This window comes from Streptomyces sp. NPDC033966, assembly GCF_055575955.1.
This window is the reverse complement of sequence record NZ_JBVIRQ010000001.1, coordinates 1-57,671: the sequence shown is the minus strand read 5'-3', so window position 1 is coordinate 57,671 and position 57,671 is coordinate 1. Positions and strand designations below refer to the sequence as shown.

Annotated in this window: 51 protein-coding genes (1 of these 51 running past the window's edge); 40 read left to right on the top strand and 11 right to left on the bottom strand. The window is 72.8% G+C overall.

Annotated elements, in window-relative coordinates:
* The 18 genes from ACZ518_RS00255 to ACZ518_RS00170 all read left to right on the top strand — a co-directional run.
* On the top strand, nt 1-34 hold the 3' portion of the coding sequence (locus tag ACZ518_RS00255) for a hypothetical protein (protein WP_469110808.1). Its footprint begins 2,795 nt before the window's first position; only the last 34 of its 2,829 coding nucleotides appear in the window; its start codon lies beyond the left edge, outside the window; the stop codon is at nt 32-34.
* Nucleotides 35-45: 11 nt separating this feature from the next.
* On the top strand, nt 46-582 hold the full coding sequence (locus ACZ518_RS00250) for a hypothetical protein (RefSeq protein WP_469110807.1): 537 nt from the start codon (nt 46-48) through the stop codon (nt 580-582).
* An 88-nt stretch (nt 583-670) separates the two neighbouring features.
* On the top strand, nt 671-1,435 hold the full coding sequence (locus tag ACZ518_RS00245; protein WP_469110806.1) for a peptidoglycan-binding protein: 765 nt from the start codon (nt 671-673) through the stop codon (nt 1,433-1,435).
* Between the two features lie 21 nt (nt 1,436-1,456).
* Nucleotides 1,457-1,804, top strand: coding sequence for a hypothetical protein (locus ACZ518_RS00240; protein ID WP_469110805.1), 348 nt, complete (start codon nt 1,457-1,459; stop codon nt 1,802-1,804).
* 41 nt (nt 1,805-1,845) lie between these two features.
* Nucleotides 1,846-2,064, top strand: coding sequence for a hypothetical protein (locus tag ACZ518_RS00235; protein ID WP_469110804.1), 219 nt, complete (start codon nt 1,846-1,848; stop codon nt 2,062-2,064).
* A gap of 118 nt (nt 2,065-2,182) precedes the next feature.
* Nucleotides 2,183-3,415 (top strand): helix-turn-helix domain-containing protein, encoded by a 1,233-nt coding sequence (locus tag ACZ518_RS00230; protein ID WP_469110803.1) that lies wholly within the window; start codon nt 2,183-2,185, stop codon nt 3,413-3,415.
* A 95-nt stretch (nt 3,416-3,510) separates the two neighbouring features.
* On the top strand, nt 3,511-3,720 hold the full coding sequence (locus tag ACZ518_RS00225) for a hypothetical protein (RefSeq protein ID WP_469110802.1): 210 nt from the start codon (nt 3,511-3,513) through the stop codon (nt 3,718-3,720).
* Entirely contained in the window at nt 3,717-4,232 is a 516-nt protein-coding gene (locus tag ACZ518_RS00220) for a hypothetical protein (protein WP_469110801.1), read from the top strand. The genes ACZ518_RS00225 and ACZ518_RS00220 overlap by 4 nt, the downstream gene beginning before the upstream one ends.
* 84 nt (nt 4,233-4,316) lie before the next feature.
* Nucleotides 4,317-4,670, top strand: coding sequence for a hypothetical protein (locus ACZ518_RS00215; protein ID WP_469110800.1), 354 nt, complete (start codon nt 4,317-4,319; stop codon nt 4,668-4,670).
* 81 nt (nt 4,671-4,751) lie between these two features.
* Entirely contained in the window at nt 4,752-5,231 is a 480-nt protein-coding gene (locus ACZ518_RS00210) for a glycine-rich domain-containing protein (protein WP_469110799.1), read from the top strand.
* 948 nt (nt 5,232-6,179) lie between these two features.
* The gene (locus ACZ518_RS00205) at nt 6,180-8,129 is read left to right on the top strand and encodes an acyl-CoA dehydrogenase family protein (RefSeq protein ID WP_469110798.1); all 1,950 of its coding nucleotides are present in this window, start codon (nt 6,180-6,182) and stop codon (nt 8,127-8,129) included.
* A gap of 95 nt (nt 8,130-8,224) precedes the next feature.
* Nucleotides 8,225-9,544, top strand: a complete 1,320-nt coding sequence (locus tag ACZ518_RS00200) for a hypothetical protein (protein ID WP_469110797.1) — start codon at nt 8,225-8,227, stop codon at nt 9,542-9,544.
* A gap of 12 nt (nt 9,545-9,556) precedes the next feature.
* Entirely contained in the window at nt 9,557-10,819 is a 1,263-nt protein-coding gene (dxr, locus tag ACZ518_RS00195) for a 1-deoxy-D-xylulose-5-phosphate reductoisomerase (RefSeq protein WP_469110796.1), read from the top strand.
* Nucleotides 10,816-12,117 (top strand): M50 family metallopeptidase, encoded by a 1,302-nt coding sequence (locus ACZ518_RS00190; protein WP_469110795.1) that lies wholly within the window; start codon nt 10,816-10,818, stop codon nt 12,115-12,117. Before dxr ends, ACZ518_RS00190 begins: the two co-directional genes overlap by 4 nt.
* 175 nt (nt 12,118-12,292) lie before the next feature.
* Entirely contained in the window at nt 12,293-13,450 is a 1,158-nt protein-coding gene (gene ispG, locus ACZ518_RS00185; RefSeq protein WP_469110794.1) for a flavodoxin-dependent (E)-4-hydroxy-3-methylbut-2-enyl-diphosphate synthase, read from the top strand.
* A 150-nt stretch (nt 13,451-13,600) separates the two neighbouring features.
* Nucleotides 13,601-14,446, top strand: a complete 846-nt coding sequence (locus ACZ518_RS00180) for a GNAT family N-acetyltransferase (protein WP_469110793.1) — start codon at nt 13,601-13,603, stop codon at nt 14,444-14,446.
* Nucleotides 14,447-14,520: 74 nt separating this feature from the next.
* Nucleotides 14,521-15,105: a GNAT family N-acetyltransferase gene (locus tag ACZ518_RS00175; RefSeq protein WP_469110792.1), complete on the top strand. Its 585-nt coding sequence runs from the start codon at nt 14,521-14,523 to the stop codon at nt 15,103-15,105.
* 43 nt (nt 15,106-15,148) lie between these two features.
* A complete protein-coding gene (locus tag ACZ518_RS00170) occupies nt 15,149-16,846 on the top strand; it encodes a proline--tRNA ligase (protein WP_469110791.1) in 1,698 nt (565 codons plus the stop codon).
* A gap of 50 nt (nt 16,847-16,896) precedes the next feature.
* On the opposite strand, the gene ACZ518_RS00165 is transcribed toward ACZ518_RS00170, so the two are convergent.
* Genes ACZ518_RS00165 through ACZ518_RS00150 form a run of 4 tightly spaced genes read right to left on the bottom strand, consistent with a single transcriptional unit; the run spans nt 16,897 to nt 19,735 of the window.
* Nucleotides 16,897-17,739, bottom strand: a complete 843-nt coding sequence (locus ACZ518_RS00165; protein WP_469110790.1) for a slipin family protein — start codon at nt 17,737-17,739, stop codon at nt 16,897-16,899.
* Between the two features lie 43 nt (nt 17,740-17,782).
* Nucleotides 17,783-18,685: an aminoglycoside phosphotransferase family protein gene (locus tag ACZ518_RS00160; protein WP_469110789.1), complete on the bottom strand. Its 903-nt coding sequence runs from the start codon at nt 18,683-18,685 to the stop codon at nt 17,783-17,785.
* A gap of 16 nt (nt 18,686-18,701) precedes the next feature.
* Entirely contained in the window at nt 18,702-19,160 is a 459-nt protein-coding gene (locus tag ACZ518_RS00155; protein ID WP_469110788.1) for a ferritin-like domain-containing protein, read from the bottom strand.
* The gene (locus ACZ518_RS00150) at nt 19,157-19,735 is read right to left on the bottom strand and encodes a hypothetical protein (RefSeq protein WP_469110787.1); all 579 of its coding nucleotides are present in this window, start codon (nt 19,733-19,735) and stop codon (nt 19,157-19,159) included. The genes ACZ518_RS00155 and ACZ518_RS00150 overlap by 4 nt, the downstream gene beginning before the upstream one ends.
* Before the next feature lie 157 nt (nt 19,736-19,892).
* Here ACZ518_RS00150 and rimP point away from each other — a divergent pair, with 157 nt between their 5' ends.
* From rimP to ACZ518_RS00105, 9 genes are all read left to right on the top strand, one after another.
* Nucleotides 19,893-20,405 (top strand): ribosome maturation factor RimP, encoded by a 513-nt coding sequence (gene rimP / locus ACZ518_RS00145; protein WP_469110786.1) that lies wholly within the window; start codon nt 19,893-19,895, stop codon nt 20,403-20,405.
* Nucleotides 20,406-20,407: 2 nt separating this feature from the next.
* Entirely contained in the window at nt 20,408-21,409 is a 1,002-nt protein-coding gene (nusA, locus tag ACZ518_RS00140) for a transcription termination factor NusA (RefSeq protein ID WP_125817007.1), read from the top strand.
* 144 nt (nt 21,410-21,553) lie between these two features.
* Nucleotides 21,554-21,841 carry a YlxR family protein gene (locus tag ACZ518_RS00135; protein ID WP_469110785.1) on the top strand — a complete coding sequence of 96 codons (288 nt, stop codon included), beginning with the start codon at nt 21,554-21,556 and terminating at the stop codon, nt 21,839-21,841.
* A gap of 148 nt (nt 21,842-21,989) precedes the next feature.
* Complete coding sequence (infB, locus tag ACZ518_RS00130; protein WP_469110784.1) at nt 21,990-25,097, top strand: translation initiation factor IF-2; 3,108 nt, start codon at nt 21,990-21,992, stop codon at nt 25,095-25,097.
* A gap of 153 nt (nt 25,098-25,250) precedes the next feature.
* Complete coding sequence (locus tag ACZ518_RS00125; protein ID WP_469110783.1) at nt 25,251-25,544, top strand: DUF503 domain-containing protein; 294 nt, start codon at nt 25,251-25,253, stop codon at nt 25,542-25,544.
* Between the two features lie 33 nt (nt 25,545-25,577).
* Nucleotides 25,578-26,030, top strand: coding sequence for a 30S ribosome-binding factor RbfA (gene rbfA, locus ACZ518_RS00120; protein WP_469110782.1), 453 nt, complete (start codon nt 25,578-25,580; stop codon nt 26,028-26,030).
* Complete coding sequence (gene truB / locus ACZ518_RS00115; RefSeq protein WP_469110781.1) at nt 26,027-26,935, top strand: tRNA pseudouridine(55) synthase TruB; 909 nt, start codon at nt 26,027-26,029, stop codon at nt 26,933-26,935. The genes rbfA and truB overlap by 4 nt, the downstream gene beginning before the upstream one ends.
* A 249-nt stretch (nt 26,936-27,184) precedes the next feature.
* Nucleotides 27,185-30,916 (top strand): serine protease, encoded by a 3,732-nt coding sequence (locus tag ACZ518_RS00110; protein ID WP_469110780.1) that lies wholly within the window; start codon nt 27,185-27,187, stop codon nt 30,914-30,916.
* Nucleotides 30,917-31,036: 120 nt separating this feature from the next.
* A complete protein-coding gene (locus ACZ518_RS00105) occupies nt 31,037-31,996 on the top strand; it encodes a bifunctional riboflavin kinase/FAD synthetase (protein ID WP_469110779.1) in 960 nt (319 codons plus the stop codon).
* A 66-nt stretch (nt 31,997-32,062) separates the two neighbouring features.
* Here ACZ518_RS00105 and ACZ518_RS00100 read toward each other — a convergent pair whose 3' ends face one another.
* The 3 genes from ACZ518_RS00100 to eccE all read right to left on the bottom strand — a co-directional run bounded on the left by ACZ518_RS00100 (nt 32,063) and on the right by eccE (nt 36,818).
* Nucleotides 32,063-34,588 carry an SCO5717 family growth-regulating ATPase gene (locus ACZ518_RS00100; protein ID WP_469110778.1) on the bottom strand — a complete coding sequence of 842 codons (2,526 nt, stop codon included), beginning with the start codon at nt 34,586-34,588 and terminating at the stop codon, nt 32,063-32,065.
* A 173-nt stretch (nt 34,589-34,761) separates the two neighbouring features.
* On the bottom strand, nt 34,762-35,478 hold the full coding sequence (locus ACZ518_RS00095) for a hypothetical protein (protein ID WP_469110777.1): 717 nt from the start codon (nt 35,476-35,478) through the stop codon (nt 34,762-34,764).
* Nucleotides 35,475-36,818, bottom strand: a complete 1,344-nt coding sequence (gene eccE, locus ACZ518_RS00090) for a type VII secretion protein EccE (RefSeq protein ID WP_469110776.1) — start codon at nt 36,816-36,818, stop codon at nt 35,475-35,477. The genes ACZ518_RS00095 and eccE overlap by 4 nt, the downstream gene beginning before the upstream one ends.
* A 191-nt stretch (nt 36,819-37,009) precedes the next feature.
* Between eccE and eccB the strand changes: the two genes are divergently transcribed.
* The 4 genes from eccB (at nt 37,010) to ACZ518_RS00070 (ending at nt 40,735) form a co-directional block, all read left to right on the top strand.
* The gene (gene eccB, locus ACZ518_RS00085) at nt 37,010-38,584 is read left to right on the top strand and encodes a type VII secretion protein EccB (RefSeq protein ID WP_469110775.1); all 1,575 of its coding nucleotides are present in this window, start codon (nt 37,010-37,012) and stop codon (nt 38,582-38,584) included.
* A gap of 11 nt (nt 38,585-38,595) precedes the next feature.
* Nucleotides 38,596-39,813 (top strand): type VII secretion-associated serine protease mycosin, encoded by a 1,218-nt coding sequence (gene mycP / locus ACZ518_RS00080; protein WP_469110774.1) that lies wholly within the window; start codon nt 38,596-38,598, stop codon nt 39,811-39,813.
* A gap of 213 nt (nt 39,814-40,026) precedes the next feature.
* Nucleotides 40,027-40,380, top strand: coding sequence for a WXG100 family type VII secretion target (locus tag ACZ518_RS00075; protein WP_469110773.1), 354 nt, complete (start codon nt 40,027-40,029; stop codon nt 40,378-40,380).
* Between the two features lie 43 nt (nt 40,381-40,423).
* A complete protein-coding gene (locus ACZ518_RS00070; protein ID WP_469110772.1) occupies nt 40,424-40,735 on the top strand; it encodes a WXG100 family type VII secretion target in 312 nt (103 codons plus the stop codon).
* A 73-nt stretch (nt 40,736-40,808) separates the two neighbouring features.
* Here ACZ518_RS00070 and ACZ518_RS00065 read toward each other — a convergent pair whose 3' ends face one another.
* The gene (locus ACZ518_RS00065) at nt 40,809-41,042 is read right to left on the bottom strand and encodes a DUF397 domain-containing protein (protein ID WP_007266914.1); all 234 of its coding nucleotides are present in this window, start codon (nt 41,040-41,042) and stop codon (nt 40,809-40,811) included.
* A gap of 130 nt (nt 41,043-41,172) precedes the next feature.
* The gene (gene eccCa, locus ACZ518_RS00060) at nt 41,173-45,126 is read right to left on the bottom strand and encodes a type VII secretion protein EccCa (protein WP_469110771.1); all 3,954 of its coding nucleotides are present in this window, start codon (nt 45,124-45,126) and stop codon (nt 41,173-41,175) included.
* Nucleotides 45,127-45,340: 214 nt separating this feature from the next.
* Between eccCa and eccD the strand changes: the two genes are divergently transcribed.
* The 6 genes from eccD (at nt 45,341) to ACZ518_RS00030 (ending at nt 52,393) form a co-directional block, all read left to right on the top strand.
* The gene (gene eccD / locus ACZ518_RS00055) at nt 45,341-46,804 is read left to right on the top strand and encodes a type VII secretion integral membrane protein EccD (RefSeq protein WP_469110770.1); all 1,464 of its coding nucleotides are present in this window, start codon (nt 45,341-45,343) and stop codon (nt 46,802-46,804) included.
* Between the two features lie 170 nt (nt 46,805-46,974).
* The gene (gene rpsO, locus ACZ518_RS00050) at nt 46,975-47,262 is read left to right on the top strand and encodes a 30S ribosomal protein S15 (RefSeq protein WP_008737721.1); all 288 of its coding nucleotides are present in this window, start codon (nt 46,975-46,977) and stop codon (nt 47,260-47,262) included.
* Nucleotides 47,263-47,550: 288 nt separating this feature from the next.
* Nucleotides 47,551-49,773 (top strand): polyribonucleotide nucleotidyltransferase, encoded by a 2,223-nt coding sequence (locus tag ACZ518_RS00045; protein ID WP_469111647.1) that lies wholly within the window; start codon nt 47,551-47,553, stop codon nt 49,771-49,773.
* Entirely contained in the window at nt 49,770-51,149 is a 1,380-nt protein-coding gene (locus ACZ518_RS00040; RefSeq protein WP_469110769.1) for a M16 family metallopeptidase, read from the top strand. Before ACZ518_RS00045 ends, ACZ518_RS00040 begins: the two co-directional genes overlap by 4 nt.
* Nucleotides 51,150-51,181: 32 nt before the next feature.
* A complete protein-coding gene (gene dapB / locus ACZ518_RS00035) occupies nt 51,182-51,934 on the top strand; it encodes a 4-hydroxy-tetrahydrodipicolinate reductase (protein WP_469110768.1) in 753 nt (250 codons plus the stop codon).
* 15 nt (nt 51,935-51,949) lie between these two features.
* Nucleotides 51,950-52,393 (top strand): hypothetical protein, encoded by a 444-nt coding sequence (locus ACZ518_RS00030; RefSeq protein ID WP_469110767.1) that lies wholly within the window; start codon nt 51,950-51,952, stop codon nt 52,391-52,393.
* A 73-nt stretch (nt 52,394-52,466) separates the two neighbouring features.
* On the opposite strand, the gene ACZ518_RS00025 is transcribed toward ACZ518_RS00030, so the two are convergent.
* Both ACZ518_RS00025 and ACZ518_RS00020 read right to left on the bottom strand, forming a co-directional pair.
* Nucleotides 52,467-53,018, bottom strand: a complete 552-nt coding sequence (locus tag ACZ518_RS00025; protein WP_469110766.1) for a PH domain-containing protein — start codon at nt 53,016-53,018, stop codon at nt 52,467-52,469.
* Between the two features lie 48 nt (nt 53,019-53,066).
* Nucleotides 53,067-53,345, bottom strand: coding sequence for a hypothetical protein (locus tag ACZ518_RS00020; protein ID WP_469110765.1), 279 nt, complete (start codon nt 53,343-53,345; stop codon nt 53,067-53,069).
* 209 nt (nt 53,346-53,554) lie between these two features.
* On the opposite strand from ACZ518_RS00020, the gene thyX reads away from it, so the two are divergent.
* The 3 genes from thyX to ACZ518_RS00005 all read left to right on the top strand — a co-directional run bounded on the left by thyX (nt 53,555) and on the right by ACZ518_RS00005 (nt 57,221).
* Entirely contained in the window at nt 53,555-54,295 is a 741-nt protein-coding gene (gene thyX, locus ACZ518_RS00015; protein ID WP_469110764.1) for an FAD-dependent thymidylate synthase, read from the top strand.
* Nucleotides 54,296-54,522: 227 nt separating this feature from the next.
* On the top strand, nt 54,523-55,422 hold the full coding sequence (dapA, locus tag ACZ518_RS00010; protein ID WP_469110763.1) for a 4-hydroxy-tetrahydrodipicolinate synthase: 900 nt from the start codon (nt 54,523-54,525) through the stop codon (nt 55,420-55,422).
* Between the two features lie 113 nt (nt 55,423-55,535).
* The gene (locus ACZ518_RS00005; protein ID WP_469110762.1) at nt 55,536-57,221 is read left to right on the top strand and encodes a ribonuclease J; all 1,686 of its coding nucleotides are present in this window, start codon (nt 55,536-55,538) and stop codon (nt 57,219-57,221) included.
* Nucleotides 57,222-57,671 lie beyond the last annotated feature (450 nt).

Genomic DNA, 57,671 nt, shown 5'->3' with positions numbered 1-57,671 from the left:
CAGCGCCTTCGACGCGAACGCATTCGCCTACTGACAGGAGCGGCCATGGCCCGAACCGTGCCCGTCGCGACCACCGAGACCCCGGGCCTCTACCAGACCTCCGCCCTCTGGAACGCGCAGGTCAGAGACCTAAACAACTTCGCCCTCGGCGTCCCCGTGTTCTCCGGCTACGCGGCGGCCGCCCAGTCCATCCCCGGCGGCAACGCCATGACCGCCCTCACCATCGACACCGAGCTCCTCGACTCGGACGCCGGACACTCCACCGTCACCAACACCTCCCGGTACACGCCCACCGTGGCGGGGACCTACCTCGTCCTCGGTTCGGTCGGCTGGGCGGCCAACGCGGCCGGAGACCGCCGCATCCAGATCGCCCTGAACGGAACCGCCGTCATCGGCTCCGGCAGCTCCTTCGACCCTTCGCAGGTGGTCACGTCCGGCCAGCAGACCCAGGCCACCGTCACCTGCAACGGGACCACCGACTACATCGAGGTCATGGCCGCCCAGTCCAGCGGCGGCGCCCTCAACACCAGCGCCGGCGGCCTGTTCTCACCCGCCATGCGCGTCATCTGGATCTCCCGCTGACCCCACCCCGAGCCCCGACCGGGGCCCGCCCTGCCCTGGAGGAGCAATGGCAGCACAGCCTCAGTGGCGACAGCTTACCGACCACCTCATGAGCGTCCCCGAGCGAATCTACGAGGGATGGAACTCCCGCGACGGCTGGGACAACTACACCCAGTGGGGAGAGGAGTTCGGAGAGAACGGCGTCGCCTGGTGCGTGATCTTCGACTGGTGCATGTACCACGACGTCGGCCTCGACTCGATCGTCCCCAAGGTCGACAACGTGACCGCCTTCACCGGCTGGGCCCAGAAGCGCGGGCAGTGGAGCGAGTACCCGAGCGTCGGCGCCTGGGTAAATTTCGGCGCCGGCGCGCACACCGAGATCGTCGTCGGCTTCGACGCGGACACGGTCTACACCAAGGGCGGCAACTCCATCCAGGCCGGCGCCGCCGACCACGGGCAGGGCAACGGCGTCTGGAGCCACTCCCACCTCCGCCGGTCCGACTACGTCACCGGCTACCTCGCACCCCGGTTCCCCGACGGTCAGTGCCCGCCCACAGCAGACCCCCACGACCCCCGGGGCGGCACCGCCGTCACCTCGTGGCGCTGGACACCCTCGGCGCCCGTCTTCGAGCCCTTCCCCGGGGCCGCGTTCTTCATCCCGGGCCGCCGGAGCCCCATCATCGCGGCCATGCATCAGCGGCTCGTCGCGGTCGGCTGCAACCACTACCAGAGCAGCGCGGACGCGGACCTGTGGGGCTCCGGGGACAAGAACTCCTACCGGGCCTGGCAGCAGAAGCTCGGCTACACCGGGGCCGACGCCGACGGCATCCCCGGACCCACCTCCTGGGCCAAGCTCCAGGTCCCCAAGTCCTGACCTACCAAGAACGGACCACCCATGAAGATCTTCGGACGTGAGCCGGCCCTGTGGCTCGGACTCGTCGCCATCACGGTCAAGCTTGCCGCGGCCTTCGGGTTCGCCGTGAGCGCCGACCAGCAGGCCGTCATCAATGCGACCGCCGCCGCGCTCGTCGGCCTGGTCCTGGCCGTCGTAGCGCACGACGCGGTCGGTGCTGCCCTCCTCGGGGTCGCCCAGGCCGTCCTCGCGCTGGCCGTTGGCTACGGCCTGGGCTGGTCGGCCGAGCAGCAGGCCGTCGTCCTCGCCGCGGCCGCCGCCGTGGTCGCGATGTGGAACCGCACGCAGATCACCGCGCCCGTACCGGCGCCGCCCGTCCGGGCGGTGTGATGGCCACCCCCGACCCTGGCATCCACATCAGCACCGGGCAGATGTACCAGGAGGTGAGGGGGCTGGCCGCAGCAGTGTCCCGGATCGAGACCAAGCTCGACGGGATCATCGACGACGGCAAGGAAGTCCGGGGGCTGATCGCCGACCACGAGGCGCGGATGCGTGCCCTAGAGAAGGGCCGTTGGCCGCTCCCTACGATCGGCGTCCTCGCCGGCGTCGCGGGAGCGGTGACTGGAGCCATCGCGCTGCTGGCACGGTAGCCGAACAACCCTGCCCCCTCTCGGCCTTCGGGCCGGGAGGGGGCGATTTCGTCATTCCCTTGCTCTTGCGCTCGGCCGTAGGCTGGCGCTACGGCACATTCGAGAAGGGGCACATGGCGTGGACATCCCCAGCACCCTCACCACCGGAGAGCGAATCAAGCTGCTCCGCGAATCACGCGGGATGTCCCGTCCCGTGCTGGCAGGCCTGTGCGGGCGCGGCCCCGACTGGCTCAAGAAGATCGAGTCCGGTGAGCGCGAACTCCGCTCGCACCAGCTGCTGATGCGCCTGGCCGGGGCGCTCCAGCTCACCGACCTTCAGCTCATCACGGGCACGGAGGTTGAGGTCACACGACCGATCGGAACCGGCCGGCTGACCCACGCGGGCATGCCCGCCATCTGGGTAGCGGTCATGGCCCGGCCCCTGCTCTGGGACCTCCCCCCGACGCCGCCGGACCCGAGCGACCTGCGGCGGCGCGTTGACGAGGCCTGGCGTCTCTGGCACAACTCCGACCGCAACCGCACCCAGGTCGGCGAGCTCCTTCCCGACCTGATCCGGGAGGCCGAGACCGCTGTCCGGGTTCTCGAAGGCGAGCGCCGCCGGAGCGCGTACATCGCTCTGTCGGAGGCGTACCGGCTCACCGGGCAGGCCACCGCCTACATCGCCCCTGCCGAAATGGCGTGGGTCGTCGCCGACCGGGCTCTGGCGGCCGCGCAGGCCGCCGACGACCCCGCCGCCATCGCCGCCGCGGCCTGGAGCCTCGGCAACATCCTCCGCAGCACTGCCCACCCGGACGAGGCCCTCAAGTTCGTCGAGGATGCGGCGTCCCTGCTCCGCCCCCACCTCGACGGCGCCCCTGAGGACTGGCGCGGCGTGTACGGCGCGCTCCAGCTGCACGCGGCCGTTACGGCGGCCCGCGCCGGACGGGCCGGCGACGCCTGGCGGTACTGGGACGCCGGCGACCAGGTGGCCAAGTCCCTCCCCAGCGCGTACGTGCACCCGTCGACCATGTTCGGCCGCGCGAACGTGGACTTCCACCAGATCAGCGTCGCCACCGACCTCTCAGCCTCCGGCCACGCCCTCACCCTGGCGGACGAGGTCGACCCGGACGCGATGCCGTCCCGGGAACGCCGCTCCCGACTGTGGGTCGAGGTGGCCCGAGGGCACCTCCACCGGGGCGACCGGACGGCAGCGCTGCACGTCATGAAGATCGCGCACGGCATCAGCGAGGAGACCGTGGCCTACACCCCGGCCGCGCGCAGGGCAGTCCTTGACCTGTGGCGCGACGCCCCGCGGGCGCTCCGGCCGGAAGCCAGCAGCCTCGCCGAAGCGGTCGGCATCACCACCGCGTAGAAGAGGGACAACCTGGGGTAGGGGGACAATCTGTCCCCCTACCTCTCTTTGCGCGCTCATACGGTGACGATCCGTCATCACCGAGGAGGCGCAAGATGGTTCGAGGCTGGCACGCCTCGCTGACCCGCGACGTAGAACCGCGTACGGACAGCGAGACCGGAGAAGTGCGCGTCCCTATCGAACTGTTCGACGTGGACGTCCACCAGGGGCCCAGCGAGCTCGTCCTCACCCGTCGCGAGGCCCGCGTCCTGCGGGACCACCTCGTCGGCCAGGCGCCGGCTCCCCAGCCCGAGGCCACCCGGTGAACCACGACTTCCGGAGATGGCTCGCGAGCAGCAACCCCGAGCCGCGCCAAGCCGAGGCCGAGTGGCAGGACCACGGGCTGGCCCTGCTGCGACTCGGCCGCTTCGAGGTGGTCCGGATCCCCGACGCCATCGTCCATGCGGCCACGGAGAGCTCCGAGAACGGCGTCGCCGACCTCGCCGTCACCTGGGCCCTGGAGGGGGCCGTCATCCATGACTCGCGAGGCCGGAACTACTACGCCCTCGTCGCGCCCGGAACTTCGGACCGCTGGACGGTCCGGGCGGGCGTCGAGTGCCTCGGAGCCGGCACGCACCTTGGGGTGCCGGACACCACCCTCGTCCGCGCCACCCCACACCGGCCGATCTACTGGGCCGCGCTGCCCCCCTCTGGGGCGTACTTCTGCCGCACGGCGGTGATCAAGCTCCTCGTCCGTGTTGGAGCCGCCCGCATCGCTGAGGCCGGCGACCCCATGCCGAATACGGCACCGGTCAAGGAGGCGGCGTCACATGGGTGAGCGCACCCGCCAGGCCACTTACATCCTGGTCCTCCTCGTGGGCGTGGCGGCCCTCGTCATCGGCATCCTCCGGGAGGCTGCGTGATGAGGGAGGACCCGGACCGGATGGCGCGCGAGGCCTTCGACCTCTCCCGCCTGACCCTGGCCGTCGAGACCTCCGAAGCCCACCCCGACGGCGTGTGCACCCTCGCGCACATGCAGTGCACCGGGTGCGGCCTCCTGGCACCGATCGCCGTCAAATACGGAGGCCCCATGGCCGACTGTCGCCTCTGCGGCTACGCCTGGGCCGTCCACCATGACCCGCTCCAGTGCTGGCAGCGCAGCCGCATCCTCGACCGCAACCCCGGCGAGGAGCCCCTGGCCGCCCGCCTGGCCGCGATGGTGCCGCTGCTCCAGGCCGCGCGCGCCGAGCTCGGCGACATCGCCGACACCCTTTGACACCCGCCCCGGCCGCGCATCTTCCAGGACCACGGCCAGGGGCGGGCCGCACCATCCACACCACAACAACGCGGAGGAACGATGACCACTCCTACTACCCTGCGCACGTCCGCCCGACACCTGCTGTCCGAAGAGGCCTTCGCCCGCGTCGTGCACCTCGTCCAGCGCGACAACGAGGGTGTCGACGAGGACCTGGCCATGCGCATCACGGACGAGGCCCTGAAGTTCGTAGCGGCGGCCGCAACGAGCACGGGCCGCCACCTGCGCCCCTCCAAGACCGTGGACATGGGCTGGCACGCGCTCATCCTGCACACGGCGGTGTACCGGTCCCTCTGCGGCACCCTCGGCCGTTTCGTGGACCACCGGCCCGAGGGGCCGGAGACGCTTCGCCGCGACGCCAGCACGCTCGACCTCACCATGGAGGCCATCCGCGAGGCCGGATACGAGCCGGACGCCTATCTGTGGGGGTCGCTGGCGGACACGGAGATCCACGCGGGGGACTGCATGCACAGCGAGTGCACGGAGGGCGGTTCGGGGTGCGCCGCACCGCCTGCCGTGTAGCGCACCGAACGGCCCAGCGACGCCGTTCCCGCTCCGCTACAGTCGACTGCATTCCGCGAGGAAGGAGTTGCGGTGAGTAAGGATGCTGGGGCGGGTTGGGTTGACCCTCGGCTGCGCGCCGTAGTGGCGAGCTTGGGTGCGACCCGAGTTGAGCGGCGGAGTGGGAGGAAGCCCCGCCGGGTCTGTCCTCATGGACTCGGAGTCACCTTCATGGTCGATCTGGCGACGCACACGCCCCTGAATGTCGAATGCGGGGCGTGCTGCCCGCCTGAGGCCTGAGTTGCGTAACGGCCGCCCTATCGCGCAGAACAGAGGATTCGAAACCTTGTGCTAGGGGCATCGTTCGGACAAGATCCGAAGCGTTGTTGCAGAACTCGCCGCAGCCCAGCAGGGTCGCGGCGGGTTGCCCCGTTCCATGCTCCGCAAAGCTGACGGGGTTCAGGGTAGGTAGGCCCGGCGGTTCACCGCCGGGCCTACCGCCTTGTTCGGCTGCTGACCGGCGGTTCCCGGTCGTGTTCTCACCCGTGTTCCCACGGGAACACGGGTGATAGAGGATGCGGCGAGATGAGGCCAGATGGCTGAAGATGCGGGGTGAAACCACCGCGCGTTCGTGCAGGTGAGAGAAAGGTCGCAGGTCAGAGGCGCTGTAGGGGGCCCACTGTGCGGGGGCTCCGGCCGTCCCCCTTTTCCGTGCCCCGCTCAGCCGGTTGTGGGTGACCGAGCTGTTCCGGATGGTGGCCGTCCCGGAATGGGCGATGCCGCCGCCGGACCCCGTTCGGGCCGAGTGACCCGTACGCGCCGACGGGGGTGGGTCAGCCGGGCCGACCCCGGGCGGAGCGGGAGTCCCCCTTTTGCAGGCGCCCGTATTTTCCCGGGCGCCCGGAGCGGGTACGACTGACAGGTAGCACCGATCGGTAGGTCCCCCGATGCGGCGAGGTGAGTACCCGGATGTCGGCAACACGGCCCGTACAGCCCAAGGTGACCGAGCGCGAGGCGCGGCAGGTCGCGGAAGCGGCCCGCGAGCAGGACTGGCGCAAACCCAGCTTCGCCAAGGAGCTCTTCCTCGGCCGCTTCCGGCTCGACCTGATCCACCCCCACCCGACCCCCGCCGACGAGGACGTCCGGCGCGGCGAGGCCTTCCTGGCCCGGCTGCGGGACTTCTGCGAGCGCGAGATCGACGGGCAGCGCATCGAGCGCGAGGCCCGGATCCCCGACGAGACGGTGCGCGGGCTCAAGGAGCTCGGCGCCCTCGGCATGAAGATCGGCACCGAGTACGGGGGCCTCGGCCTCACCCAGGTGTACTACAACAAGGCGCTCGCCCTCGTCGGCTCCGTCAGCCCGGCCATCGGCGCCCTGCTCTCCGCCCACCAGTCGATCGGAGTGCCGCAGCCGCTGAAGATGTTCGGCACCAAGGAGCAGAAGGACGCCTACCTGCCGCGCTGCGCCACCACCGCGATCAGCGCCTTCCTGCTGACCGAGCCGGACGTGGGCTCCGACCCGGCCCGGCTGGCCACCACCGCGGTGCCCGACCCGGAGGACGACGGCACGTACGTCCTCGACGGGGTCAAGCTGTGGACCACCAACGGGGTGGTGGCGGACCTGCTCGTGGTCATGGCCCGGGTCCCGAAGTCCGAGAACCACCGCGGCGGGATCACGGCATTCGTCGTCGAGGCCGACTCGCCCGGCATCACCGTCGAGCACCGCAACGCCTTCATGGGCCTGCGCGGCCTGGAGAACGGCGTCACCCGGTTCCACCGGGTACGGGTGCCCGCCGCCCAGCGGATCGGCGCCGAGGGAGCCGGGCTCAAGATCGCGCTGACCACCCTGAACACCGGCCGGCTGTCGCTGCCCGCCATGTGCGTCGGCGCCGGCAAGTGGTGCCTGAAGATCGCCCGTGAGTGGTCCGGGGTGCGCGAGCAGTGGGGCCGCCCCGTCGCCCGGCACGAGGCCGTCGGAGCGAAGATCTCCTTCATCGCCGCCACGACCTTCGCCCTGGAGGCCGTGGTGGACCTCGCCTCCCAGATGGCCGACGAGGACCGCAACGACATCCGCATCGAGGCGGCCCTCGCCAAGCTCTACGGCTCCGAGATGGCCTGCCTGATGGCCGACGAACTGGTCCAGATCCGCGGCGGACGCGGCTTCGAGACCGCCGAGTCACTCGCCGCCCGCGGCGAACGCGCGGTCCCCGCCGAGCAGCTGCTGCGCGACCTGCGCATCAACCGGATCTTCGAGGGCTCCACCGAGATCATGCACCTGCTGATCGCGCGTGAGGCCGTCGACGCCCACCTCTCGGTCGCCGGCGACCTCATCGACCCCGAGAAGGCCCTCGCCGACAAGGCGAAGGCCGGCGCCCGCGCCGCCGGCTTCTACGCCCGCTGGCTGCCCAAGCTCGCCACCGGCCCCGGCCAGGTCCCCGGCACCTACCGGGAGTTCCACCCGGCCGGCCACCCCGACCTCGCCACCCACCTGCGCTACGTCGAGCGCGGCGCCCGCAAACTCGCCCGCTCGACCTTCTACGCCATGTCCCGCTGGCAGGGCCGGATGGAGACCAAGCAGGGCTTCCTCGGCCGGATCGTCGACATCGGCGCCGAGCTCTTCGCGATGAGCGCGGCCTGCGTGCGCGCCGAGCACCTGCGCGACAGCGGCGACCACGGCCGCGAGGCCTACCAGCTCGCCGACGCCTTCTGCCGGCAGTCCCGGCTGCGCGTCGAGGAGCTCTTCGGCCGCCTGTGGGCCAACACCGACGACCTCGACCGCAAGGTCGTCGAAGGGGTCCTCGGCGGCACCTACACCTGGCTGGAGGAAGGGGTCATCGACCCCTCCGGAGACGGTCCGTGGATCGCGGACGCCGCCCCCGGCCCCTCCACCCGCAAAAACGTTCACCGTCCCCTGCGCTGACCTGCCATCATCGGCAGCAGATCGGACGGATGTACGAGTACGGGCGTACGGGCACGAGCACCGGTACCGGCACGAGCGCGAGGCGGGCGAGGACGATGGCGACGGCCGAGGAGGACCGGGCCTGCCGGCGGCTGGCCTGGTGCGTGGCGCACCTGCTGCGCCACGCACCGCACCACGTGGTGGCCGACCTGATCGACCGCCTCGACGGCCCCACCCGCAAGTACCTGTGCCGCGACCAGTGGCTGCCCGCCGCCGCCGTCACCCTCCTGCTGCGCCACGGCACCGATGCCGACCGGCACTACATCGCCCGCAACCCGCACGTCGTCGGCCGCCCGCTGCCCGGCCTGCCCGGCCCCGCGCGGTACGCCGCCCGGCCGGGGCCCTCGCCCGAGCTGCTCGGCGAGACCGGCCCCGGCCCCCTCGGCCCCGACGAGCTGATCCGCCTGCTGCGCCGGCACGGCCGCCGCCCCCGGATCCCGCTCACCCTGCTCCGCATGCCGCACCTCCTCGACCTCCACGACCCCGAGCCGCTGCTGCGCGCCCACGCCGGCGCCCCGCTGCCGGCCGGCGCCGTCGAGGCGCTGCTGCTGGCGGGCGGACTGACCCGGCAGGCGTGCCGCGCGCTGCTCGACGCGCGCGCGGGGGACACGTACGGCCGCCACTGGTACCGGCCCGCCGTCCGCGCCGTCCGGATGGGCCTGCTGACCTGCGACGAACTCGTCGCCTACGTGGCCCCCGCCGCCCGCACCCTGCTCCTGGGCCACCTCCCCGCCACCCGCGGGCTGCGCTGGAGCCTGCCCGAACAGGCCGAGATGCAGTCGGCCGTGCACCGCGCCCTGCGCCCCGCGCTCGGCGACGACCCCCGGCTGTGGGCCGAACTGGGCCGCCGGGCCCCCGCGTTCCGCGGCACCCTGCCCGAACTGGCGGCCGCGCTGGCCGCGGGCATCCCGGCCGCGCCCGGCGACGTACGCCACGACCCGGCGCTCGCCCGCGCCGTCCGCCACCTCGCCCCGGACCCGGCCCCCGCGGAGCCGGCCGGCGCGTGGGAGCGCGAGCTGGCCCTGGTGAGCCTGGCCGTGCCGATGGACACGGCCGCCGAGGACGTCCGCTGGATCCGCGACTGCCTGGACCGGGGCCTGCTCACCGGCGCCGACGTGGTCCGGCACAAGGTCCCCGCGTGCTGGGCGCTCGACGAGGACCAGTGGCTCGGCGACATAGGCCACCCCGACCGCCACGACCGCCCGGCCGCCGTGCTCGCCGCCCGTGCCGAGGCCGACCGGCTCTTCGACGCGGCCCTCGGCGACGACCCCCGGGCCTGGTGGCGGGCCGCCCGGGCGCTCCCCGACTTCGCCGGAACCCTGCCCGAACTCCTCGCGCGCGTCACGGACGGGGACTCCGTGTCCAAGCGTCCGTGAGTTGCGGCAACAATGGGGGGCATGAGCGACAGTCCAGCCCCCCTCGCCGACCCGCATCTCCTCTTCGACGCCGCGGCCGGCCGCCGGGACATCGTCATCCTCGGGTCGACCGGATCCATCGGCACCCAGGCCATCGACCTCGCCCTGCGCAACCCGGACCGGTTCCGGGTCACCGCGCTGTCCGCCGCCGGCGGGCGCGTCGGCCTGCTGGCCGAGCAGGCCCGCCGGCTCGGGGTCCGGGCCGTGGCCGTCGCCCGCGAGGACGCCGTACCGGCGCTGAAGGAGGCGCTGGGCGAGCAGTACGGCGCCGGCGAACCGCTGCCCGAGATCCTGGCCGGGCCCGACGCGGCGGCCGAACTCGCCGCCTCCGACTGCCACACCGTCCTGAACGGCATCACCGGCTCCATCGGCCTCGCCCCCACCCTCGCGGCGCTGCGGGCGGGCCGCACCCTGGCCCTGGCCAACAAGGAGTCGCTGATCGTCGGCGGTCCGCTGGTCAAGGCCCTCGCGAAGCCCGGCCAGATCATCCCCGTGGACTCCGAGCACGCGGCCCTCTTCCAGGCCCTCGCCGCCGGCACCCGCGCGGACGTCCGCAAGCTCGTGGTCACCGCGTCCGGCGGGCCCTTCCGCGGCCGCACCCGCGCCGAGCTGGCCTCGGTCACCGTCGAGGACGCCCTCGCCCACCCCACCTGGGCCATGGGACCGGTCATCACCGTGAACTCGGCGACCCTGGTCAACAAGGGTCTCGAGGTCATCGAGGCGCACCTGCTCTACGACATCCCCTTCGACCGCATCGAGGTCGTGGTCCACCCCCAGTCGTACGTGCACTCCATGGTCGAGTTCACGGACGGCTCCACCCTCGCCCAGGCCACCCCGCCGGACATGCGCGGCCCCATCGCGATCGGCCTCGGCTGGCCCCAGCGGGTCCCGGACGCCTCCCGCTCCTTCGACTGGACCAAGGCCTCCACCTGGGAGTTCTTCCCGCTCGACACCGAGGCCTTCCCCTCGGTCGGCCTCGCCCGGCACGTCGGCACCCTGGGCGGAACCGCCCCCGCCGTCTTCAACGCGGCGAACGAGGAGTGCGTGGACGCCTTCCTGGCCGGTCGGCTGCCGTTCACAGGAATCATGGATACCGTCTCCACAGTGGTCGACGAGCACGGAACGCCCACGTCGGGAACCTCCCTGACGGTGGCGGACGTCCTCGAAGCGGAGACCTGGGCCAGGGCCCGGGCACGGGAGATGGCGGCGCGGGCCGCCGTGGAGGCGGGCGCATGACCTTGCTGCTGACCCTGACGGGCGTGCTCGTCTTCGTCGTCGGGCTGCTGTTCTCGATCGCCTGGCACGAGCTCGGCCATCTCTCCACGGCCAAGCTCTTCGGCATCCGCGTGCCCCAGTACATGGTCGGCTTCGGCAAGACCATCTGGTCCCGGAAGAAGGGCGAGACCGAGTACGGGATCAAGGCCATCCCCATGGGCGGCTACATCCGCATGATCGGGATGTTCCCGCCCGGCGAGGACGGCAAGGTCACCGCCCGCTCCACCTCGCCCTTCCGGTCGATGATCGAGGACGCCCGCTCGGCGGCCTACGAAGAGCTCCAGCCCGGCGACGAGACGCGGCTCTTCTACACGCGCAAGCCCTGGAAGCGCGTGATCGTGATGTTCGCGGGCCCGTTCATGAACCTGGTGCTCGCCCTCGCGATCTTCTTCGGCGTCTGGATGACCTTCGGCATCAACCGGACCACCACCCAGATCGCGAGCGTCTCGCCCTGCGTCATCCAGCAGAGCGAGAAGCGCGACGTCTGCAAGGACGGCGACCCGGTGGCCCCGGCGAAGAAGGCGGGCCTGCGGGCCGACGACCGGATCGTCGCCTTCAACGGCAAGAAGGTGGCCGACTGGGCCGCCCTCCAGAAGCGGATCCGCGACACCGTCGGCCCCGCCACCGTCACCGTCGTGCGCGACGGGCAGCAGCTCAGCATCCCCGTCAGCCTGATCGCGAACCAGGTCGCCAAGACCGACGGCCACGGCGGCTACGTCAAGGGCCAGTACGTCACCGCCGGCTGGCTCGGCTTCAGCCCGAAGAGCGAGATCGCCGCCCTGTCCTTCGGCGAGTCCGTCGACCACATGGCCGAGATCGTCGACAGCAGCGTCCAGGGCCTCCTCAAGCTCCCCGCCAAGATCCCCGCCCTGTGGAACGCGGCCTTCAGCGGCGGCGAGCGCGAGGCCGACTCCCCGATGGGCATCGTCGGAGCGGCCCGCATGAGCGGCGACATCGCCGCCCTGGACCTGCCCAGCGAGCAGAAGATGTCGATCCTGCTCAACGTGCTCGGCATGTTCAACCTCTCGCTGTTCCTGTTCAACATGCTGCCCCTGCTGCCCCTGGACGGCGGGCACATCGCCGGCGCCCTGTGGGAGTCCCTGCGCCGCACCGTGGCCAGGGTCTTCCGGCGCGCCGACCCCGGCCCCTTCGACGTGGCGAAGCTGATGCCCGCCGCGTACGTGGTCGCCGGCGTCTTCGTCTGCTTCACCCTGCTGGTGCTCGTCGCGGACGTGGTCAACCCCATCAAGATCACCTAGCCGTACGGGCACTACCCCAGCGGCGACCGGAGCCGGGCACGCATCGTGCCCGGCTCCCTACGTTCGGGTGGCGCGACCCCTCGGATGCAAGGGGCGCGCGCTGCTTGGCGTAACCTCGAAGGCTGGAGCCCGCCGATCTCGGGACCTCGATCCACACCTTGGGGTTGCACAGCAGATGACTGCCATCTCTCTCGGAATGCCGTCCGTGCCGACGAAGCTTGCCGACCGCCGGGTCAGCCGCAAGATCCAGGTCGGTTCCGTGGCCGTCGGCGGCGACGCACCCGTCTCGGTGCAGTCGATGACCACGACCCGCACCTCCGACATCGGTGCCACCCTCCAGCAGATCGCCGAGCTGACCGCCTCCGGCTGCCAGATCGTCCGCGTCGCCTGCCCGACGCAGGACGACGCCGACGCGCTGGCCGTCATCGCGAAGAAGTCCCAGATCCCGGTCATCGCCGACATCCACTTCCAGCCCAAGTACGTGTTCGCCGCGATCGACGCCGGCTGCGCCGCCGTCCGCGTCAACCCGGGCAACATCAAGCAGTTCGACGACAAGGTCAAGGAGATCGCGTACGCCGCCAAGGACGCGGGCACGCCGATCCGCATCGGCGTCAACGCCGGCTCCCTCGACGCCCGGCTGCTGAAGAAGTACGGCAAGGCCACCCCCGAGGCGCTCGTCGAGTCCGCGCTGTGGGAGGCCTCCCTCTTCGAGGAGCACGGCTTCGGCGACATCAAGATCTCGGTCAAGCACAACGACCCGGTCGTCATGGTCAACGCCTACCGCCAGCTCGCCGCCCAGTGCGACTACCCGCTGCACCTCGGCGTGACCGAGGCCGGCCCCGCCTTCCAGGGCACCATCAAGTCCGCCGTCGCCTTCGGCGCGCTGCTCTCCGAGGGCATCGGCGACACCATCCGCGTCTCCCTCTCCGCCCCGCCGGTCGAGGAGGTCAAGGTCGGCAACCAGATCCTGGAGTCGCTGAACCTCAAGCCGCGGCGCCTGGAGATCGTCTCCTGCCCCTCCTGCGGCCGCGCCCAGGTCGACGTCTACAAGCTGGCCGAGGAGGTCACCGCGGGCCTGGAGGGCATGACCGTCCCGCTGCGCGTCGCCGTCATGGGCTGCGTCGTCAACGGCCCCGGCGAGGCCCGTGAGGCCGACCTCGGCGTCGCCTCCGGCAACGGCAAGGGCCAGATCTTCGTCAAGGGCGAGGTCATCAAGACCGTCCCCGAGTCCAAGATCGTGGAGACCCTCATCGAAGAGGCGCTGAAGATCGCCGAACAGATGGAGAAGGACGGCATCGCCTCCGGCGAGCCCAGCGTCGCCATCGGCGTCTGATCCCGGCCCCCTCCGCCAGGAACCCCCCCCGGCCCCGTCCGCGCAGCTCGCGGCCGGGGCCGGGCCCTTTTCGTGACCTGCGGGACCAGGCGTGCGCAGGATGCGCCGGGTACAGTGCGGAGATCAGCAGACTTGCACCGTGAGGCCCCAGTGTTGACGCAGACCACGACCAGGGTGCTTGAACCCAGTGATCTCGACGCCGCGCTCGCCGTCCTCGGACGCGCGCCGGTCGAGAACGCCTTCGTCACCTCCCGGGTCCAGGTCGCCGGACTCGATCCGTGGCGCCTGGGCGGAGAGATGTGGGGCTGGTACGCCGACGGCGAGCTCCGCTCCCTCTGCTACGCCGGAGCCAACCTGGTCCCCGTCTGCGCCGGCCCCGACGCGGTACGCGCCTTCGCCGACCGCGCCCGCCGCACCGGCCGCCGCTGCTCCTCCATCGTCGGACCCGCCGCGCCCACCCGGCTGCTGTGGCAGCTCCTGGAGCCCAGCTGGGGCCCCGCCCGCGACGTCCGCCCCCACCAGCCGCTCATGGTCATCGAGCAGCCGTCCGCCGCGGTCGCCGCCGACCCCCGGGTCCGCCGGATCCGCAAGGACGAGATGGACCTGATCATGCCCGCCTGCGTGGCCATGTTCACCGAAGAGGTCGGCATCTCGCCGCTCGCCGGGGACGGCGGACTGCTCTACCAGGCCCGCGTGGCCGAGCTCGTCGGCAGCGGCCGCTCCTTCGCCCGCGTCGAGAACGGCAAGGTCGTCTTCAAGGCCGAGATCGGCGCCGCCACCGCCGCCGCCTGCCAGATCCAGGGCGTGTGGGTGGCCCCCGAGTTCCGCGGCCGCGGGCACTCCGAGACCGGCATGGCAGCCGTGGTCGAGTACGCGCTGCGCGACGTCGCCCCCGTGGTCAGCCTCTACGTCAACGACTTCAACACCGCCGCCCGCGCCGCCTACACCCGGGTGGGCTTCCGCGAGGTCGGCGCGTTCATGAGCGTCCTGTTCTGACCTACGGCCGGGAGCGGCCGGTTTCGTCCGGGAAGCCGTACCGGAGCGGCCCTACCCCGAAGTAAGGTCGCCGCATGCTGCCTACTTCCCCGGGCGACGACGCCGTACGGCCCGCCGGACTCCGCATCGGGCACCTCGACCTGGCCGGCCGGGTGGACGAGGCCCTGCGCGTCCAGGCCGTCGCCTTCGGGCTCAGCGAGGAGGAGGTCGGCATCCGGCGCTACATCGTCCAGCGCCACATGACCTGCCCCGGCGCCCGCGCGCTCGGCGCCTTCACCGAGGACGGGGCGCTGGCCGGCTTCGTCTACGGAATGCCCAACGACCGCGGCCACTGGTGGTCCACCATCGTCGAGCCCTACCTGCGGGCCGGCGGCACCGAGCACTGGCTCGACGACTCCTTCGTCATCACCGAGCTGCACGTCCACCCGGGCTTCCAGGGCCGCGGCGTCGGCCGCGCCCTCATCACGCGGATCACCGACAGCGCCGCCGAGCCCCGCTCGATCCTCTCCGCCATCGACACCGACAGCCCGGCCCGCGGGCTCTACGCCGCCCTCGGATACCGGGACCTGGCCCGGAAGGTCCACTTCCCGAGCGCGAGCCTGCCGTACGCGGTCATGGGCGCCCCGCTGCCCCTGCTCAGGCCCCCGCACGCGCACTGAAACGCGTTTCCGGGCCCGGCCCGGCCCCCGGTAGCCTCCCGGCATGTCCACTCACCACGTACAGCGCATGTCCCGCCTCATGGCCAAGACCCTCCGCGAGGACCCGGCCGACGCGGAGACCCTCAGCCACCGCCTCCTCGTCCGGGCCGGCTACGTCCGGCGCAGCTCCGCCGGGGTGTGGACCTGGCTGCCGCTCGGCAAGAAGGTCCTGGACAACGTCTCGCGCATCGTCCGTGAGGAGATGGACGCGATCGGCGCGCAGGAGGTGCTGCTGCCGGCGCTGCTGCCGAAGGAGCCGTACGAGGTCAGCGGCCGCTGGTCGGAGTACGGGGACCTGCTGTTCCGGCTGAAGGACCGCAAGGGCGCCGACTACCTCCTCGGCCCCACCCACGAGGAGATCTTCACCCTCGTGGTGAAGGACCAGTGCACGTCCTACAAGGACCTGCCGGTCATGCTGTACCAGATCCAGACCAAGTACCGGGACGAGGCCCGGCCCCGGTCCGGCGTGCTGCGCGGCCGCGAGTTCCAGATGAAGGACTCGTACTCCTTCGACGTGTCGGACGAGGGGCTCGCCGAGTCCTACCGGCTCCACCGCGAGGCGTACGTGCGCATCTTCGAGCGCCTCGGCCTGGACCACCGGATCGTGTCGGCGGTGTCGGGCGCGATGGGCGGCTCGGCGTCGGAGGAGTTCCTCGCGCCGGCCGGCGCGGGCGAGGACACCTTCGTGGACTGCCCCTCCTGCGACTACGCGGCGAACACGGAGGCGGTCACCTTCGCCCTGAAGCCCGTCGGGGGTGGTGAGCACGCTCCTCTGGAGGAGATCCCGACCCCCGACACCCCGACCATCGAGACCCTGGCCGCGCACCTCGGCGTTCCGGCCTCCGCGACCCTGAAGAACCTGCTGGTCAAGGTGGACGGCGAGATCACCGCCGTCGGCGTGCCCGGGGACCGCGAGGTGGACCTCGGCAAGCTCGGGGAGCACCTGGCCCCGGCGGTGGTCGAGCTGGTGACGGCGGAGGACTTCGCGGACCGGCCCGACCTGGTACGCGGCTACGTGGGCCCGCAGGGCCTGGAGAAGGTCCGCTACCTCGCCGACCCGCGCGTCGCGCCGGGGACGGCGTGGGTGACGGGCGCCAACAAGGCCGACACGCACGCCCGCAACGTGGTCTGCGGCCGGGACTTCGAGGTGGACCGGTACCTGGACGTGGTCGTCGTCGAGCCGGGCGACCCCTGCCCGTCCTGCGGGGCGGGGCTGAAGCTGGACCGGGCCATCGAGATCGGCCACATCTTCCAGCTGGGCCGCAAGTACGCCGACGCCTTCGGGCTGGACGTCCTCGGCAAGGAGGGCAAGCCGGTCCGGGTCACCATGGGCTCCTACGGCATCGGCGTCTCCCGTGCGGTGGCCGCGCTGGCCGAGCAGACCGCCGACGAGCGGGGCCTGCGCTGGCCCGCGGCGGTGGCGCCGGCCGACGTCCACGTGGTGGCGGCCGGCAAGGCCGTGCCGCTCGCGCTGGCGGAGGAGGCGGCGGCCGCCCTGGCCGCGGCGGGCCGGCGGGTCCTGCTGGACGACCGCCCGGGGCTGTCGCCGGGCGTCAAGCTGACGGACGCGGAGCTGATCGGCGTGCCGTGGATCCTGGTGGCGGGGCGCCGCTCCGCCGAGGGCGTGGTCGAACTCCAGGACCGCACCGCCGGCACCCGCGAGGAGCTCCCCCTGACGGAGGCCCTGGCCCGGCTGGGCTGACATCGGCCCCGCCGGCGTTTGAGGCCCGGTGGCGGCAGCCCCCGGCGGCGCTACTCCGCCGGGGGCTCGACCGGCGGCGGGGGCTCGACCGGTGGCGGCTCGACCGGCGCCGGCGGCTCGGCGGCGGGGGCAACAGGGGTCGCGCGTTCCAGGAAGCGGAGGAGTTCCACCGGGAAGGGGAGGACCAGGGTGGAGTTCTTCTCCGCCGCCACCGCGATCACCGTCTGCAGCAGGCGGAGCTGGAGCGCCGCGGGCTGTTCCGACATGACGGCGGCGGCCTCGGCCAGCTTGTGCGAGGCCTGGAGCTCCGCGTCCGCGTTGATCACCCGGGCGCGCCGCTCCCGGTCGGCCTCCGCCTGGCGGGCCATCGACCGCTTCATCGTCTCCGGGAGGGAGACGTCCTTGATCTCCACCCGGTCGATCTGGACGCCCCAGCCCATCGCCGGGCTGTCGATCATGAGCTCCAGGCCCTGGTTGAGCTTCTCGCGGTTCGAGAGGAGGTCGTCCAGGTCGCTCTTGCCGATGATCGAGCGCAGCGAGGTCTGCGCCATCTGGGAGACCGCGAAGCGGTAGTCCTCCACCGCGATGATCGCGCTCGCCGGGTCGACCACCTTGAAGTAGACGACCGCGTCCACACGGACCGTGACGTTGTCCCGGGTGATGCCCTCCTGCGCCGGCACGGGCAGGGTCACGATCTGGAGGTTCACCTTGTGGAGGCGGTCCGCCACCGGCAGGATCATCGTGAATCCGGGCGGGCGGATGCCCTCCCGCAAGCGGCCGAAACGGAAGACCACACCGCGCTCGTACTGCTTCACCACCCGGGCGGCCGCGCCCAGGTAGACCGCGACGCCCGTGGCGGCGGCGATTCCCGCAGTCAGCAGTTCCTCGACCATGACGGCCCCCTGCCGGACATATGCCTTCTGTGGTGTTATGCCCTCACAGCCAGGCCGCGAACTCCAGCAGCAGCTCCGCGTCCCGCCGCCGTCCGGCGGCCAGCGCGCGGACGCCGGACTCCACCGCCCGGAACACCGTCCAGCCCCGCAGCCGGTCCCGGTCCACCTCCAGCGAGTCGGCGAGCTTGTTCACCCGCCGCCGCGCCCCGGCCGCTCCCGCGGAGGCGGCCATCTGGTCCTCCAGCCGGTCCCGGACCAGCCGGGCCAGGTCGTAGGCCCGCTCGCCGACCAGCGGGTCCGGGCCCACCGTCAGCCACGGGGCACGTTCGGCCGCCAGTACCTTGCCCTGCCGGAAGTTCCCGTGCAGGAGGAGGGCTTCGGGGGGTGCGGCGGTCAGCTCTTCGCGGAGGGCGAGGGCCGTCTCCGCGAGTGCCCGCGCCTCCGGCGGTGCCGAACGCAGCAGTGCGCACAGGTCCGCCGTGCGCTCGGCCACCGTCTCGAAGGGGTGGTCCTGCGGGGGGCCCACCCACAGCCGGCGCAGCGTGCCGCAGGCCTCCAGCAGGGCCTTGGCGTCCGGCAGCGAACGCAGTGACACGTCGGGGTGCAGCCGCTCCAGCAGCAGCGCCCCGTCCTCCTCGTGGTGGCGCGAGTCGAGGACCCTTACGGCCCCGAATCCGCCCCAGTGGGCGAGCGCGGCCAGCTCCCGGCCGGGCGCGGCCCCCGGCGGCGCCAGCTTCAGGGCGGCCGGGGTGCCGTCGGCGTAGCGGACGAGCAGCACCAGGCTGCTGCGCCCGCCCGGGGCCTGGACCCGCTGGGCCGTGACGTCCCGCCGCTTCAGCGCCTCCTCGGCCAGCTCGGGCAGACGCCTCAGCCACTCCGTGTCCCGCTCGGTCGGCGGCAGCTCGCCGAGCGCCCGTACGAGCCGCTGCGGCGGTTCGAAAGCCATGCGTGCCTGGTCCCTTTCAGCTGGTACGGGCCGCCTGTGCGCGTTCCGTGAGCCCAGGGAAGGCTACGCCGACACCGCGCCAGCGCGCCGCGCGCACGGCCGCCGCACTCAGCGCGTCAGCCGCCTCGCGGCGCAACTGGCCGTCCGCCGACCGCACCAGGTCGGAGTACGCGCCCGCCACCCGGTCCTCGATCACGGCGGCCAGCCGCTCGCAGTCGGCCGGGGTGCGCACCTCGAAGGGCAGGGCGTACGCGGCTTCGGCGGGCTGCGGCGCGCCGCCCAGCTCCCGGACGGTCCGGGTCAGCCGGTCACGGCGGGCCAGGTGGCCGCCGTAGGCCTCCCGGGCCTCGGTCGCCCGGGCGGGCGCGACGCGCGCGCCGATCACCCCGTAGCCGTACGCGGCGGCGTGCTCGGCGGCCAGCGCGGCCTGGGCGGCCCGGAGGGGGCCGCCGGCGGGGGAGGGCGAGGGCTTCACGAGGCGGCTCCCGGGGTCGAGGTGAGCAGGTAGGCGTGGACGGCCCCGCAGGCCGCGACCGAGGCGAGCATCCGGGCCAGCTCCCCGGGGGCGCCGGCCAGGGCGACGGTCCGGGCCTCCGACAGGTCCCGCTCCGCGTCCGCGAGCGCGCTCAGGGCCTCGCCGGGCTGCGCCGGGACCGGCTCCTTGCGCGCCGCCGGAGCGCCGGGAGCGGGCGCCGCGGCGCCGGACCCGGACGGGGAGGGCGGACCCGGGCGCGGGGACGGCTTCCCGGCCGCGGGGTCGGCGGAGGCCAGGGCCGCCGTGTGGGCCGCGACGGCCGCGCGCAGCGGACCGAGGCGCTCGGCGAGCCCGGGATGGGCCGCCAGGGTGGTGTCGTAACGTTCCAGCAGCCGCTCGCTGTCACGGACGGCGCCCTCCCGCATCCGCCGGTCGAGTGCAATCCCGCTGTCGGCGTCCGGGGCGCCACCGCCACCGGCGCATCCGGTGAGCAGCACGGCCCCGGTCGCGCCGGCGGCTCCGGCGAGCAGGCTCCTTCGGGAGGGCGAGGGCCTCAAGGGCGTGGTCCAGGGCACGGCGGCCTCCTCGGGGGGTGAGGGCGGGGCAGGGTGTGATCACCGTACCCGGGGGTCCTGTCCACAGCGCGGACGGCAACACCCTCCGCGACCGGATACCCTTTGACCTGACACGACGGAAAACCACAACAGCACACGCGGCCGAGGAGTCACCCGGATGAGCACGACCCAGAGCGACAGGCTGCGCGGACTGCTGGAGCCGCTCGTCGCCGCCAAGGGCCTGGACCTCGAGGACATCGAGCTTTCCAAGGCGGGCAAGCGCCGGATGCTGCGCATCATCGTGGATTCCGATGAGGGTGTCGACCTGGACGAATGCGCCGAGCTGAGCCGTGAGATCTCCGACCGGCTCGACGAGTCCGATGCGATGGGCGAGGACGAGTACAACCTCGAAGTCAGCTCCCCGGGCGCGGACCGCCCGCTCAGCGAGCACCGTCACTACGTTCGGGCGACTGGCCGCCTCGTCAAGTTTCAGCTGTCCGCCGAAGGTGAAAAGGGTGCCGGGGAACTGATCGCCCGCATCCTCGGCGTCGACGACGAGGGCATGGACCTCGAAGTCCCGGGTGTGAAGGGCCGCAAGGCGACCGCCCGTCGTATTGCTTTCACCGACATCGCCAAGGCGCGTGTCGAGATCGAGTTCAGCCGCAAGGACAAGAAGGAAGAGGAGGCGTAGTCGTGGACATCGACATGAGTGCCCTGCGGGGTCTGGTCCGGGAGAAGGAGATCTCCTTCGACCTGCTCGTCGAGGCGATCGAGTCGGCCCTCCTCATCGCGTACCACCGCACCGAGGGCAGCTTCCGCCGCGCCCGCGTCGTGCTCGACCGCACCAACGGTCACGTGGTCGTGTGGGCGACGGAGGACCCGAGGGACCTCGAAGAGGGACAGGAGCCCAAGGAGTTCGACGACACGCCGTCGGACTTCGGGCGGATCGCCGCTACGACCGCCAAGCAGGTGATCCTCCAGCGTCTGCGCGACGCCGAGGACGACCTGACCTTCGGCGAGTTCGCCGGCCGTGAGGGCGACGTGATCACCGGCGTCGTCCAGCAGGGCAAGGACCCCAAGAACGTCCTCGTCGACATCGGCAAGCTGGAGGCCATCCTGCCGGTGCAGGAGCAGGTCCCCGGCGAGGAGTACACGCACGGACTCCGTCTGAAGACGTACGTCGTGCGGGTGGCGAAGGGTGTCCGCGGTCCGTCCGTGACCCTGTCGCGCACCCACCCCAACCTGGTGAAGAAGCTCTTCGCACTGGAGGTCCCGGAGATCGCCGACGGCAGCGTCGAGATCTCGGCGATCGCCCGCGAGGCCGGCCACCGCACCAAGATCGCCGTCCGGTCCACCCGCTCCGGTCTCAACCCGAAGGGCGCCTGCATCGGCCCGATGGGCGCCCGTGTGCGCAACGTGATGGCCGAGCTGCACGGCGAGAAGATCGACATCGTCGACTGGTCGGACGACCCGGCGGAGATGGTGGCGAACGCGCTGTCACCCGCCCGGGTGAGCAAGGTCGAGGTCGTCGACTGGGACACCCGCTCCGCCCGGGTGACCGTGCCCGACTACCAGCTGTCGCTGGCGATCGGCAAGGAGGGCCAGAACGCCCGCCTCGCCGCCCGTCTCACCGGCTGGCGCATCGACATCCGGCCCGACACGGAGGCGCCCGCCGACGCGGACGCCGGTGCCTGACCGGGAATAAACCGCTACCGGCCGGGGTTGTCCGGCCGGTAGACAGGTACTCCGGCACCGCCGGAGCACCTCGGAAACCACAACGACATCCGTTCGATTTTTCACCTGAAGGGGTGAGGTCGGTACGGGGAGGTAGACTTAGGCGTGTCTGGCCGGACGCAAGCCCGCGCATGCCCCGAACGCACCTGTGTGGGGTGTCGGGAGCGAGCGGCCAAGAGCGATCTGCTGCGCATCGTGGCGATCGAGGACGAATGCGTCCCCGATCCTCGCGGTACGCTGCCCGGCCGGGGTGCCTACGTGCACCCCACCGTGGTCTGCCTCGACCAGGCGGTCCGCCGCCGGGCGTTCCCCCGGGCCCTCAGGTCCGCCGGAGCGCTCGACACGGAGGGACTGCGCAAGACCCTGGCCGTCCCGGCCGAGGCGACACCGTAAGAAGAAGTACGGCACGGAAACCCCGTGCGGTCAGGTACCTCGCGAGTTGGAAGTAGGTCGAGATTGCGATGAGCACTCGATGAGTACGCGATGAGTACGCCCATGAAGTAGCGACGGTCCGGCGTAACCCGGACCTAAAAGGAGCGAAGTGGCTAAGGTCCGGGTATACGAACTCGCCAAGGAGTTCGGGGTAGAGAGCAAGGTCGTCATGGCCAAGCTCCAAGAACTCGGTGAATTCGTCCGTTCGGCGTCCTCGACGATCGAGGCGCCGGTTGTACGCAAGTTGACTGACGCACTGCAGGGGCCCGGCGGCAACGCCGGCAAGTCCGCTGCGAAGCCCGGCGCGCCCCGCAAGGCCGCGCCCGCCAAGCCCGCGGCGCCCTCCCCGGCCGCCGCGGCACGTCCCGCTGCCCCCAAGCCCGGCGCACCGGTGGCCCCCAAGCCCGCCGCAGCCGAGGCCCCCGCGGTCAGCGCCCCGGTGACTCCGGCCGCCCCCGGCCCGCGTCCCGGTCCCAAGGCTCCCGCCCCGAAGCCCGCTCCGGCGGCTCCCGTGGCGACCGAGTTCTCCGCGCCTCCGGCGGCCCCGGCCGCCCCGGCGCGTCCCGCCGCGTCCCCCGGCCCGCGTCCGGCGCAGCAGCGCCCGGCCGGCCCGGGTCAGGGTGCCCGTCCCGGCGCCCCGCGTCCGGCCGGTGCCACCCCCGGTGGCCAGGCGCAGCGTCCTGCCGGTGGCCCCGGCGGCTCTCAGGCCCCGCGTCCGCAGGGCGCCCGTCCGGCGGGTCCCCGTCCGGGCAACAACCCCTTCACCTCCGGCGGCTCGACCGGCATGGCGCGCCCGCAGGCGCCCCGTCCGGCCGGCGCTCCCCGTCCCGGTGCCCCCGGCGCCGGCGGCGGCCAGGGTGCTCCGCGCCCGCAGGGTGGTCCCGGTGGCGCTCCGCGTCCCCAGGGTCCCGGCGGCGCCCGTCCGACCCCGGGCGGCATGCCCCGTCCGCAGGGCGGCGCCCCGCGTCCGGGTGGTGCTCCCGGTGGTAACCGTCCGAACCCGGGCATGATGCCGCAGCGTCCCGCTGCCGGTGGTCCCGGTCCGCGTCCCGGTGGCGGCCCCGGTGGCCGTGGTCCCGGTGCGGGTGGTCCCCGTCCCGGTGGCGGCGCGGGTCGTCCCGGTGGCGGCTTCGCCGGCCGTCCGGCCGGTCCGGGCTCGCGTCCGGCGGGTGGCGGCTTCGGCGGCCCGCGTCCGGGTGGCGGCGGCTTCGGCGGCGGTCCGGCCGGTGCCGGCGGCGGCGGTCGTCCCGGCTTCGGTGGCCGTCCCGGCGGTCCCGGTGCCCGTGGCGGTACGCAGGGTGCCTTCGGCCGTCCCGGCGGTCCGGCCCGTCGCGGTCGCAAGTCCAAGCGCCAGCGTCGCCAGGAGTACGAGGCCATGCAGGCCCCGTCGGTCGGCGGCGTGATGCTGCCGCGCGGTGGCGGCGAGACCGTGCGCCTGTCGCGCGGTGCCTCCCTCACCGACTTCGCGGAGAAGATCAACGCCAACCCGGCGTCGCTCGTCGCCGTGATGATGAACCTCGGCGAGATGGTCACTGCCACGCAGTCCGTCTCCGACGAGACCCTCCAGCTCCTCGCCGGCGAGATGAACTACACCGTTCAGATCGTCAGCCCGGAGGAAGAGGACCGCGAGCTCCTCGAGGGCTTCGACATCGAGTTCGGCGAGGACGAGGGCGGCGAGGAGTTCCTGCTCCCGCGTCCGCCGGTCGTGACCGTCATGGGTCACGTCGACCACGGTAAGACCCGACTGCTCGACGCCATCCGCAAGACGAACGTCGTCGCGGGCGAGGCCGGCGGCATCACCCAGGGCATCGGTGCCTACCAGGTCTCGACCGAGGTCAACGACGAGCAGCGTCGCATCACCTTCATCGACACCCCGGGTCACGAGGCGTTCACCGCCATGCGTGCCCGTGGTGCGAAGTCGACCGACATCGCGATCCTCGTGGTCGCGGCCAACGACGGCGTCATGCCGCAGACGATCGAGGCGCTCAACCACGCCAAGGCCGCCGGCGTCCCGATCGTCGTCGCGGTCAACAAGATCGACGTCGAGGGTGCCGACCCGACCAAGGTCCGCGGTCAGCTGACCGAGTTCGGTCTGGTCGCGGAGGAGTACGGCGGCGACACGATGTTCGTCGACATCTCCGCCAAGCAGGGTCTGCACATCGACTCCCTGCTCGAGGCCGTCGTCCTCACCGCCGACGCCTCGCTCGACCTGCGCGCCAACCCCGAGCAGGACGCTCAGGGTATTGCGATCGAGTCCCACCTCGACCGCGGCCGCGGTGCCGTCGCCACCGTCCTCGTCCAGCGCGGTACCCTCCGCGTCGGCGACACGATGGTCGTGGGCGACGCCTACGGCCGAGTGCGCGCCATGCTCGACGACAAGGGCAACAACATCGAGGAAGCGGGTCCGTCGACCCCCGTCCTGGTCCTGGGTCTCACCAACGTCCCTGGCGCCGGCGACAACTTCCTCGTCGTCGACGAGGACCGCACCGCCCGTCAGATCGCCGAGAAGCGTGCTGCGCGTGAGCGCAACGCCAACTTCGCCAAGCGCGTCCGTCGCGTGTCCCTCGAGGACCTCGACTCCGTGCTCAAGGCCGGTCTGGTCCAGGAACTCAACCTCATCATCAAGGGCGACTCGTCCGGTGCGGTCGAGGCCCTCGAGTCCTCGCTGCTCCAGCTCGACGTCGGCGAAGAGGTCGACATCCGCGTCCTGCACCGCGGTGTGGGTGCGGTCACCGAGTCGGACATCTCGCTCGCGATGGGCTCCGACGCCATCGTCATCGGCTACAACGTCCGCGCTGTCGGCCGTGCCGGGCAGATGGCGGACCGCGAGGGCGTCGACGTCCGGTACTACTCGGTGATCTACCAGGCCATCGAGGAGATCGAGGCGGCCCTCAAGGGTCTGCTCAAGCCGGAGTACGAAGAGGTCGAGCTCGGCACGGCGGAGATCCGCGAGATCTTCCGCTCGTCCAAGCTGGGCAACATCGCCGGTGTCCTGGTCCGCTCGGGCGAGGTCAAGCGCAACACCAAGGCGCGGCTCCTGCGCGATGGCAAGGTCATCGCCGAGAACCTCACCATCTCCGGTCTGCGCCGCTTCAAGGACGACGTCACCGAGATCCGCGAAGGCTTCGAGGGCGGTATCAACCTCGGTTCCTTCAACGACATCAAGATCGACGACGTCATCGCGACGTACGAGATGCGCGAGAAGCCCCGCGCGTAAGCGCGAGGCGGTTCGTACCGTGTCGTAACCCCGGGGCCGGTCGGCGGAATATCCGTCGATCGGCCCCGGCCGTTGCGTGTACGGTTCTGGTGACCCTGCCGAGCGACGGCCGGCAGGCCACCGAACCCGCACCGGCGGGATATCCGGAACTGCATGTACGTGGGGACTCTGTCCTTCGACCTGCTCCTCGGCGACGTCCACTCGCTGAAGGAGAAACGCTCCGTCGTCCGGCCCATCGTCGCCGAGCTCCAGCGCAAGTTCTCCGTGAGCGCGGCCGAGGTGGGCGACCAGGACCTGCACCGCAGGGCCCGTATAGGGGTCGCCCTGGTGAGCGGGGACGCGGGGTTCGTATCGGAGGTGCTCGACCGCTGTGAACGGCTGGTCGCGGCGCGTCCGGAAGTGGAGCTGCTGTCCGTGAGGCGGCGGTTCCACGGTGATGAAGACTGATTGCTTGTCTGCAACAAAGAAGGAGACGGACCAGTGGCCGACAATGCGCGGGCGAAGAAGCTGGCGGACCTCATCCGGGAGGTGGTGGCCGAGAAGCTGCAGCGCGGAGTCAAGGACCCCCGCCTCGGTACGCACGTGACCATCACGGACACCCGGGTCACCGGCGACCTGCGGGAGGCCACGGTCTTCTACACGGTCTACGGCGACGACGAGGACCGGGCCAGCGCGGCAGCGGGCCTGGAGAGCGCCAAGGGCGTACTGCGCTCCGCGGTCGGCCGGGCGGCGGGAACCAAGTTCACGCCCACCCTGACCTTCGTCGCGGACGCCCTCCCGGAGAACGCCCGGACCATCGAGGACCTCCTCGACAAGGCGCGGGCCTCCGACGCCCAGGTGCGCGAGGTGTCCTCCGGCGCGAAGTACGCCGGCGAGGCCGACCCGTACAAGAAGCCGGGCGACGAGGACGACGAGGACACAGCCGCGGAATGAGCACCAACGCAGGGAAGACTCCGGACGGCCTTGTCATCGTCGACAAGCCGTCCGGCTTCACTTCGCACGACGTGGTCGCCAAGATGCGCGGGATCGCCAAGACCCGCCGCGTCGGCCACGCCGGCACCCTCGACCCGATGGCGACGGGAGTCCTCGTCCTCGGCGTGGAGAAGGCCACCAAGCTCCTCGGCCACCTCGCGCTGACCGAGAAGGAGTACCTCGGCACCATCCGGCTCGGGCAGAACACCCTCACGGACGACGCCGAGGGCGAGATCACCTCGTCCGCCGACGCCTCCGGGGTGACCCGCGAGGGCGTGGACGCGGGCATCGCCAAGCTGTCCGGCGAGATCATGCAGGTCCCGTCGAAGGTCAGCGCCATCAAGATCAAGGGTGTGCGCTCCTACAAGCGCGCCCGCGACGGCGAGGACTTCGAGATCCCGGCCCGGCCGGTCACCATCTCGTCGTTCCAGGTGTACGACATGCGCGAGGCCGAGGCCGAGGACGGCACCAAGGTCGTCGACCTCGTCGTCTCCGTCGTCTGCTCCAGCGGTACGTACATCCGCGCCCTCGCCCGCGACCTGGGCGCCGACCTGGGCGTCGGCGGCCATCTGACGGCGCTGCGGCGCACCCGGGTGGGCCCGTACAAGCTCGACAAGGCGCGCACGCTCGACCAGCTCCAGGAGGAGCTGACCGTCATGCCGATCGGCGAGGCGGCCGCCGCCGCGTTCGCGCGCTGGGACCTGGACGCCCGCCGGGCCTCGCTGCTCGCCAACGGCGTGCGGATCGAGATGCCGGACGAGTACAAGGACGGCCGGACCGTCGCCGTCTACGGGCCCGAGGGCAAGCTGCTCGGGCTCGTGGAGAGCAAGGGCGGCAAGGCGAAGTCCCTCGCGGTCTTCGTCTGAGAGGGGCTCCGGCCCCCCCGCTCCGTTGACGTGGAGCGGTGAGCGCACACTGACTGCTGCTCACCGCTCCACGACCCCCCTCGGGTAGGTCTCTATCCACCCGGAGCACCGTATTCACCCTTCCGAGCAGGCGCTCGGAGTGAATGCGGGGAGCGTAAGGGGGCGCTTTCGGCCCGCGTGCTTTTCGCGCTGATCTTCACTTGCCTACCGTCGTGAACACGGGTCCCGCGGCGGGGGAGTGGTGCGGCGATGACGGACGAGGTCACGGACGGTACGAGGGGCACCGGCGGCAGCGCCTTCGCGGGTGCCGCGGGGCCGGCCGCGGGGCTGGTGACGATCCGGGACCCGGACGGACACCCCCGCGGGAGCGGATTCGTCGCCGACGACCGGGGCACGGTGATCACCAGCCACGACGCCGTCGAAGGACTGGCGGGGGTGGTCCTGCACGTACCCGGCGCCGAGGGGCGCGGCCGGCCGGCGTCGGCCGATGACGTGACCGTCCTGCCGGAGCTCGGGCTGGCCCTCGTGCGCGGCGCCGGACTGGGCGTGCCGCCGCTGCCCGTGGCGATGTGCGAGGTGATTCCTCAAGGGACGTACGTACGCCTGCCCGCGCGGGGCTGGCGCCAGGCGCGAGTGCTCGGGGCGGGCGCGGAGGTCACCCACACCGCGGCCGGCCGCCTCCACGTACTCCCCGCCGCCGTCGAGCTGGCCATCGGGACGGCCGGCCGGGACGCCCTGCGGCTCGGCGGCGAGGTCTGCGGGGGGCCGGTGCTGGACGCGGAAACCGGAGCGGTGCTCGCGGTACTCGGCACCGCTCTCGAAGCGGAGCACTGCTCCGGGAGCTTCGCCGTCCCCCTGCGCGCGGCCGCCGCGGCCGCACCGGGAGGCCCCCTCGCGGCGCTGCTGGAGCGGAACTCCGCCACCGTGCCGGGCTACGGCGCGGACCTCAACCTGGCCGGCGCCCTGGAGCTCACCGCCACCGCCCTCGGCTCGGCGTTCCCCCCGGCCGCCGCCGAGCCCGCCCCGGACCCCGTGCCGCGCCCCGGGATCACCGCCGGGCTGGCCGCCTTCACCGCCGGGACGGATCTCGTGCTCGGCCTGGTCGGAGCCCCCGGCACCGGCCGCACCACCGCCCTCGCCGCCCTGGCCGCCGACCGGGCCCGCGGGTCCCGCCCCGCGCCGACGCTCTGGCTGCGCGGAGCCGACCTGCGCGGGGGAGACACCTCGCTGGCCGACGCCGTGACCCGCGCGCTGACGGCGGCGGGCCGCATCCTCACCGCCGGCGCCGCCCCGGCGCCCCCCTGCACCGGCTCCACCCCGGGCACCGGGGCCCCCGGGCCGGTCCCGTCCGGGTCCGCTCCGTCCGGGCCGGTCCCGCCGGGGTCCGTCCCGGACGGGCCCACCCCGTCGGGGGCCGCCCCCTCCGGGTCCGCCGGAGTGGGCCCCGGGCCGTCCGGTTCCGGCCCGTCCGGGTACTCCGCCCCCGGGCCCGCCCCGGCGGGCTGGGCACTGCCCGGGGTTCCGGGACCCGCCCCGGCGGGCTGGGCGCTGCCCGGGGTCCCGGGCGGGTCCGGTCCGGCGGGGGCGGAGTCCGCCGGGGAGGGGATCGCCGAGCGCGTGGCGCGGCTCGCGGGCGCGGCCGGGCGGGCGCTGCTGGTGGTGCTGGACGCCCCCGAGGAGATGCCGCCCGGGCTCGCGCACCGCCTGGAGCCGTGGACCGCGGCCACCGCCGGCTGGCTGCGCCGCACCGGGGCCCGGCTGGTGGTCGCGGCCCGGCCCGAGTACTGGGAGCGGGCCGGGGACCTCTACCCGCCGGAGCTGCTGCACACCCCGGCCCGCCCCGCCCGGCGGCTGCCGCCCGCGCTGCCCGTCGGGGACCTGACCCCGCCGGAGGCGCGCGAGGCCCGGGCCCGTCTGGGGATTCCGGACGGCGCGGTGCGGGAGGCCGACGCCCGGCACCCGCTCACCCTGCGCCTGCTCGCCGGGGTCCGCGCCGCCGAGGTCACCGCGGGCCGCCCGGGCCGTGACGAGGTCTTCGCGGCGCACCTGGACCTGGTGGCCCTGCGCGCCGCCGTCCGGATCGCGGCGGCGGCCGGTGCGGCGGCCGGTGCGGGGGCCGGGGTGCACGGCCCCGGGGTGCGGCGGCTGGCGGCCCGGGTGGCCGGGCGGGTGCACGAGGCCGCCCGGCGGTGCCTCGGCCCCGGGCAGGGCCAGCTGGACCGGGCCTCCTTCGAGGAGCTGTTCCCCTGGCGCACCGGCTGGGCCTCCGCCGTCCTCACCGAGGGCCTGCTGGTCCCCGCCGGCCCCGGCTACCGCTTCGCCCACGAAGAGCTGTCCGACTGGCTCCAGGCCGGACACCTCGACGTCCCGGGCGCCCTGGACGGCCTCGTGCACCACGGCCCCGCCGACGCCGGCCCTCCCGTACCCCGGCACCGCATCGGGCCCGTACTGGAGGCGCTGCGCAGGCTCCCGCCCGCCGAGGCGCGCGGCCGGCTCGACGCCCTGGTGGCCGCTCTGAACACCTTCGCCGAGCAGGCCGCCGCCGGAACCCCGGAACCCGTCCACCCCGACCGCGTCTGGTGGGCCTCCCGCCTCCTGCGCGCCACCCTGCTCGGCGCCGCCGACGCCACCCCGTACCTGCCCGTCCTGCACGCCCTCGCCGAGCACGTGGCGCGGTCCGGCACCGGCGAGTTCGGCGGCTGGTTCTGGAACCGGCTCCGGCTGCCCGAGTGCGACCGGCTCGACCTGCTGCGCCGCCTGCTCCCCTCCGACCACCACTACCTGGAGGCCGCCGCCCGCCGCCTGGCCCGAGCCCCGCAGCTCGTCCTGCCCCTGGTCTGCGCCTGGTTCACCGACGAGCGCCGGCTGCGCGGCCGCCCCGGGGCCACCGTGGCCACCGCGGCGCAGGCCCTGCTGCACACCCACCGCGGCCTCGCGGTGGACGACCTCACCGAAACCCTGGTCGGCGCCGCGCACCCGCGCGCCGACGAACTCCTCGCCGCCCTCGCGGAGGACGAGCCGTCCGCCCTGTGCCGGGCCGTGGACCGCTGGGCGCACGACGAGCGGCCCGAACGCCGCGTGGCCGCCGCCGCGTACGGCCTCGCCACCGCCCCGCACGTCCGCACCCCCGCCGACCGGGAGCTGCTGCGCCGCGCCGCCCAGGTGCTGCTGGACCGCCCCGGCGACACCGGCCTGCACGGCCCCGCCCTCGGCATCCTGCTCCGCGACCCGCAGGCGCGGGCCCGCTACCTGCCCGACGCCCTGGACTGCTTCCGCGACCCCGCGGGCGGCTCCCGGCTGCCGGCCTCCGCGCTGGTCGCGGCGCTGCCCGTACTGCCCGACCCGGACGCGGTGTTCGCCGCACTGCGGGCCCGGGCCGACGGGGAGGTGATCCGCGCCCTGGCCGCGCTCACCACCCCCGGCCTGGCCCGCCGCGCGGGAGACCTCGTACGCGACCACCTCGCCCGCCGCCCCGAGGACGCCCCGTACGCCGCCGTCTTCGTCGACCGGCGCCTCGACCAGGGCCCGGCGGCCGGGCCCGTCCTGCGCCCCCTGGTCCTGGGTCTGCTGCGAGGCGCCCCGCCGCCGGTCCGGGCCGAGCTGGCCGGCGTACTGGCCGCGCCCGGGGCGGAGGCCTCGTACCCGCTGCGGGCCGAGCTGGCGGACGTACTGCTGCGCGAGGAGTCGGACCCGGCGGTGCTCGGCGCCTTCCTGGCGGGGCTCGCCGCCGGGAGCTGCCGGCGCCCGGAGGTCCGCACCCGCGAGCTGCTGCGGCGCACCGGGCGGCAGCTGCTGCGGGCGCCCGGCGGACCGGCGGTCTTCGAGCACCGCACGGTGGAGCTGGCCCGGGCCGATCCGGTGTTCGGGGCGCTGGTCTCCCGCTGGCTCACGGAAGCCGCGACGGAGGCGGCGGCACTGCTGGGGCCGGGCGCCCGGCGTACCGTGGAGACTCTTCGTAGGGCCGCGCCGGACATTACGTGAGGCGGGGAACGATTCCAGCCAGAGCCGATGCGGGGCCCCGGCCGAGGGCATGGCAGTCTTAGACCTGCAATCGGCAATTCAGTACAGGGACTACACGGGTTCGGGCGAGGAGCGGTCACAGTGCAGCGCTGGCGTGGCTTGGAGGACATCCCCCAGGACTGGGGACGCAGCGTCGTCACCATCGGCTCCTACGACGGTGTGCACCGGGGACACCAGCTGATCATCGGACGGGCCGTGGCGAAGGCCCGCGAGCTGGGTGTCCCGGCGGTCGTCGTCACCTTCAGCCCGCACCCGAGCGAGGTCGTGCGGCCCGGCAGCCACCCGCCGATCCTGGCCCCGTACGACCGCCGTGCCGAGCTGATGGCCGGCCTCGGGGTCGACGCGCTGCTGATCCTGCCGTTCACGGCGGAGTTCTCGCAGCTGTCCCCGGCCGACTTCATCGTGAAGGTGCTGGTCGACAAGCTGCACGCGCGCGCCGTCATCGAGGGCCCGAACTTCCGTTTCGGCCACCGGGCCGCCGGGAACGTCGACTTCCTGCGCGAGCTGGGCTCCACCTACGACTACGAGGTCGACGTCGTGGACCTCGTCGAGCGCGGCGAGGCGGGCGGCGGCGTGCCGTTCTCCTCCACCCTGGCGCGCAAGCTGGTCTCCGAGGGGGACATGGACGGCGCCGCCGAGATCCTGGGCCGCCCGCACCGGGTCGAGGGCATCGTGGTGCGCGGTGCGCAGCGCGGGCGCGAGCTCGGCTACCCGACGGCCAACGTCGAGACGCAGCCGCACACCGCGATCCCGGCCGACGGGGTGTACGCGGGCTGGCTGACGGCGGACGGCGAGCGGATGCCGGCGGCGATCTCGGTGGGTACGAACGTGCAGTTCGACGCCACCGAGCGGACCGTGGAGGCGTACGCGATCGACCGCGTCGGGCTGGACCTGTACGGCAAGCAGGTGTGCGTCGACTTCCTCGCGTACGTGCGGGGGATGGCGAAGTTCGAGTCGCTCGACGGGCTGCTGGAGGCCATCGCGGACGACGTGAAGCGGGCGCGCGTCCTGACGGACGCCTTCGACGCCGCGCGGCGCTGACCCGAGCCGAAGGGCCCGTACCGTCCAGGGACGGTACGGGCCCTTCGTGTTGCGCGGGCCGACCGGTCAGCCGAGGCGCGGGTCGCGCGGCGGGGGCTGGTACGGGCCCGGCTGCTGCTGCTGCGGCGGCTGGGGGGCGGCCGGGGGCTGCTGCCAGGGCTGTCCGGGCTGCGGGTAGGACTGCGGACCGTACGGGGACGGCGCCTGCGGGGGCTGCGCCTGCGGCTGCTGCTGGTACGGGCCCGGCTGCGGCTGCGGCTGCGGCTGCGGATGGGGATGGGGCGGCTGGTGGCCCTGGGGGGCGCCCCAGTGGGCCTGCGCGGCCTGCTGCTGGGCGCGCGTGAAGTCCTCGGCGACCAGGGCGGACAGGTTGAAGTACGCCTCCCGCGTCTTGGGCCGCATCAGGTCGAGGTCGACCTCCGCGCCGGCCGCGAGGTGCTCGTCGAACGGCACCACGACGACCCCGCGGCAGCGGGTCTCGAAGTGCTGCACGATGTCCTCGACCTTGATCATCTTGGCGGTCTCGCGGACCCCGGAGATGACGGTGATCGAGCGCGAGACGAGATCGGCGTACCCGTGGGCGGAGAGCCAGTCGAGCGTGGTGCTCGCGCTGCTCGCGCCGTCCACGGACGGAGTGGAGATGATGATCAGCTGATCGGCCAGGTCCAGGACGCCGCGCATGGCGGAGTAGAGCAGTCCGGTCCCGGAGTCGGTCAGGATGATCGGGTACTGGCGGCCGAGCGTGTCTATGACGCGTCGGTAGTCCTCGTCGTTGAAGGTCGTCGAGACCGCCGGGTCCACGTCGTTGGCGATGATCTCCAGGCCGGAGGGGGCCTGCGAGGTGAACCGCCGGATGTCCATGTACGAGTGCAGGTACGGGATCGCCTGGACCAGGTCGCGGATCGTCGCACCGGTCTCGCGGCGGACGCGGCGGCCGAGGGTGCCGGCGTCGGGGTTCGCGTCGATGGCCAGGATCTTGTCCTGGCGCTCGGTGGCGAGGGTGGCGCCGAGGGCGGTGGTCGTCGTGGTCTTGCCGACGCCGCCCTTGAGGCTGATGACGGCGATGCGGTAGCACGACATCACCGGGGTGCGGATGAGCTCCAGCTTGCGCTGGCGGTCGGCCTCGGCGGCCTTGCCGCCGAAGCGGAAGCCGGAGCGGGTGGGCTTGGGCTTCTGCTTGGCGCGGATCAGGCGGTCGGAGGACAGCTCCACGGCGGCGGTGTAGCCGAGCGGAGCGCCCGGGCCCTGGCCGGGGCCCGGCTGCTGCCACTGCGCCTGCGGCGGCTGCGGGGCCGGGTACCCCTGCGGTGCGGGCTGTGCCTGCGGTGCCTGCTGCTGCGGCGGGACGGGCGGGAACCCGTACCCCTGCGGGGGCTGCGGCTGCGCTTCGGGGGCGCCGGGCGGGAATCCGTAGCCCTGCGGTGCGGGTGCGGGTGCCTGCTGCTCCGGGCCGGAGGGCGGGAAGCCGTAGCCCTGGGGCGCGCCCGGGGAGGCGAACGCGGGCGGCAGCGGGGGCAGTTCGGAGCCGGATCCCCCGAACGGAGTATCCGCGGGCCCGGCGACCGGAGTTCCCCCGGCCGGGGTGGGCGTCCGCCCGGGTGCGGGAGCCGCCTCCTCCTCGGCGGCCGGCGCGAACCCCGGGGGTACGGCGTCGGCGAAGGCGGCCGGCACGGCGATGGGCGCCACGGTGGGCACCGCGAACGGCGCCGCGGCGAACCCCGCCGGGGTGCCCCCGGGCAGCGCGGGCAGCGCCTCGGACCCCTGACCCGGTACGTCACCCCCGGCTCCGGCCGGCGCTTCGCCCTGCGGCCCGGGGGACGCCGCCCCCTGGCCCTGTCCCTGGACCCCGGCACCCGCTGCCGCAGCCTCGCCCTCGGCCCCCGGCGCGGGAACCGCAGGCGCGGCCGGGGCTCCACCCTGAGCCGGGAACCCGGCCCCCTGCGCGGCGGACACCGGCGCGGCCGGGGATTGGCCCTGGCCCGGGGTCTCGTGCCCCTGCGCGGAGAACGCCGGCGCGGCCGGGTGCTCGCCCGGGGTCAGGACGTCCTGCCCGCCCGGGACCTCACCCCCCGATGCGGCCGGGGCTTCGCCCTGGGCCGGGGTCTCGACTGCCTGCGCAGGGAACCCCTGCGCGGCCGGGGCGTTGCCCTGGGCCGGGAAGCCGGTCCCTTGGGCGGGGGTCTCGGCTCCCTGCGCGGGGAACCCCGGCGCGGCCGGGGCTTCGGCCTGCGCCGGGAAGCCGGCCGGGCCGGCCGGGAACGCGGTCCCCTGGCCCGGGGTTCCGGCCGGGGCCGGAGCCGGGATCCGCGCGGTCGGCGCATTGGCATCGGCCGGCCGGGCCTGCCCCGGAGCGATCCGCATCGTCGGCGCGGAGACCACGTCCGCCGGGCGGTGGGGTTCGAAGCCGCTGCCCTCGGGCAGCCCGGGCAGCCCCGGTACCGGCGCGCCCTGCGCGGGTGCGCCCTGGGTGTACCAGGCCGGCGGGGTGTAGTCGATGGTGAACTCGCCCGTCACATCGGGCTCCGCGTCGGACTGATCGTCCGTCGGGACGTCCCACGTCCCGCCGCGCCTCTCGTTCCGATCGCCGCTCACTGGTCCTCCTGGTCTGTCGAACACCGGTCGGCGCCCACCTCGACGCCGCGCCCGCGCTCAGCCTAATCGCGCCCCGCACCCGAAAGCCCCCGAGGTCGCGCCCCCGTACTCCTGCCTACAGGCCGCTCCGGCCCTGAGCAACCGTCATCCCGCACGTCCCGCGAACGGGCCCGTCAGTCGATGCGCCGCGCCGCGCCCAGCAACCCGGTCTCCGTTTCCGTCCCCTGCGTCATCACGAACTTCCGGTCCCGCGGCGTGCACCACAGCGTCACCCCGTCCCCCAGGGTCGGCAGCGGCTCGACCGCCGCCCTCGGCAGCCGCATCAGAGCGCCCACCTGCTCCGCCTCGTCCGGGGACACCCGCTGCACCCCGACCAGCGCCGAGTTCCGCACCAGCCGGGGCGCGGCCGGGCTCAGGTACGGCAGCAGGGTCAGTACCGACTGCCACGGCCCCGCCGCCACCCGCCCGCGCGGCGGCCGCATCCCGCAGTCCCGGACCACCAGCACCGGGCTGCCCGCCGAGGCGCCCTGCGGCGGGACCCGGCCCACGTCGTGCAGGGTCACGCACTGCTGCCCGCCGCCGGCCGCCCGGGCCAGCCCGGACCACACGGGCGCCCGCCCGGTCTCCACCGCGACCCGGGCCCCGGTCGCGGCCGTGCGCAGCGCCAGCACCTGGGCGGTCCACAGGCCGCCGATCAGCGTGACCTCGTACGGCGTGGGCCGGTTCACGCCGAGCACCGCCGGCCGCCCCTCGGCGTCCACGCCGATGACGACCCCGTCGTCCCCGACGGGCAGCGCCAGCGCGTCCAGCTCCGCCGCGGCGACCACGTGCCGCTCGCGGCGCGGTCCGATCAGCCCGAAACCGCCCCTGAGCGGAACCGAACCCCTCATCGCGCCCCTCCCAGCGGCAGCGAGGCCAGCAGCCCCGGCACCTGTTCCCGGTCGAGCCGTACCAGCCCGGCCCGTACGCCCCGGGCCGTCCGCTCCAGCTCCCGCCGGGCCGCCAAGAGTTCCTCGTCGCTGCGCCCGGTGACCCGTACGTACCCGGTCAGGGTCACGCCCTGCCGATCCGCCGGGGCCATCGTCAGGCTGAAGTTGATCGCCAGCGCCGGCAGCGAGGTGAGCAGCGCCACGAACTGCGGCAGCCCGGCCCCCGCCCCTCCCAGCGGGGGCCAGCGGCCCATCCAGTAGGTGGTGTGGCGCCGGTCGTCGCAGCGCCAGGTCCGGGGGGTCTCCTCCGTGCGCCGGCCGGTGCTCGCCGACCGCCCCGCCTGGGTGATGGCCATCGGGTTCGCGCACGAGGAGGTCGCCAGCGCGCCCGTCAGCTCCTGCTCGGTCAGCACGGTGGCCCGGAACCCCGCCCCGGCCAGCCGGCCGGCCAGCTGGTCGGCCGCCCGCACCACACAGCGCTGCGCCCCCGCGAGGCCGCCGCCGCGCGCGGCGACCGCCTCCGGGCACAGCTCCGGGTCGAGCTTGAGCGCGATCCACGTCAGCCGCAGCGCCGGGGTGCCCGTACGGGCTTGCAGGGGCGCGTAGTTGAGCGCGGCCATCGACCGGGCCGGCAGGTGCGGGGCCGGGGCGGGCTGGGTGTGCTGCACCAGCTGCGCCGACTCCAGCCGGATGCCGTCCACTTCGAGGACGTCCCGGATCAGGGACAGCGGCAGCGGTCGCTCCGCACGGTCGGGCCGCAGCGCGGTGGCGTCCGTGTCCACCTGGACCACCGCGGTCACGAACGTCCCGTCACCGACCAGCCCGACGGGCCGCCGGCCGCGGTCGCCGAAGGCCGTGGTGCGCAGCGCCGGATCGGCCTCGACCAGCGGCGCGAGCCCCGGCTCGGTGCCCGCCGGCACCGTGCAGGCGGCGGCCCTGCGCCGCCTGGCGCGCAGGGCGAGCGCACTGCCGATCCATTCGGGGAGGGAGTGCTGGTGGCGGCGGACGAGGGCGAGCAGCGCCAGCACCACCGCCAGGACGCCCGCGGGCACCAGCAGCAGCGGGTCCACCACCCAGGCCACGAGCAGTACGGCGGCCGCGAGCTGGAGGAGCACGAGCTGTTGCAATCGGAACGGGCCGAAGCGGCCCGGGCCCGACCTGGGATGCGGCGTGACCCCGCCGCGTGCGGGTGCGGCCGCGGCCGCCCGCGGCGCCGTCGCGCTGGCCCTCACTCGCGCACCTCCCCGACTCGCGGGCGGAGCCGGGGAGTCCGGGTGACGCGCGGCTGCGGCCGCCCGCATCGGAATCTCCCCATCCACCCCAACAGCCCTGAAACCCCGGTCCGGAGGGATCCGGCTGGCGCCGGGCCGCCGCCCCGGCACGCCCGGCACCTGCCGACCCTCCGTCAAGAGGCATAGTAGGTCCCCGGTCCGACAACCAAGGCCCGGGAGCGGCCCCACCAGCCGGGCCGTGCGGGGAGAAGCAGGCGGTCATGGCATCACGACGTGATGAGCTCAACGCGTACACCTTCGCGAAGCGGCGCACCGTGGCCGCGTTCCTCCAGCCCTCCGCCACCGGGACCGAGGAGGGCGCCCCCCGCCCGCTGCGCGCGGTCCTGCCCGGCGTGGTGGCCGGCGCGCTCGTCGTCGCGGGCTTCGGCGCCTGGGGCATGTTCCGGCCGCAGGCCCCCAAGGGATGGGACGAGCCCGGATCCGTGGTCGTCGTCGGCAAGCAGTCGACGACCCGGTACGTGGTCCTGACCACGAAGGTGAACGGCAAGGACCAGACCCGGCTGCACCCCGTGCTGAACCTGGCCTCGGCGCGGCTCCTCCTCGACCCGCGCAAGTCCAAGGTCGTCCAGGTCGAGGACAAGGTGCTCGACGCGGGCAAGCCCCCGCGCGGCCCCATCATCGGCATCCCCTACGCCCCGGACCGGCTCCCCGCCAAGGCCGACGCCGCCAAGGCCAAGCGCTGGGCCGTCTGCCAGCAGCCCGGCGGCAACAACCGGGGCGTGCAGACCGCGGCCTTCGTCCTCGCCGACCGGGAGGCCGGCCTGGTGGACGACGGGAACCGCACCACCGACACCCAGGTGCTGTACGTCCAGAGCACCGGCGGCGCCAAGGAGCGCTTCCTCGTCGACTGGGCCGGCACGAAGTACCGCTTCCCCGAAGGACGTCCGGACTCCGGGACCCTGACCACGGCCCTGGTCGGCACCGGAGCCACCCCGCAGCCGGTGACCGAGGAGTGGCTGGCCACCCTCAACCCCGGCGACGACCTGGCCTTCCCGCAGCTGCCCGGCACCCCCGGGGCGAGCGCGGCCGTCCCGAGCGGCCCCGACGGCAGGGTCGGCGTGGTGCTGACCGCTCAGACCGGCTCCGGGACCCAGTACTACGTCGTACTGCCCGACCGGATCGCCCCGGTCTCGGAGTTCGTGGCCTGGCTGCTGATCCACTCGCCCGCCAGTGAGGGCCTGGGCATGCACGGCAAGGCCCGCGAGACCGGCCTGAAGTCCCTGGACCCGAACGCCCCTCCCTTCAAGGAGGACGCCACATGGCCCCGCCGGCGCGGCATGCAGGTCAACCGGGTCGCGGACACCCCCGGCGCCGCTAACGGCGGCGAACGCCGCGACACCGTGTGCAGCGTCCTGCGCTCCGTCGACGGCCGAGGCGGGCAGACGCTGAGCACCTGGGCCGGCACCGGCTTCCCCGTCGACATCACCGCCAGCGGCACCAGCTCGTACGTCACCCCCGGCACGGGCCTGCTCTACACCCAGGTCCAGGGCCGCCGGCCCGGCGGGGCCGGCGCCCTGTTCCTGGTCACCGACACCGGCCTGCGGTACGCGGTCCAGGCCAACGGCGACAGCGACGCCGAGCAGTCGGGGATCGGCGCGCCGGGGCAGCGGGCGCAGGACGCCGCCGGCGACGGCCGGCCCGAGCCCAGCCAGGCGCAGGTACGGCTCGGCTACGGCGGGGTCGTGCCCGCCATGGTGCCGATCGCCTGGTCGGAGTTCCTCTCCAAGGGGCCGCGCCTGGACACCAACGCGGCCCGCCAGCCGCAGGGCTCGTGAGGACGCCGGCCGTGTCCCGGTCCTCCCGCGCCGCCCTGGCGGCCGCCGCCCTCGCCCTGGCCGCCCTCGGCGGCGCGGCGCCCGCGCCGCAGTCCGCGTACGCCTTCGCCCTGGACGGGGCGGGCGAGTGCACCTTCCCCATGAAGAAGCAGATCGCCGACCGGCCCTGGGCCCTCCAGCGGGTCATGCTGGACACCCTGTGGGCCCGCACCAGGGGCGAGGGGGTGCGGGTCGCCGTCATCGACACCGGCGTGGACCGCGCCAACCCGCAGCTCGCCGGTGCCCTCGACACCGGCGCCGGACGCGACTTCATCGACCCCAAGGGCGGCGACGGCACCAACGACACCATCGGGCACGGCACCAAGGTCGCCGGGCTGATCGCGGCCCGCCCCCGGCAGGGCACCGGCTTCGTCGGCCTCGCCCCCGGGGCCACGGTGATCCCCATCCGGCAGAACGACGGACAGGCCGGCGGCAACGCGGTCGCCACCCTCGCCCAGGCCGTCGACCACGCAGTGGCCAAGGGCGCCCGGGTCATCAACATCTCCCAGGACACGGACGCCCCGCTGGCCCCGGACTCCGAACTGGGCAAAGCAGTCCAGCGGGCCCTCGCCGCCAAGGCCGTGGTCGTCGCCTCGGCGGGCAACGACGGACTGAGCGGGCAGAAGCGCAGGACCTACCCGGCGGCCTTCCCCGGGGTCCTCGCCGTGGCCTCCTCCGACCGCAACAACGAACGGGCCGCCTTCTCCCAGCCCGGCGACTTCATCGGGGTCGCGGCCCCCGGCGTGGACATGGTCTCCACCGTCCCCGGCTTCGGCCAGTGCGTCGACAACGGCACCAGCTTCTCCGCCCCCTACGTCGCCGGGGTCGCCGCCCTGCTGGTCGCCGAGCACCCACAGTGGACCCCGCAGGAGGTGGTCTGGCAGATCCAGAACACCGCCGAACGTTCCGTCAAGGGCCGTGACGACTACGTCGGATGGGGCGTCGTGGACCCGGTGCGGGCCGTCACCCAGGACGCCGGGCCGCCCGGGCCGCCCGTCCCGGACCCCGGCCCGCCCCCGGCGGCCGCACCGCGGGCGGCCGCCCTCCCGATGTCGGAGACCGCCCAGGAGCGCGACGAGCGGATCGGCACGTACGCGCTGGGGATCGCGGGCGTGCTCGTCGCCGTCGTCGCCGGGGCCGCGACCGTCGTGCGCGACGCCCGCCGCGGCCGCCGGAGCCGTTTGCAGTGAACGGTCACCGTTCGTCCACAGAGCCGGGCGACGGGTGTCGGGCGGGTCCACCGAACTGACTAGAGTGACGCCAGGCTTCACGACTGTGATCGGGGATCCGGGTGAAGCGGAGGGGGAACTCCGGTGCGTGTGGCGTGAATTGCGGCCCCCGGGAACCGCTCCGCCGCGCAATCCACCGGTTCTGCTGGGGAATTGAGAAGTGAGGAGCTTCGGATGACGAACAATTTCGGACTTGCGGACGATCCGGTCGTCAAGGCGGCCAACAAGATCTCCGAGACGGCGAACGCCGTCACCACCCAGGCCCGTGAGCTGGCCGACATCCTCGAAACCGTGCACGCGGGCTGGACCGGCGTCGGCGCCGACGGCTTCAAGAGGGCCCAGTCGGACCTCAACCTCGACCACGACGAGATCCGCCGGCTGCTCTCCGTCCTGCACAACGCCGTCGCGCAGACGAAGAACCTGACCAACGCGCAGGACGCGGACGTGCACGCGGCGTTCAGCACGATCAACGCCCGCTCCGGCTCCGCCGCCGGAGGCGGCGCCCGCTCCGGCCTCGAAAACCTCTGACGTCCGCGTCGCCCCAGCACACCCCAGCCCGAAGGAGAAGGACATGGCAGGCAGCGAAGACGGCCACACCCGGGTACGGTACGAGAGCGTCCAGCAGATGGCGGACCGCATCCGCGTCGTCTCCAGGAACATCCTCAAGGACCTGGAGGAGATGGAGTCGGCCGTGAAGGTCGTCACCGACACCTGGGACGGCGAGGCGCACGTCGCGTACCTCGACCTCCAGAGGAAGTACCACGGCCGCGCCGACCACATGCAGAAGCAGCTGGAGGGCGTCGCCCGGCTCATCGAGCGCGGCAAGGGCGACTACCGCGCCACGGACGTGAAGGCCTCGCGCCTGTTCACCGAGGCCTTCTGAGCCCGCCCGGCATGCCGAAGGGGGCGCGCCCCGCGTGGGGCGCGCCCCCTTCGCCGTACCCGGGCCGCGGGCCTCAGGTGAGGTCGAACTCCCCGTCCCGGGCCCCGAGCACGAACGCCTCCCACTCGGCCGCCGTGTAGCGCAGCACCGTGTCGCGGTCCAGGGAGGACCGCATCGCCACCGCGCCCTCGGGCAGCTTGGCGATCTCCACCCGCTCCTCGTCCGGGCTGGTCCCGGGCGGCCCCTGCCACTCGACGTCGCTGATGTCGAGCGCGTACAGCTCGTCCTTCTCCTGCTGGGTGCCCATGTGCGGCCCTTCCCGTCGGTCGTGCGGTGCTGCTCGGTCTTCGCAGCCGATTATCGGCGGAACGCGGCCGCAGGGGGAGCCGTTTCCCCCGATGGCCGCCGGCCCCCCTGGGACCCGGCCCCCGCGGCCCCTACAGTCCCGGCATCCGGCCCAGCTGGACCAGTGAGGTACCGCGCCGGCGCGACACGTAGTGGCCGCGGCCCGGGGGCATCGGGCGGGAGCGGACGGTGCCGAGCAGATCGCCCTCGGAGGGATCGCCCGACAGGACGACGCCCTGCGCGCCCAGCTCCTTGATCCGCTGCACGAACGGCTCGTACATCGCCCGCGAGGCGCCCGCCGAGCTGCGCGCGATGACGAAGCGGACCCCGGTGTCCCGGGCGAACGGCAGGAACTCCACCAGCTGCGCCAGCGGGTTGCCCTGGCTCGTGGCGACGAGGTCGTAGTCGTCGATCACGATGAACACGTCCGGGCCCGTCCACCAGCTGCGGTCCCGCAGCTGCTGCGGGGTGACGTCCGCCGGCGGCTGCCTGCGCGAGAACACCCCGACCAGCGCCTCCATGTGCATCTGGAGGGAGCCCGCCATCGGCGCGTACTCCAGCAGGTGCTCCTCCGGCAGCGCCCCCAGCAGCCCGCGCCGGTAGTCGCCGACGACCAGCTTGGCCTGGTCCGGCCGGTAGCGCCGGGCGATCTGCTGCGCGATCAGCCGCAGCAGGTTCGTCTTGCCCGACTCGCCCTCGCCGAACACCAGGAAGAAGGGGTCGCTCTCGAAGTCCACGAACACCGGCTCCAGAGCCGTCTCGTCGATGCCGATCGCGATCCCGCGCTCCGGGAACTCCCCGCCCTTGGGCAGCCGGTCCGCGTGCAGCAGCCGCGGCAGCAGCCGCACCCCCGGAGCGGCCGGGCCGGACCAGCCCGACCGCACCGCCGCGACGAACTCCCGCGTCCCCTCCGAGAGGCTCTCCGCGTCGTGCGCCCCGTCGATCCGCGGCAGCGCCCCCAGGAAGTGCAGCTTCTCCGGCACCTGGCCGCGCCCCGGCATCCCCGTCGGCACGTTCGCCGCCACCCGCCGGTCGAACTCGGAGTCCATCACGTCGCCGAGACGCAGCTCCAGCCGGCCCAGCAGCTGGTCCTTCAGCGCCGCCCGCACCTCCATGTAGCGGGCCGCCGTGACCACCACGTGGACGCCGTAGCCGAGCCCGCGGGCCGCGATGTCCGTGACCACCGGCTCCAGGCCCTCGTACTCGCCGCGGAACCCGCCCCAGCCGTCGACGACCAGGAACACGTCACCCCACGCCTCGCCCGGCAGCTCGCCCGCCGCCCGCCTGCGCCGGTACGTGCCGATGGAGTCGATGCCGTTCGCCCGGAAGAACTCCTCGCGGCGGGCCAGGATCCCCGCCACCTCCGCGACCGTGCGCCGCACCCGCTCCGGATCCAGCCGGGAGGCGACCCCGCCCACGTGCGGCAGCTCCGCCACCGAGGACAGCGCGCCGCCGCCGAAGTCCAGCCCGTAGAACTGCACCTCGCGCGGGGTGTGCGTCAGCGCGAACGCGCAGATCAGCGTCCGCATCAGCGTCGACTTGCCCGACTGCGGACCGCCCACCACCATCATGTGGCCCGCAGCACCCGAGAAGTCCCGGCAGAGCACCTCGCGCCGCTGCTCGAAGGGCTTGTCGATCAGCCCGAGCGGCACCACCAGCCCGCCCGGCCGCGTGTACCCCTCCGCGTGCAGCCCGCGCTCCGCCGAAGCCGCCAGGGCCGGCAGCAGCTGGTCCAGGGACGGCGCCCGGTCCAGCGGCGGCAGCCACACCTGGTGCGCCGGCACGCCCTGCCCCTCCAGCCGCCCCACGATCACGTCGAGCACCGTGTCCGCGAGCGCGTCGTCCTCCCGCACCGGCCGCTCCGCCGGCTGCGCCGGGTCCGGCGCCGCGTACACCACCGGCACCGGGGCGGCCGTGAACAGCGCCGGGCGGCGCTCCACCGGGAACGGCCCCACCGCCAGGTCCGCCCCGCCCGGGCGGTGGACGCCCGAGACGTACGCGGCCTTGAAACGGGTCATCTCGTCCGTGCCGGTCTTCAGGTAGCCCGAACCGGGCACCGACGGCAGGTGGTACGCGTCCGGCACCCCGATCGCCGTCCGCGACTCCGACGCCGAGAAGGTGCGCAGGCCGATCCGGTACGACAGGTACGTGTCCAGGCCGCGCAGCTTGCCCTCCTCCAGCCGCTGCGAGGCCAGCAGCAGGTGCACGCCCAGCGAGCGGCCGATCCGGCCGATCTGGATGAACATGTCGATGAAGTCGGGCTTCGCGGTCAGCAGCTCCGAGAACTCGTCGATGACCAGCACCAGCGAGGCCAGCGGCTCCAGCGGGGCGCCCGCCGCGCGCGCCTTCTCGTAGTCGTGGATGTTCGCGTAGTTGCCCGCCGAACGCAGCAGCTCCTGCCGGCGCTGGAGCTCGCCGCGGATCGAGTCGCCCATCCGGTCGACGAGCGTCAGGTCGTCCGCCAGGTTGGTGATCACCGCCGCGACGTGCGGCATCTGCCCCATGCCGGTGAAGGTGGCGCCGCCCTTGAAGTCCGCGAGGACGAAGTTCAGCGTCTCCGACGTGTGCGTCACCGCCAGCCCCAGCACCAGCGTGCGCAGCAGCTCCGACTTGCCCGAACCGGTCGCGCCCACGCACAGCCCGTGCGGGCCCATGCCCTCCTGCGCGGCCTCCTTCAGGTCCAGCATCACCGGCGCGCCGTCCTCGCCCACCCCGATCGGAACCCGCAGCCGCTCGCCGGCCGACCTCGGCCGCCAGGTGCGGGACACGTCGACCGAAGCCGCGTCGCCCAGGTTCAGCAGGTCGGTGAAGTCCAGGTTCGCCAGCAGCGGCTCGTCGTCGTCACCGCCGCCCGTGCGCAGCGGCGCCAGCTGCCGGGCCAGCGCCTCCGCCGCCGGCAGCGACAGGGTGTCCGGGGTGCCCTCGTACGCGACCCCCGCGCCCGACTCCAGCCGCAGCCGGCCAGGCCCCACCACGACCGACAGACCGCCGCGCGGCTCGTCCAGCCCGCCCGCGACCACCTCGACGACGGTGACGCCCTGCAGTCCCTCGGCCGCCGCGAACACCGAGTCCGGCGGCACCAGCCCGCCGTCCAGCACCACCACCAGGTGCGGCTGGTCCAGCACCGGCGACACCTCCCGGCTGAACCGCGGACGGCCCTCCAGCCGGGACCCCAGCAGCCCCTCCAGATCACCCAGGTCGTCGCCGAACAGCCGCTTCGTACCGGCCCCGTCGACCTGCCCCGGCACCTGCGTGTGCGGCAGCCACTTCACCCAGTCCCACGACGGCACCGCCCCCGGCGCGGCCACCACCGCCACCACCAGGTCCTCGGGGGAGTGCAGCGTCGCCAGCTGCGCCACCATCGCCCGCGCCGCACCCCGCGCCGACTCCGCCTCCCCGGACACCGTCACGTGGTAGAACGCCCGGATCGACACCGCCACCGGCAGCCCGTCCAGCGAGGAGTGCACCTTCAGGAACCGCTGCATCGCCCCCGCCGCCAGCGGCTCCAGCTCGTCCACCGGGGCCGTGTCCGGAGCCACCAGCGCGGTCGCGAGCCGCTGCGCGCCCAGCCCCAGCCGGGCCTGCCCGAAGTCCGCGTCGCCGACCCGCCGCTCCCACAGCCGCGAGCCCTCCGCCACCACCGACCACAGCTGGTCGGGCGCCGGGTGCAGGTACAGCTGCGCGTCGCGCTGCGCCCGCGCGGTGCGCCGCACCTGGCGGCGCGTCTGCGCGAGGTACTTGAGGTAGTCCCGCCGCACGTCGGCCATCTGCCCCTGCGTACCGCGCCGGTGGCGCACCAGCTGGGCGATGACCATGCCCACCGTCGACGCCAGCATCAGCACGCCCATGATCCGCATGAACGGCGCGGAGCCCGGAATGAAGAAGAAGACGACCGAGGAGCCCATGCCCAGCATCGGCAGGAGCTGCATCAGCATGCCCTCCTGCTGTCCCCGCGGGAGTTCCGGCGGCGCCTGCAGCCTCAGCTCCTGCGACGGGACCTCGGGCGGCAGGGAGCGGGGCGGGCGCTTGACGACGATCTGGCTCACCGGAGCATCAATCCCTCGAGAACGGGCGGCACGTCGCAGCCGGTGCCCCCAAGTCCCGGGCCCCGGGGGGCACTCCCGCACCCCGTGCCCGACGCGAACGGTGATCCTACTTGCCGAGCGGCGGGCGGCCTCCGGGTAGGGTGACGCCCGCGCCATGCGCATCCGCCACCGGCCGCCGCCGCGGCGGGGCGGTGCCAACCAGGGGGTCACACAGGTGAGTACGGCCGAGGCGACCGGGTTCTGCAGGGTCACGGTCGTGGCACCGGACAGCCGCATCGACGTCGCCCTCCCGGAGGACATCGCCGTCGCCGACGTCTACCCCGAACTGCTGCGCCTCACCGGCCAGACCCAGCCCGTCGGCGCCCCCACCGGCTTCCACCTGGTCCGCCGCTCCGGCGCCGTCCTCGACGGAGCCCGCACCCTCGCGGCCCAGCAGGTCCTGGACGGCGAGGTGCTCAGCCTGCGCCCCTTCGCCGAGTCCCTGCCGCCGGCCGTCTTCGACGACGTCTCCGACGCCGTCGCCTCCGCCGTCGTCCGCGACCGGCACCGCTGGAGCGACGACATGCTGCGCGGGGCGGGCCTGTCCGGCGCCGCGCTGCTGCTCGTCCTGCTCGGCTTCGTCCTCTGGTACGCCGACCCGGTCCGCCACGACATGCACGGCCTGCCCGGGATCATCGCCGGAGCCGTCGGCCTGCTCCTCACCGCCGCCGCCGGGGTGCGCGCCCGCGTCTACCGCGACCGCGGCTCCGCCGTCGCCCTCGGCCTCGGCGCCCTGCCGCACCTGCTGATCGCGGGCTCCGGGACCGTCGCCGCCGGCGCCGGCCAGGGACCCGGGCGGCTGCAGTTCCTGCTCGGCTGCGCCTGCGTCCTGGTCGTCTCCGTCGCGCTGGTCGCGCTCACCCCGGACGGGGACGCCCCCTTCGTCGCCGCCACCTTCCTGGCGGCCACCGGGACCCTGGCCTCCTTCGGCGCCATCGCCGCCGACGCCTCCGCCACGGCCACGGCCGCCGTGTGCGCCCCCGCCGCCATCGGGCTCGTCGCCTTCCTGCCCGCCCTGTCCGCCCGCTTCGCCCGGCTGCCCATCGGGTACGCCGCCCCGCAGAGCGCCGCCCCGGGATACGAGGCCCCGGACCGCTACGACGCCGACCCGTACGCCGACCAGGGCGGCGCCGACCAGCAAGGGGCCCCGCTCGACGCCGAGGCCATCGCCGCGCAGGCCCGGCGGGGGCACGAGATGCTGCTCGGCCTCGTCGGGGGGTGCGCCGCGGTCGCGGTCGGGGCCGCCGCCGTCCTCGGCTTCTCCGACAGCACGTGGGGCCGCCTGCTGGCCCTGGCCACCGGACTGGCGATGCTGCTGCGCGCCCGCCTCTTCCGCTACACCTCCCAGGTGGTCTGCGCCCTGGCCGCCGGCCTGGCCGCGGTCGGCCTCCTGGTCCTGGGCCTGGCCCTGCGCACGCCGGTCGATCTGGCGTTCGAACATACGGTCTCGCTCTCGGCCGCCGTCGCCGCCGGAGCCGCCCTCCTCGTGGGAATCTCGCTTGTCATCCCCCGCAAGGGCCTGTCACCCTTCTGGGGAAGGCTCCTCGACCTCACCGAGGCGGCGGTCCTGCTCAGCCTGGTCCCGCTGGCCCTGGCAGTGCTCGACGTATACGGCCGCGCACGCTCTCTCACCAGCTGAGACGGCGCGACCCGGCAGCCTGGTACGCTGTGTGACGGCCGTTTGTGTACGCGTCCCCGGAGACTTCTGGAGACAGCGCCCAGCGGACCTCGCCTCCCGAGTTACGGAAGCTCTCCAGCGGATTCGACCTGGGGCACTCGGTGGCCACGAAGACCAAACAAGGAGTAAGCGTGCCGCTCGACGCCGCTACGAAGAAGCAGCTCATCGCAGAATTCGGTGCCAAGGAGGGCGACACCGGCTCTCCCGAGGTCCAGGTCGCGATGCTGTCCCGCCGCATCTCGGACCTGACCGAGCACCTCAAGACCCACAAGCACGACCACCACTCCCGTCGTGGTCTGCTGATCCTGGTCGGCCAGCGCCGCCGCCTGCTGCAGTACCTGGCCAAGAAGGACATCCAGCGCTTCCGTACGCTGGTCGAGCGCCTCGGCATCCGCCGCGGTGCGGCCGGCGCCAAGTAAGCACACTGTGAAGGGAGCGGTTCCCACACCGATGGGGCCGCTCCCTTTGCTGTACGTGCGCGACGCACCCGACGCTTTGTAGTCTGGGACACAGCGCACAACTGAAGAGGAGGAGCGCCCTCCCTACGCCGCCGGTCCTCGGTAGTGGCATCCGGAAAGCCCCGTCGGAGGGGCCGAGACCCCGGGTGCTTCGATCGAAGACCGGCCCGCACGCCAGGAGCGCTTCTCCGCCACCGTCCACCACCACACGGGTGGCGGACGGAGACGACGAAAATGGAGAAAACGCTAGTGGAGAACGAGACCCACTACGCCGAGGCCGTCATCGACAACGGCTCCTTCGGCACCCGCACCATCCGCTTCGAGACGGGCCGCCTGGCCCGCCAGGCCGCCGGCTCCGCCGTTGCCTACCTGGACGACGACACGATGGTCCTCTCCGCGACCACCGCGTCGAAGAAGCCCAAGGACCAGCTCGACTTCTTCCCCCTGACGGTGGACGTCGAGGAGCGCCAGTACGCGGCCGGCAAGATCCCCGGCTCCTTCTTCCGCCGCGAGGGCCGCCCCTCCGAGGACGCGATCCTCACCTGCCGCCTGATCGACCGCCCGCTGCGCCCCTCCTTCAAGAAGGGCCTGCGCAACGAGATCCAGGTCGTCGCCACCATCATGGCGCTCAACCCGGACCACCTGTACGACGTCATCGCGATCAACGCCGCGTCCGCGTCCACCCAGCTGGCCGGTCTGCCCTTCTCCGGCCCGATCGGCGGCGTCCGCGTCGCGCTGATCCGCGGCCAGTGGGTCGCCTTCCCGACGCACACCGAGCTCGAGGACGCCGTCTTCGACATGGTCGTCGCGGGCCGCGTCCTGGAGGACGGCGACGTCGCGATCATGATGGTCGAGGCCGAGGCCACCGAGAAGACCATCGCCCTGGTCAAGGGCGGCGCCGAGGCGCCGACCGAGGAGGTCGTGGCCGCCGGTCTCGACGCCTCGAAGCCCTTCATCAAGGTCCTCTGCAAGGCCCAGGCCGACCTGGCCGCCAAGGCCGCCAAGCCCGAGGGCGAGTTCCCGGTCTTCCTGGACTACCAGGACGACGTGTACGAGGCCCTCGCGGCCGCCGTCAAGGGCGAGCTCTCCCAGGCGCTGACCATCGCGGGCAAGCAGGACCGCGAGGCCGAGCTGGACCGCGTCAAGGAGATCGCCGCCGAGAAGCTCCTCCCGGCCTTCGAGGGCCGCGAGAAGGAGATCTCCGCCGCCTACCGCAGCCTGACCAAGGCCCTGGTGCGCGAGCGCGTCATCAAGGACAAGGTCCGCATCGACGGCCGCGGGCTCACGGACATCCGTACCCTCGCCGCCGAGGTCGAGGCCATCCCGCGCGTGCACGGCTCGGCGCTGTTCGAGCGTGGCGAGACCCAGATCCTGGGCGTCACCACCCTCAACATGCTCCGCATGGAGCAGCAGCTGGACACCCTCTCCCCGGTGACCCGCAAGCGCTACATGCACAACTACAACTTCCCGCCGTACTCCGTCGGCGAGACCGGCCGCGTCGGCTCCCCGAAGCGCCGCGAGATCGGCCACGGCGCGCTCGCCGAGCGCGCGATCGTGCCGGTCCTGCCGACCCGCGAGGAGTTCCCCTACGCGATCCGCCAGGTGTCCGAGGCCCTCGGCTCCAACGGTTCGACGTCCATGGGCTCGGTCTGCGCCTCCACCATGTCGCTGCTGAACGCCGGTGTGCCCCTCAAGGCCCCCGTCGCCGGTATCGCCATGGGCCTGATCTCCCAGGAGATCGACGGCAAGACCCACTACGTCGCCCTCACCGACATCCTCGGTGCGGAGGACGCCTTCGGCGACATGGACTTCAAGGTCGCCGGCACCAAGGAGTTCGTCACCGCGCTCCAGCTCGACACCAAGCTCGACGGCATCCCGGCCTCCGTCCTGGCCGCGGCCCTGACGCAGGCCCGCGACGCCCGCCTCCACATCCTCGACGTGATGATGGAAGCGATCGACACGCCGGACGCGATGTCCCCGTTCGCGCCGCGGATCATCACCGTCAAGATCCCGGTGGACAAGATCGGTGAGGTCATCGGCCCCAAGGGCAAGATGATCAACCAGATCCAGGAGGACACCGGCGCCGAGATCACGATCGAGGACGACGGCACCATCTACATCGGTGCCTCCGACGGCCCGGCCGCCGAGGCCGCCCGTGCCACGATCAACGCGATCGCCAACCCGACCATGCCGGAGGTCGGCGAGCGGTACCTGGGCACGGTCGTCAAGACCACCACCTTCGGTGCCTTCGTCTCCCTCATGCCCGGCAAGGACGGTCTGCTGCACATCTCGCAGATCCGCAAGCTCGCCGGTGGCAAGCGCGTGGAGAACGTCGAGGACGTGCTCGCGGTCGGCACCAAGGTCCAGGTGGAGATCGCCGAGATCGACCAGCGCGGCAAGCTCTCCCTGATCCCCGTGATCGACGGCGAGGCCGCCGGCGACGACGCTGACAAGGACGACTCCGACAAGTGACGTCGCGTAGTTCCCGTGTGACGGCCCGCCCCTCTTCGGAGGGGCGGGCCGTCGCCCGTACCCAAACTCTCCTCAAGGGCCAGAGCGGCATCGGCACCGTCCGGCGCACGGTCCTGCCCGGCGGACTGCGCGTCGTCACCGAGACGCTGCCCTCCGTCCGCTCCGCCACCTTCGGCATCTGGGCCAACGTGGGCTCGCGCGACGAGACGCCCAGTCTCAACGGCGCCACCCACTACCTGGAACACCTCCTCTTCAAGGGCACCTCCAAGCGCACCGCCCTCGACATCTCCTCCGCGATCGACGCGGTCGGCGGCGAGATGAACGCCTTCACGGCGAAGGAGTACACCTGCTACTACGCGCGCGTCCTCGACACGGACCTGCCGCTGGCCATCGACGTGGTCTGCGACATGCTCACCGGCTCGCTGATCCGCGAGGAGGACGTCGACGCCGAGCGGGGGGTCATCCTCGAAGAGATCGCGATGACCGAGGACGACCCGGGCGACATGGTCCACGACCTGTTCGCCCAGACCATGTACGGGGACTCGCCGCTCGGCCGCCCCGTCCTCGGCACCGTCGAGACGATCAACGCCCTCGGCGCCGACCGGATCCGCCGCTTCTGGAAGAAGCACTACGACCCGACCCGCCTGGTCGTCGCCGCCGCCGGCAACGTCGACCACAACAAGGTCGTACGCCAGGTCCGCGCCGCCTTCGAGAAGGCCGGCGCCCTGAAGCACACCGACGCGGTGCCGCTCGGCCCGCGCACCGGCACCAAGCGGATCCGCACCGCCGGCCGTGTCGATCTGGTCAACCGCAAGACCGAGCAGGCCCACGTGGTCCTCGGCATGCCGGGCCTCGCCCGCACCGACGAGCGCCGCTGGGCCCTCGGCGTGCTGAACACCGCCCTCGGCGGCGGCATGTCCTCCCGGCTCTTCCAGGAGGTCCGAGAGAAGCGCGGCCTGGCCTACAGCGTGTACTCGTACACCTCCGGCTTCGCCGACACCGGCCTCTTCGGCGTCTACGCGGGCTGCCGGCCCAGCCAGGTCCACGACGTACTGCGGATCTGCCGCCAGGAGCTGGACACCGTCGCCTCCGAAGGCCTCACCGACGAGGAGATCCGGCGCGCCATCGGCCAGCTCTCCGGCTCCACCGTCCTCGGCCTGGAGGACACCGGCGCGATCATGAACCGCATCGGCAAGAGCGAGCTGTGCTGGGGCGACCAGATGTCCGTCGACGACATGCTGGCCCGCATCGCCTCGGTGACCCCCGACGACGTCCGCGCGGTCGCCCAGGATGTACTGGCACAGCGGCCCTCGCTGGCGGTGATCGGCCCGCTCAAGGAGAAGCAGGCCGCCCGGCTCGACGAAGCGGTCGCCTAGACCCGTACGCACGCACCCTTAAGGAAGCAACAATGAGCAAGCTGCGCGTGGCAGTCCTCGGCGCCCGGGGCCGCATCGGCTCCGAGGCGGTCAAGGCGGTCGAGGCCGCCGAGGACATGGAGCTGGTGGCGGCCCTCGGGCGGGGCGACAAGCTGGAGCAGGTGGCCGAGGCCGGAGCCCAGGTCGCCGTCGAGCTGACCACCCCCGACTCGGTCATGGGGAACCTGGACTTCCTCGTGGGCCACGGCATCCACGCCGTGGTCGGCACCACCGGCTGGAACGAGGACCGCCTCGCCCAGCTGAACACCTGGCTCGCCGCCTCCCCCGGGACCGGGGTGCTCATCGCCCCGAACTTCTCCATCGGCGCCGTCCTCACCATGAAGTTCGCCGCCCAGGCCGCCCGCTACTTCGAGTCCGTCGAGGTCGTCGAGCTGCACCACCCGAAGAAGGTCGACGCCCCCTCCGGCACCGCGACCCGCACGGCCCAGCTCATCGCGGCCGCCCGCGCCGAGGCCGGCCTCGGCGCCCAGCCCGACGCCACGGCCACGGCCCTCGACGGCGCCCGCGGCGCCGACGTCGACGGCGTCCCCGTGCACGCCATCCGCCTGCGCGGCCTGCTGGCCCACCAGGAGGTGCTGCTCGGTGGCGAGGGCGAGACCCTGACCATCCGTCACGACTCCCTGCACCACAGCAGCTTCATGCCGGGCATCCTGCTCGGCGCCCGCCGCGTGACGCAGACCCCGGGCCTCACCTTCGGCCTGGAAAACTTCCTCGACCTCGGCTGATGAGGCAGTAGCACCATGCGCGCGAAGATCACCTATCTCATCACGGCCGCCGTCCTGGTCGTCTACTTCGTCCTGGTCGGCAGCCGGGGCCTGCTGCTGATCCAGCAGGGCACCTGGCTCACCGTCACCTTCGGTGCGGCCGTGCTGATCCTGCCGGCCATCGGCATCTGGTTCCTCTGGATGAACACCCGCTTCGTCACCCGGGCCAACCAGCTCGCAACGGAGCTGGAGGCCGAGGGCGGCCTGCCCGTCGACGAACTGGAACGGGACGAGTACGGCCGGATCCTGCGGGACTCCGCCGACGAGGTCTTCGCACGCCGCAAGGCGGAGACCGAGGACGCGCCGGGGGACTGGCGCACCTGGTTCCGCCTCGCCGTCGCCTACCACGACGCCCGCGACACCCCGCGGGCCCGCAAGGCCATGCAGCGGGCCATCGCCCTGCACCAGGCGCGCGCGTAGACGCGCGGGCCGGCAAACGGAAGGGCCCGTACAGGACGATCCCCGTACGGGCCCTCGTGCCGTTCCGCCACCGTCAGGCGGGCACGCCCCGGTACTCCTCGGCCCACGCCTCCACCTGGCCGGCGGCCCGGTCGAAGGCCTCGCCACGGGCCAGGAAGTCGGCGTTGTGGTCGGTCAGCAGCACCGGCAGCTCCTTGCCGCGCGCCGCCACCGTCAGCGCCTGCCCCTGCACGGTCCGCGGCAGTCCCAGCCAGCGCACCGGCTGCTGGACCTTGCGCACCGTCTCGACCTGGCTCCAGGTGACGGAGCGGGTCCCGAAGAAACCGACCCGGCGCAACCCGGAGGGGCTCACCCACACGCCCGAGCGCAGGATCCGCAGCGCGGAGCCGACCACGGCCAGCGAGGCGGCCAGGGCGATGCCCGCGCCCGTCCAGGTGCCCGCGAAGGCGATGATCACCGTGGCCAGCAGCATGAAGGCGGCGAGCAGCAGCAGCACCGACGCACCGGCGACCCGCCAGGGGCCGGGCCGGTAGGGGCGCCGCCAGCGCTCGGGATCCACATGGGGGAGGGCTTCGTCCTCGTGTGCGTCGAAGACGCCGTCGGCCGTCAAGAAGGGCAGGGGCACGGCAGGACCTCACTCACATGCACGTTCGGTTGGGCTGTGCCCGAGAGGCTACCGCCCCCCGGACACCTCCGATTGCTGCGCCGTCCCCGCGGGACGGTCGGACGCCTGGTACGGCTGCAGTGCGGGTATGCCGAAGAGCAGCGAGCCCACGAGCCCCGCCACCACGGTCAGTCCGACCAGACTACGGGCGGTGATCTGGGCGACGCTCAGACTCTCGCGCGGCGGCGGAGTGACGTTGCTTCGGAAACGGTCGGCCTCGGCGACGAAGGCGAAGGGGACGGGTTCGCGGATGGGGGTACCTCCCGGCGGTAGCTGGGGGAGAAACACGGTGGCGGCTCTCCTCACGGTCGGGGCCTGTGGGCCCGGGTTCTGACGGACGGTGTGCTCTCTCCTGGAGAGACGAACGAACGGCCCAATCGGTGCCGGAATTCGGGACATTAAGCAAAATTCATGGCGCCTCGTCAGCCCCGTGGCCGCCGGTGCCCGCCGTAGAGTGGGCGTACGCCCCTCGAAGGACCCGTTCGGAAGGAGCCCGTGTGAGCGACAGCGACCCCCCGCGCCGGAAGCCCAGCTTCCGCAGCGATGTGACGGTGGAGCTGGTGAAGCACGCGGCCACCGACAGCGACGTGCTGTGGGCCGCCCGCGTCTCCACGGCCGGCGAACAGTCCCTGGAGGAGCTCCGGAAGGACCCGCAGCGCTCCGGGGGCCTCATCAACTACCTGATGCGCGACCGCCACGGCAGCCCCTTCGAGCACAATTCGATGACCTTCTTCATCAGCGCCCCGATCTTCGTGTTCCGCGAGTTCGTGCGGCACCGGGTGGGCTGGTCCTACAACGAGGAGTCCGGCCGCTACCGGGAGCTGGAGCCGGTCTTCTACGTCCCGGACACCGAGCGCAGGCTCGTCCAGGAGGGACGCCCGGGCAAGTACGTCTTCGTCGAGGGGACCGAAGCGCAGCAGGAGCTGACGGGCCGGGTCATGGAGGACTCCTACCGTCAGGCGTACGAGGCCTACCAGGAGATGCTCGCGGCCGGCGTGGCCCGCGAGGTGGCCCGTTCGGTCCTGCCGGTCGGCCTCTTCTCCTCGATGTACGCCACCTGCAACGCCCGCTCGCTCATGCACTTCCTCGGGCTCCGCACCCAGCACGAGCTGGCCAGGGTCCCGTCCTTCCCGCAGCGGGAGATCGAGATGGTCGGCGAGGGGATGGAGCAGCACTGGGCGAAGCTCATGCCACTGACCTACGCGGCCTTCAACGCCAACGGGCGCGTTGCCCCGTAAGGGCCGATACACGCGTGGCGTACACATGTACGGAGACAAGTCCCAAGTGTCCGTATTGCGGCGTTTCGTAAAGTTCATCTAGGCTGATCAAACGGACCCGGCACTGCTTGAACCCCCGAGCAGGCAGTGCCGGGATCCAACACCCTCCCGACTCCCGCCGGGCGGCACCGCCTGTTGACGTCCCCCGAGGGGACACCGCGAGCATGGCAGCGAGTAGCGTGTTACCCATGGCTCCGATCTCGACTCCGCAGACCCCCTTCGGGCGGGTCCTCACCGCCATGATCACGCCGTTCACGGCTGATGGCGCACTTGACCTCGACGGCGCGCAGCGTCTCGCCGTCCACCTGGTGGACGCAGGCAACGACGGCCTGATCATCAACGGCACCACCGGTGAGTCGCCCACCACCACCGACGCGGAGAAAAACGACCTCGTACGAGCCGTACTCGAAGCGGTCGGCGACCGCGCCCACGTCGTCGCCGGCATCGGCACCAACGACACCCGCCACACCCTGGAGCTCGCCCGCCAGGCCGAGCGCACCGGAGCCCACGGCCTCCTGGCCGTGACGCCCTACTACAGCAAGCCGCCGCAGGAAGGCCTCTTCCAGCACTTCACGGCCATCGCCGACGCCACCGAGCTGCCGGTCATGCTCTACGACATCCCCGGCCGCAGCGGTGTCGCGATCAACACGGAAACCCTGGTCAGGCTGGCCGAGCACCCCCGTATCGTGGCCAACAAGGACGCCAAGGGCGACCTCGGCCGAGCCAGCTGGGCCATCGCACAGAGCGGCCTGGCCTGGTACTCCGGCGATGACATGCTGAACCTGCCGCTCCTGTCGGTCGGCGCCGTAGGCTTCGTCTCCGTCGTCAGCCACGTGGTCACCCCCGAGCTGCGCGCGATGCTGGAGGCCCACGTCGGCGGCGACGTCCAGAAGGCCACCGAGATCCACCAGAAGCTGCTCCCGGTCTTCACGGGCATGTTCCGCACCCAGGGCGTGATGACCACCAAGAAGGCCCTGTCCCTCCAGGGCCTGCCCGCCGGCCCGCTGCGTCTCCCCCTCATCGGCCTGACCGACGAAGAGACCGCGCAGCTCAAGATCGATCTTGCCGCGGGCGGGGTACAGCTCTGACAACAGACTTCACAACTGAATAAGCAAGAACGAAACAGACGAACGCAAGTGCACGAATGACATGCGCGCCACGTGCCTCAGGGGTACGTGGCGCGCGTGGTGAAGGAGAACCTTTGAGCCATCCGCACCCTGAACTGGGCCCGCCGCCGAAGCTCCCCAAGGGCGGCCTCCGGGTCACCCCGCTGGGCGGTCTCGGCGAGATCGGCCGCAACATGACCGTCTTCGAGTTCGACGGCCGTCTGCTGATCGTCGACTGCGGCGTGCTCTTCCCCGAGGAGGAGCAGCCGGGCATCGACCTGATCCTGCCGGACTTCACGTCCATCCGGGACCGGCTCGACGACATCGAGGGCATCGTCCTCACCCACGGCCACGAGGACCACATCGGCGCCGTCCCGTACCTCCTCCGCGAGAAGCCGGACATCCCGCTGATCGGCTCCAAGCTGACCCTCGCCCTCATCGAGGCCAAGCTCCAGGAGCACCGCATCCGCCCCTACACCCTCGAGGTGAAGGAGGGCGAGCGCGAGAACCTGGGCCCCTTCGACTGCGAGTTCATCGCCGTCAACCACTCCATCCCGGACGCCCTGGCCGTCGCCATCCGCACGGACGCGGGTCTCGTCGTCGCCACCGGCGACTTCAAGATGGACCAGCTCCCGATGGACAACCGCCTCACCGACCTGCACGCCTTCGCGCGTCTGAGCGAGGAGGGCATCGACCTCCTCCTCTCGGACTCGACGAACGCCGAGGTCCCGGGCTTCGTCCCGCCGGAGCGCGACATCTCCAACGTGATCCGCGGAGTCTTCGCGGGCGCGCAGAAGCGGATCATCGTGGCCTCCTTCGCGAGCCACGTGCACCGCATCCAGCAGGTCCTGGACGCCGCCCACGAGTACGGCCGCCGCGTCGCCTTCGTCGGCCGCTCCATGGTCCGCAACATGGGCATCGCCCGTGACCTGGGCTACCTGCGCGTGCCGGCCGGCCTGGTCGTCGACGTCAAGACCCTCGACGACCTGCCGGACGACGAGGTCGTGCTCGTCTGCACGGGCTCCCAGGGCGAGCCGATGGCGGCCCTGTCCCGCATGGCGAACCGCGACCACCAGATCCGGATCGTCCCCGGCGACACCGTGATCCTGGCGTCGTCCCTGATCCCGGGCAACGAGAACGCGGTCTACCGCGTGATCAACGGCCTGACCCGCTGGGGCGCCAACGTCGTGCACAAGGGCAACGCCAAGGTGCACGTCTCCGGCCACGCCTCCGCCGGCGAGCTGCTGTACTTCTACAACATCTGCAAGCCGCGGAACCTGATGCCGGTCCACGGCGAATGGCGCCACCTGCGCGCCAACGCCGAGCTCGGTGCCATGACGGGCGTCCCCAAGGACCGCATCGTCATCGCCGAGGACGGCGTGGTCGTCGACCTGATCGACGGCAAGGCCCGCATCTCCGGCAAGGTCCAGGCCGGCTACGTGTACGTGGACGGCCTCTCGGTCGGCGACGTCACCGAGGCCTCCCTCAAGGACCGCCGCATCCTCGGCGACGAGGGCATCATCTCGGTCTACGTCGTGGTCGACAGCACCACGGGCAAGGTCGTCACCGGCCCGAACATCCAGGCCCGCGGCTCCGGCATCGAGGACTCGGCCTTCGGGCCGGTCAGCGCGAAGATCGAGGAAGCCATCGCCCGCGCCGCGGCCGACGGCGTCGCGGAACCGCACCAGATCCAGCAGCTCATCCGCCGGACCATGGGCAAGTGGGTGTCGGACAGCTACCGCCGCCGCCCGATGATCCTCCCGGTCGTGGTCGAGGTCTGACCTCGGCGTACGCCCCGGCGTACGTAGCGACCTCACTGGAGCGGGGCAACCGGATTTGCGTCCGGGGGCCCCGCTCCAGTACGTTTGCGTCTCCACCTCGCAAGGACCCGGGCACACACGTGTGCCCGTTGCCGTGTGCGAGATGGGTGGCGATCAGCACTCAGGGAAACCTGATAAAGTCTGATCCACCCGAAAGGGAAAGGCCCCCCGAAGGCCATCGGAATTCGAATCCGAGTCGGAAACGACAAGGAAAAGAGTCTGATAGAGTCGGAACCGCCGGAAAGGGAAAGCGCGAAAGCGCAGGACCTGGAAAGCGAGCGAGAAAGACTCTGATAGAGTCTGAAACGCAAGAACGAAGAACGAAAGCCCGGAGGAAAGCCCGAGAGGGTGAGTACAAAGGAAGCGTCCGTTCCTTGAGAACTCAACAGCGTGCCAAAAATCAACGCCAGA

Excerpts from the sequence above, each read along its gene's own strand:
- ACZ518_RS00065 (WP_007266914.1), bottom strand. The coding sequence starts at position 41,042 with ATGGGCACCCAGCAGGAGAAGGACGAGCTGTACGCGCTCGACATCAGC.
- dxr (WP_469110796.1), top strand. The coding sequence starts at position 9,557 with ATGGGGGGCATGAGCGACAGTCCAGCCCCCCTCGCCGACCCGCATCTC.
- ACZ518_RS00225 (WP_469110802.1), top strand. The coding sequence starts at position 3,511 with ATGGTTCGAGGCTGGCACGCCTCGCTGACCCGCGACGTAGAACCGCGT.
- ACZ518_RS00075 (WP_469110773.1), top strand. The coding sequence starts at position 40,027 with ATGACGAACAATTTCGGACTTGCGGACGATCCGGTCGTCAAGGCGGCC.
- ACZ518_RS00165 (WP_469110790.1), bottom strand. The coding sequence starts at position 17,739 with ATGGTCGAGGAACTGCTGACTGCGGGAATCGCCGCCGCCACGGGCGTC.
- ACZ518_RS00205 (WP_469110798.1), top strand. The coding sequence starts at position 6,180 with ATGTCGGCAACACGGCCCGTACAGCCCAAGGTGACCGAGCGCGAGGCG.
- ACZ518_RS00250 (WP_469110807.1), top strand. The coding sequence starts at position 46 with ATGGCCCGAACCGTGCCCGTCGCGACCACCGAGACCCCGGGCCTCTAC.
- ACZ518_RS00190 (WP_469110795.1), top strand. The coding sequence starts at position 10,816 with ATGACCTTGCTGCTGACCCTGACGGGCGTGCTCGTCTTCGTCGTCGGG.
- ACZ518_RS00070 (WP_469110772.1), top strand. The coding sequence starts at position 40,424 with ATGGCAGGCAGCGAAGACGGCCACACCCGGGTACGGTACGAGAGCGTC.
- eccB (WP_469110775.1), top strand. The coding sequence starts at position 37,010 with ATGGCATCACGACGTGATGAGCTCAACGCGTACACCTTCGCGAAGCGG.
- ACZ518_RS00175 (WP_469110792.1), top strand. The coding sequence starts at position 14,521 with ATGCTGCCTACTTCCCCGGGCGACGACGCCGTACGGCCCGCCGGACTC.
- ACZ518_RS00240 (WP_469110805.1), top strand. The coding sequence starts at position 1,457 with ATGAAGATCTTCGGACGTGAGCCGGCCCTGTGGCTCGGACTCGTCGCC.
- ACZ518_RS00200 (WP_469110797.1), top strand. The coding sequence starts at position 8,225 with ATGGCGACGGCCGAGGAGGACCGGGCCTGCCGGCGGCTGGCCTGGTGC.
- dapA (WP_469110763.1), top strand. The coding sequence starts at position 54,523 with ATGGCTCCGATCTCGACTCCGCAGACCCCCTTCGGGCGGGTCCTCACC.
- ACZ518_RS00210 (WP_469110799.1), top strand. The coding sequence starts at position 4,752 with ATGACCACTCCTACTACCCTGCGCACGTCCGCCCGACACCTGCTGTCC.
- ACZ518_RS00235 (WP_469110804.1), top strand. The coding sequence starts at position 1,846 with ATGTACCAGGAGGTGAGGGGGCTGGCCGCAGCAGTGTCCCGGATCGAG.
- rimP (WP_469110786.1), top strand. The coding sequence starts at position 19,893 with ATGAGCACGACCCAGAGCGACAGGCTGCGCGGACTGCTGGAGCCGCTC.
- dapB (WP_469110768.1), top strand. The coding sequence starts at position 51,182 with ATGAGCAAGCTGCGCGTGGCAGTCCTCGGCGCCCGGGGCCGCATCGGC.
- ACZ518_RS00110 (WP_469110780.1), top strand. The coding sequence starts at position 27,185 with ATGACGGACGAGGTCACGGACGGTACGAGGGGCACCGGCGGCAGCGCC.
- ACZ518_RS00030 (WP_469110767.1), top strand. The coding sequence starts at position 51,950 with ATGCGCGCGAAGATCACCTATCTCATCACGGCCGCCGTCCTGGTCGTC.
- ACZ518_RS00160 (WP_469110789.1), bottom strand. The coding sequence starts at position 18,685 with ATGGCTTTCGAACCGCCGCAGCGGCTCGTACGGGCGCTCGGCGAGCTG.
- eccE (WP_469110776.1), bottom strand. The coding sequence starts at position 36,818 with ATGCGGGCGGCCGCAGCCGCGCGTCACCCGGACTCCCCGGCTCCGCCC.
- truB (WP_469110781.1), top strand. The coding sequence starts at position 26,027 with ATGAGCACCAACGCAGGGAAGACTCCGGACGGCCTTGTCATCGTCGAC.
- ACZ518_RS00170 (WP_469110791.1), top strand. The coding sequence starts at position 15,149 with ATGTCCACTCACCACGTACAGCGCATGTCCCGCCTCATGGCCAAGACC.
- ACZ518_RS00125 (WP_469110783.1), top strand. The coding sequence starts at position 25,251 with ATGTACGTGGGGACTCTGTCCTTCGACCTGCTCCTCGGCGACGTCCAC.
- ACZ518_RS00215 (WP_469110800.1), top strand. The coding sequence starts at position 4,317 with ATGAGGGAGGACCCGGACCGGATGGCGCGCGAGGCCTTCGACCTCTCC.
- ACZ518_RS00245 (WP_469110806.1), top strand. The coding sequence starts at position 671 with ATGAGCGTCCCCGAGCGAATCTACGAGGGATGGAACTCCCGCGACGGC.
- ACZ518_RS00095 (WP_469110777.1), bottom strand. The coding sequence starts at position 35,478 with ATGAGGGGTTCGGTTCCGCTCAGGGGCGGTTTCGGGCTGATCGGACCG.
- ispG (WP_469110794.1), top strand. The coding sequence starts at position 12,293 with ATGACTGCCATCTCTCTCGGAATGCCGTCCGTGCCGACGAAGCTTGCC.